Genomic DNA, 57,220 nt, shown 5'->3' with positions numbered 1-57,220 from the left:
ACCACAGGACGATGGTCGCCGTCTTCTCCGTCTGCACGAGATTGCGCACGAGCAGCATGGCGACCGCCGAGATCGCCGCGGCCACCAGCGCGGCCATGACGCCCAGGACCTCCTGGTCGTCGAGCCCTTCATCCGAGTTGAGCAGCGTCAGCTCCGGCCAGGAAATGATGAGCACGCCGACAAGACCAACGGCGACCGCGCTCCAGCGATAGACGCGGATCGACTCGCCAAGGAAGACCGAGGAGAACACCACGACCAGCAGCGGCTGCGCATAGTTCAGGGTGATCGCCTCCGGCAACGGCAGCCTGGTGAGCGCGAAGAAGCCCAGCCCCATGGCGCCAACGCCGACGACGCCGCGCGCGACGTGGTTGAAGGGGCGTTTGGTGACGAATGCCGTCGGCAGCTGTCCCTTCACCGCCAGGAAGGCGATGATCGGGAAGATGGCGAAGAAGGAGCGGAAGAAGACGATCTGCCCTGCCGGCACGTCGCCGGCCGCCTTGATGCAGGTTTGCATGCCGACAAAGACCGCGACGGACACGATCTTCAGCGCGATGCCCCTCAGCGTGCCGTGGCCTGCCGTCGTTCCTGGTTCCGCCCCTGATGTCACGTCGGCGATGCGCCCCTGATCGCGGCCCAGATCCGCGCCGGCGTCGCCGGCATCTCGATATGCCTGATGCCATAGGCGCGCCACAGCGCATCGGTGACGGCATTGAGCGCCGCCGGTGTCGAGCCGATCGTGCCGGCCTCGCCCGCGCCCTTGATGCCCAGCGCATTGGTGGTCGAAGGCACGTTGCGGGTCTCGAAATGAAAGAACGGAAAATTGTCGGCGCGCGGCATTGCGTAGTCCATGAAGCTCGCCGTCAAGAGCTGCCCATCCTCGCCATGGATGGTGTTCTCAGTCAGCGCCTGGCCGATGCCTTGAACGACGCCGCCATGGACCTGGCCGGCGAGCAGGATCGGATTAACGGTGACGCCGAAATCGTCGACGATGGTGTAGCGGACGATCTCGGTCGCGCCGGTGTCGGGATCGATCTCGACCTCGCAGATGTGGGTGCCGTTCGGATAGGTGCACTCGTCCTGCACGAACTCGCCGAACCCCTTAAGGTCATCCGGCGTCTTCGCGGCCTTGGCGATGCTCGAGAAATCGATGCTCCGGTCTGTGCCGACGATGCGCGCAACGCCATCGGACAATTCGATATCGCCGGCCGAGGCCTCAAGCTCGTCGGCGGCGATGCGCTTGATCTTGTTGGCCAGATCCTCGCCCGCGCGGGAAGCTGACACACCTCCCAGCGGAATGGACCGCGAGCCGCCGGTGCCGCCGCCCGCCTTCAATTCGTCGGTGTCGCCCTGGCGGACATGGATCTTGTCGATGTCGAGATTGAGTTTTTCCGACAGGAACTGCGCATAGGCGGTAGCATGCCCCTGGCCGTTGGTCTGGGTGCCGATCTTCAGCGTCACCGTGCCGTCGCCATTGAGCTCGACAAAGGCCGGTTCGGAGCCCGGAAAGGCGCAGGCCTCGATATAGGTCGCCATGCCGATGCCGCGGATCTTGCCACCGGCTTTGGACTGTTCCAGCCGCTGCGGAAACGCCTTCCACTGCGACCGTTCGATGGCGCGGTCCATATGCCCTTCGAATTCGCCATTGTCGTAGAGCCGGCCTGTCTGCGTGCGATAAGGAAACTGCTCGGGCCGGATGAAATTGCGGCGGCGGATCTCTTCGACGGGCAGGCCAAGATCATGCGCGCAGGCATCGACCAGCTTTTCCAACAGGAACGCAGCCTCGGGTCGCCCGGCGCCGCGATAGGCGTCGACCGGGCAGGTGTTGGTGTAGAGGCCGGTCACCGAGACCTCGAGCGCCCTGATATCATAGACGCCGGTCGACATGGTGACGCCGATATAGGGGATGAAAGGGCCATATTGCGAGACATAGGCGCCGATATTGGCAAGCAGGTCGACCCGCATGCCGAGGAATCGGCCATCCTTGTCGAGCGCCATCTCGGCCGTCACCGCATTGTCGCGGCCTTGGGCGTCGGTGAGGAAATGTTCCGTGCGGTCGCCGGCCCATTTCACCGGACGGCCGAGCCGCTTCGCCGCCTCGAGCACCAGCGGATATTCGCGGTAGACGAAGCTCTTCGGCCCGAAACCGCCGCCAACATCGGGCGTGATGACGCGCAGCTGGTCCTTTTTGATCTTGAACACGCTGGCCAGGATGTACTGCATGGAATGCACGCCCTGCGACCCTGTGGTCAGCACGAAGCGGTTTTCCCCGACATTCCATTCGCCGATCGCCGAGCGCGGCTCCATGTAGTTGCAGACCAGCCGATTGTTGACGAATTCGATGCGCGTGACGTGAGCGGCTCCAGAGAAAGCCGCGTCCGTCTTCTTCTTGTCGCCGATATGATAGGTGAAGGCACGGTTGGAGCCGAGTTCCGGCCAGACCAGCGGCGTGCCCTCGGCAAGCGCCGTCGCGGTGCCGGAGGCAGCGTCCTCGCCGTCATAATCGACCTCGATCAGTTCGGCGGCATCCTGCGCCAAGGCGCGGCTGTCGGCGACGACAAAGGCAACCGCATCGCCGACATAATTGACTCGATCCCGGCACAGGATCGGAATGTCGCGCGTCGGCGCTTTGGTGCCGTCCGGTTGTGCCTGCATGACGCCGGACTTTAGATCGCGCAGATGGGTGAGATCCTTGCCGGTCAGCACCAGATGGACGCCAGGTGCCGCCTTCGCCGCCGCGGTCGAACCAATGGTGAAGCTCGCCTTGGCGATCGGCGAGCGCAGGACATAGCCGTGTAGGACGCCGTCTGGCTGGATATCGTCGGTGTAGCGGCCCTGGCCCTGGATGAAGGCGGTATCCTCGCCCCGCAGCACGGAAGCGCCCATGCCGAATTTCGGTGTGACGACGGTCATGGCTGCCTCGCGGGATATGGAGAACGAATGCCTGAAATAGGCATCGGCCGAGTTTTGTCGAGGGACCATTTCGTGTAAAGAGCGCGGACTTCAAATTTCTTGGACCAGCGGGAACTCCGCGTCCAACGCAATCGACAGGAAAAACAACGGAATGCGCACGGACACCGGCCAGGTCTTCAAGCTCGAAGACTATCGCCCCAACGATTATCTCATTCCGCGGACCAACCTCACCTTCCGCCTTTCGCCCGAGGCCACGATCGTCACCGCGACACTGACTGTCGAGCGTCGCGACGGCGTAGCCGCGGCGGCGCCATTGGTGCTCGACGGCGACGGGCTGACGCTCAAGCGCGTCGAGATCGACGGCAAGAAGGCAAAATCGGCGGACCTGCTGGTGACACCTGACCAGCTCACCATTCTCAAGCCGCCCGCGCGCCGCTTCCAACTGCTGATCGAGACCGAACTGGCCCCGGCGGGCAACGAGGCCCTGATGGGTCTCTATCGCTCGAACAATGTCTATTGCACGCAATGCGAGGCCGAGGGCTTCCGCCGCATCACCTATTTCCTCGATCGCCCGGACATCCTGTCCGTCTACACCGTGCGGATCGAGGCGCTGCGCGACGAGGCGCCGCTGCTCCTGTCCAATGGCAATCCGGGGGACAAAGGCAATATCGGGGACGGCTGGCACTATGCCGTCTGGCATGACCCCTTCCCCAAGCCATCCTACCTGTTCGCGCTGGTGGCCGGCAATCTCGGTCGGGTCGCCGACAGTTTCGTCACAATGTCCGGCCGCAAGGTCGAACTCGGCATCTATGTCGAGCGCGGCAAGGAGAAGCTGGCTGGCTACGCCATGGACGCGCTGAAGCGGTCGATGCGATGGGACGAGGAGGCGTTTGGCCGCGAATACGACCTCGACGTCTTCAACATCGTCGCCGTGTCCGACTTCAACATGGGCGCGATGGAGAACAAGGGCCTCAACATCTTCAACGACAAATATGTGCTGGCCGACGAGGAGACGGCGACGGACGCCGATTTCGCCAATATCGAGGCGATCATCGCGCATGAGTATTTCCACAATTGGACAGGCAACAGAATCACTTGCCGCGACTGGTTCCAGCTTTGCCTGAAGGAAGGCCTGACCGTGTTCCGCGACCATGAATTCTCCGCCGACCAACGCTCGCGCGCGGTCAAGCGCATTGCCGAGGTGCGCACGCTGCGCGCCCACCAGTTTCCCGAGGACCAGGGTCCGCTGGCGCATCCGGTGCGGCCGCGCCGCTACCGCGAGATCAACAATTTCTACACGGCGACGGTCTACGAAAAGGGCTCCGAAGTGGTGCGCATGATCCGCACCATCCTGGGGGCAGATGCCTTCCGCGCCGGCATGGACCTCTATTTCGAACGGCATGACGGCGAAGCGGCGACCATCGAGGATTTCATCAAAGTGTTCGAGGATGCCTCGGGCCGCGACCTGTCGCAGTTCGCGCTCTGGTATCATCAGGCTGGCACGCCCAATCTGACGGTCAGTTCGACGCACAATCAGTCCGCGCAGGAATTCACGCTCGAAATCGAGCAGTCGGTGCCGCCGACACCCTCCGAAAGCCGCAAGCGGCTGATGCATATTCCGCTCGCCTTCGGGCTGATCGGCGCCGGCGGCAAGCCCGTCGCTTATAGCGGCGTCGAGGGCGCCAGCGTCGAGGACGGCGTCATCCATCTGCGCAAGCGCCGCCATATGGTGCGCTTTTCGGGTGTGATTGAGCGTCCGGCGGTGTCGCTCAACCGCGGCTTTTCGGCGCCGGTGACGCTGTCGGTTGAGCAGAAGGCCGACGACCAGTTCTTCCTTGCCCGCCATGACAGCGATGCCTTCTCGCGCTGGCAAGCCTTCAACACGCTGCTCACCGATGCGCTGATCGCTGCCTTCCGCGAGTTCCTTGGCGGCAGGCAGCCGGTCTTCGCCACACGGCTGACCGAACTCGCCGGCAGCATCGCCGGCGACGAGACGCTGGAGCCTGCCTACCGGGCGCTTGCGCTGGCACTGCCGGGCGATGCCGACATCGCCCGCGACATCGGCAAGAACATCGACCCCGATGCCATTCATGCAGCCCGGCAGGGCTTTGCGCTGGCGATCGCCACGACCAATGCCGAGGCGTTTTCCAGCCTCTACCACAGGCTCGCCGATAAGGCGGCCTTCAGTCCCGACGCGGCGAGCGCAGGACGACGCGCCCTGCGCAACATTTTGCTGGACTATCTCTCGCTGCTGCAAGGCGGAGCGGCGTTGGCGGCCAGGCATTTCCAGTCCGCGACCAACATGACCGACCGCGCGGCCGCCCTTGCCGTGCTCGCGCATCGCCACCATGCTTCGCCGGAGGCAAACAAGGCGCTGGCGGCTTTTGAAAAGACCTATGCGTCCGACCCGCTGGTCATGGACAAATGGTTCCAGATCCAGGCCAGCGTGCCAGGGCCGCAGGCTGTGGACACGGTACGCGCGCTAACCGCCCATCCTGCCTTCTCGATGGCCAATCCGAACCGGGTGCGTTCGCTGATCGGCACATTCTCCAGCGCCAACCAGACCGGCTTCCACCGCGCCGACGGCGAGGGTTATAGGTTCTTCGCGCAGACGGTGCTCGAGGTCGAGAAGCGCAATCCGCAAGTGGCGGCAAGGCTGGCGACGGCATTGCGGTCGTGGCGTTCGCTCGAACCGGGCCGGCAGGCCAAGGCCAGGGAAGCGCTGCTTTCGATCGCCAATGCCGAAAACCTGTCGGCGGACCTGCGCGATATTGTCGAGCGTACGCTGGCCTAAACGCGCCTTACCTTCTCCCGTGTGGGAGAAGGTACAGCCGCCGCACCTCCAGACGCGCATTATTTTAGTCGATTTTTAATCTTTTTTCGCCGGGCCACTGGACAAGGCGAATCACGTTTGATTCTTTACTGACGATTCGGAAGTGCGGCGTTTGCCGGATCACAAAGCAGCATAGGCAAATTCGGGGAGTGCCATTTATGGCAAAGGCGGACGCGTGGGGCGCGCCCGGTGGGATGGTTTTTGCGCGTCGCGAGGCGCGCAGCGACGGCCTTGCCGGGAATACGCGGCTCATTGCCGAACCGGCCTACAAGCGGCTTCTGGCCGCCGAACCGCTGCTGCGCCGGTCGATACCGGCCCTGATCATCATCTTCCTGCTCGTCATCGCGGCGCTGCGCGTGCTGTCGCTCATGAATGAGCGTGACGATGTCGAACGCGACGCCAAGGCGATCCTGACGCTGGCGGCGGGTCAACTGGCCAGTTCGTTGGCCACCACCTCGGACACCGTGCCCGGCGCCGTCCAGGACCTGCTGGAGACCACCAGCCGCCAGGGCGCGATGGGCCGCAGCCATGTGCTCGTCATCACCGACAGCGCTTTCAGGATCACCGCGGTGACGCCGCGCTCGATGCCCTGGCAAGGCCATTCGCTGGACGGCCTCGTCCAGGGCGGCCAGCCGCTGTTCATGTTCGGCGACCGCGCCGGCGTCATGGAGGTCAACATCGGCGGCCGGGACTGGTACGCCGCGGTCAGCGTGGCCAAGGATCGGAAGGGAGCGGCGGCGGCGCTGGTGCCGCAGGAGGCAGTGTTCGACACGTGGCGCAAGACTGTCTCGCTCAACGTCACCTTGTTCGTGCTGACGGCGGGCGTGCTGATCATCATCCTCTACGCCTATTTCGGACAGGCGGCGCGCGCCCAGGCCGCCGACCGCATCTACCTCGAGGCGCATCAGCGCATCGATATGGCGCTGGTGCGCGGCCGCTGCGGCCTGTGGGACTGGGATATGGTGCGCGGCAAGATGTACTGGTCGCGTTCCATGTACGACATGCTGGGCTACGAGCCCTGCGATACGATGCTGTCCTTCGGCGAGGTCGACGAGATCATCCATCCCGAAGACGGCGACCTGTTCGAGCTCGCCAACAGAATTGTCGCCCGCGAAATCGACCACATCGACCAGGTGTTCCGGATGCGGCATGCCGATGGCCAATGGGTGTGGATGCGTGCTCGCGCGCAGGTCATGGATCCGGAGGCGCCGGAAATCCAGCTGATCGGCATCGCCGTCGACGTCACCGAGCAGCGCCATCTGGCGCTGCGGTCCGAAGCTGCCGACCTTCGCCTCAGGACGGCGATCGAGAACATCAACGAGTCCTTCGTGCTGTGGGATTCGGCGCAGCGGCTGATCATGTGCAACTCCAAATACCAGCAGGACAACGGGCTGTCGGATCGCGACGTGATGCCGGGTATGACACGCGCTTCGCTGGAAGGGCGGATGCTGGCCTTTGCGTCCGAACGCCGGCTTGCCAACACCAATGGTCCGCAAGGCGGCGCCACTTTCGAGCGGCAGCTGTCCGACGGCCGCTGGCTGCAGGTCAATGAACTCAAGACAAGGGATGGTGGCATCGTCTCGGTCGGCTCCGACATCACCCAGATCAAGCTGCACCAGGAGAAGCTGGTCGACAGCGAGCGCCGGCTGATGGCGACGATCCATGATCTCAGCCTCGCGCGGCGGGCCGAAGAGGAGCGGTCGCGCGAACTGGTCGATCTCAATCGCAAATACATGAAGGAAACCGAGCGCGCCGAGGCGGCGAACCGGGCCAAATCCGAATTCCTGGCCAACATGTCGCATGAACTACGCACGCCATTGAACGCCATCATCGGCTTTTCCGAGCTGATGGAACAGGGGTTGTTCGGCCCGCTGGGCTCGTCGCGCTACGAGGAGTACGCCACGGATATCAACAGCAGCGGCAAATACCTGCTCGGCGTCATCAACGATATTCTCGACATGTCCAAGATCGAGGCCGGCCAATTCTCGCTGGACCAGGAGCAGATCGACCTCGGTCCGCTGATCAGCGAGACGGTGCGCGTCGTCTCGCTGCAGGCCGCGCAAAAGGCGATCACCGTGGAAACGCGCATCGCCGACGCGCTGAGTCTGTTCGCCGATCGCCGGGCGATCAAGCAGATCGTCATCAACCTCCTGTCCAATGCGGTGAAGTTCACCGGCCAGGGCGGCCATATATCGGTCAGGGCCCGCAACACGTCCGGCGCGCTGGTGCTGACCATTGAGGACAATGGCTGCGGCATCCCGAAAGAGGCGCTGGGCAAGCTCGGCCGACCCTTCGAACAGGTTCAGAACCAGTTCTCCAAGAACCATGCCGGATCAGGCCTCGGCCTTGCCATCTCACGCTCGCTGGCCGAGCTCCAGGGCGGCGCGCTGAAGATCCGTTCGACCGAAGGTGTCGGCACGATCGTGTCGGTGCGCATTCCGGTGAAGAAGGCGCCGCCGGCGGTCAAGGCGGCCGCTTGAGCGGCAGGCTCCGAGCGATATCGCCGGAGCCTGGATCAAACAATCTTATTGGACGCTGTCGTCATCATCCGGTTGGCGGTGATGGCCAAAGCGATGGCCCTTCGGCAGTTCGCTCTTCTCGATCTTGCCGTCATTGTTCTTGTCGAGCATGGCGAACACCTTCTTCTCGCGACCGGTGATGTCATCCGTGGTCAGCGTGCCGTCGCCCTTGGTGTCGTAGCGGGCGATGATGCGCCTGGCCATCCGCTCGAAGCGCGCCTTCTCCAGTGCGTCGGCGAGTTGGGCGACGGTCAGCTTGCCGCCATTGTCGGCAACGAGCTTCTTCAGCCGCGCGTTCATGGCGTCGGAAAACTGGTCGAAGGTGATGGCGCCGTCTGACGCGGTCATTGCCTTGTCGAGGCGGGCCATCATGCCGTCGCGCATTTTCGCGCTGGCATTGTTTTCGGCATAGGCGGTGGTGCCGACGGCGCCGGCAAGTGCTGCGAAGGCAAGGGCAAGCTTGGTTGACTTTCTCATGGTCTTCTCCTGTTGCATCGTCACCCCCGATGCGAGAGCGGCGGATCTTCGATCCTGTTGCCGCTCTATCTCTTTGTTCGAGGATCGGATTTTCCCAAAACCGGCTTCCACTTTTGGGTCCGATGCTTCGACAGCTGTTTCATGGTCGTCCGGCACGAAGCAAAAGATCAAAGTCCTTCCTGACCTTTTGCGACGTCTCCTTGAGATGTGCTTCCAGTACACCGAAATCCGGCAGGTCGGTGACCGCCAGAAGCAGATCCGAAAGCCCAGGCGGAACGTCGTCGCGCTCGAACGGGCCGGTGAGGCACAGCCGGGTCATCTGGGTCAGCGCCAGATAGAGTGCGAAGGCGGCACCAAGCTCCTGCCTGACGCCGGCACCAGCGAAGCCAGGCGCGAGGCGGGACAAAATCTCGGCCGTACCGGTGACACGCGGCCCGGCCTCGGCCTGCCCGGTGATGACAGCCACCTGGGCGATGAACTCAAGGTCGATCAGCCCGCCGGGGATCAGCTTGATGTCCCAGAGATCGCGCGGCGGCTTTTCCTTCTCGATCATGGCGCGCATGTCCGAAGCCTCGGTCTTGACCTTTGCCGCGTCGCGCGGCTGGCCAAGCACGGCTGCGACTTCCGCTTCGACCTCGGCGCACAGGCCGGCATCGCCGCCAATGGCGCGTGCCCGCGACAGCGCCATGTGTTCCCAGGTCCAGGCCTCCTGGCGCTGGTATTTCTTGAAGGCATCGATGTGGGTGGCCACCGGCCCCTTGTTGCCGGACGGCCTAAGCCGCAGGTCGAGTTCGTAGAGCACTCCCTCCGCCGTCGGCGCCGATACGGCCGAGATCAGCCGCTGCGTCATGCGGGTGTAGTAGTGGGAAGGCGCCAGCGGCTTGTCGCCGTCGGAGTCTTCGGCGTCCGCGTCATGGTCGTAAAGCAGGATGAGATCGACGTCCGACCCCGCGGTCAATTCGCGGCTGCCGAGCTTGCCCATGCCGAGCAGCGAAACCACGCCGCCGGCGATCATGCCGTGGCGCGCGGCGAATTCGGCGGTCACGGCTTGCAGCGCCGCCTCGATGGTGAGATCGGCGAGATCGGAAAAGGCGCGGCCGGCGCGGGCCGGATCGATCGAACCGGCAAGCAGCCGCACGCCGATCAGAAACTTTTGCTCAGAGGCAAAGATGCGCAGCCGGTCGAGCACCTCCTCATAGGCCCTGTCGCCTTCCAGGAAGGCGGAAAGCCGTGCCGAGAGATAGGCGCGGTCGGGGAGTTCAGTCAGCAAGGCCGGGTCGAGCAGGCCGTCGAAAACATGCGGCCGGCGCGTGATGATCGCCGCCAGCCGGGGCGCGGCGCCCATGATCGTCGCCATCAGCTTGAGCAGCGCCGGGTTGGACTGCAGCAGCGAGAACAGCTGGATGCCGGCAGGCAGGCCAGCAAGGAATTCGTCGAAACGGATCAAGGCTTCGTCCGCCCGGCGCGTCTGGCCGAAGGCCTTGAGCAGCGCCGGCGTCAACTCCGTCAGCCGCTCACGCGCCTCCGCCGACTGGGTGACGCGATAGCGGCCGAAATGCCAGCCGCGGATGACGCGGCAGATGTCGCTCGGCCGCTGGAAGCCGAGGCCGTGCAAGGTCTGCAGCGTGTTGGGGTCATCGACATCGCCGGTGAAGACCAGATTGCCGATGCCCGCCGAAAGCTCCGGGGCCGTTTCGAACAGTGCTGCATAATGGCGCTCGACCTGCTGCAGCGAGGCGCGGAATGCCAGGGAAAACGCCGCCGCATCGGCAAAGCCCAGCATGTGGGCGATGCGCTCCAGCCCTTCATCGTCTTCCGGCAGCGTGTGCGTCTGCTCGTCCGCCACCATCTGAACGGCATGCTCGACGCGGCGCAGGAACCAGTATTGGCGGGCGAGTGCGTCACGCGCATCGGCGGTGATCCAGCCGCGCGCGGCGAGCTGGCCGAGCATCGGCACGGTTTCGCGGCCGCGCAGTTCGGGGAAGCGGCCGCCGGCGATGAGTTGTTGGGTCTGGACGAAGAACTCGATTTCGCGGATGCCGCCACGGCCGAGCTTGACGTTGTGGCCCTTCACGGCGATCTCGCCATGGCCCTTGTGGGCGTGGATCTGGCGCTTGATCGAATGGACGTCGGCAATCGCCGCGTAGTCCATGTATTTTCGCCAGATATAGGGCTGCAATTCCTTGAGAAAGGCGGCGCCCGCGGCGAGATCGCCGGCCACCGGACGCGCCTTGATCATCGCCGCGCGTTCCCAGTTCTGGCCGCGCGCTTCGTAATAGCGCAGAGCCGCTTCAACCGGGATCGCCAGCGGCGTCGAACCGGGATCGGGACGCAGCCGGAGATCGGTGCGGAAGACATAGCCGTGCTCGGTGCGGTCCTGCAGGATGCGCACCAAACGGCGCGTCAGCCGCGAGAACAGCTCCGTGGCGTCGAGGGGGTCGACCACGGCGGGCGCATCCGGATCGAAGAAGACGACAAGATCGATGTCGGAGGAGAAATTCAGCTCATGCGCGCCAAGCTTGCCCATGCCGAGCAGGATCCAGCCCGATTGCAGCGACGGGTTGTCGAGATCCCGCAGTTTGAGCTTGCCCTGGCCATGCGCGTCGCGCAGCAGGAAGTCGACGGCCGCACGCGTGCAGGCATCGGCAAGATCGCTCAGCCGCCGCACGGTCAGCGACGTTTCCGCTTCACCGGCGAGATCGACCAGCGCGATCAGGAAATGTGCCTCGGCCTTGCACTGGCGCAGCTCCATCATCAGAGTGGACTCGGAGACCGTCTCGGCCAACGGCGCCTGTTCGATCGCGGCGGTGATCGCCTCCAGGCGCGCCTCGACCGGTTGTTCGAAAAGAGCATCCAGGATACGAGGCCTGCGACGCGCCGTGTCGCGCAAAAACGGCGAGAGGTCGAAGACGGCGGCCAGGAAATCCTGCCCCTCCCCCTTGCCGGCCAGGAATTTGGCCAGCCGCGTCAACTCTTCTTCGCGTGCCGCCGCGGCGATTTCGGCCAGTTCCCGCCGCGACCGGCCTTCGTCGAGAGGGGCGAGCCCAACCACCGGCTTCAATAACCAGTCCGTGACCGTCCGTTTCGCAACCGCAGCCATCAGTGATCCTCCCGTGCGGGGAAACTCATGACCACGGATAGTCCCGGATTGCCAGGCAGGAGATCAAGCCGCCCATAGTGGAAAGTCATGACTGCCTTGGCGAGGCTGAGGCCAAGGCCGGAGCCCGGCCGAGAACGGCTTTTCTCCAGTCGAACGAAACGTTCGGTCGCCCGGGCCCGGTCGGCATCGTCCGGAATGCCCTGGCCGTTGTCGGCGACACAAAGCCTGATCTCGCCATGGGTCCGCTCGAGCGTCACGCGAACGGCCGGCTTGGACGTGGAGTCCGTCGAATATTTGATCGCGTTGTCGACGATGTTGGACAGCGCCTGGCCGATCAGCTCGCGGTTGCCGTCGACGAGAAAAGCACCATTCACTTCGGCTTGGAGCGAAACGCCGGCCTCTTCCGCCACCGGCTCGTAGAGTTCGGCGACATCACGCACGGCCGCCGCCAGATCGACGCGGTTGGTGTGCTCTGACGAATATCCAGCCTCGAGCCTGGAGATCATCAGGATGGCGTTGAAGGTCTTTATGAGCTGGTCGGACTCGGCGATGGTGCCTTCCAGCGCCTGGCGGTAATCGACGGGCTTGTGCTTGCCCGAAAGTGTCGCTTCGGCGCGGTTGCGCAGCCGGGTCAGCGGCGTCTTCAGATCATGCGCGATGTTGTCGGAAACCTGCTTCAGGCCTTCGTTGAGCGTGGCGATCCTGGCCAGCATGGAGTTGAGATTTTCCGAAAGCCGGTCGAATTCGTCGCCGGCTCCGGTCACCGGCAGCCGGCCCGAGAGATCGCCGCCCATGATGCGGCGGCTGGCCTCCGACACGCTGTCGATGCGCTTCAGCGCGGCGCGGCCGACAAAGAACCAGATTAGCAGTCCGCCGAGCCCCATCATGCCGAGCGCCAGCGTCAGCGCACGGCGGATGACGGCACGAAAGCGCTCCGGTTCGCCAAGATCGCGGCCGACCAGCATGATCATCTGGTTGGGCAGCCGCAGCACCAGCGCAATGGCGTTGTGGCCCTGCTCGCCTTCGGATTGCCGTGCCGCGTTGTCGCCAGTTGCAGGAGCTGTCGTCTGGTCGGACGTTCCGCTGCGCAGGCGGTCAAGCTCGCCTTCTCCGAAGCGCTTGTAGGAGAACGGCTCTGTCGTCCAGCCCTCCGTGTCGATCACCCCCGGTTCGAGGCTCTGCACGTTGCCGGTCAGGATCTGGCCGTTGGCATCGGCGATAAGATAGAGGTTGGCACCGGGCTGGCGGGAGCGGTTTTCGACCACGCGCACCAGCACGGGCAGGCCGCCGCGCTGATAGGCGCGGGCGAGGCCCAGCACTTCGTCGTTGATGGTCTCCTGCGTCTGCGCCGTCAGCATGCGCGCCGACAGCGAGGTCATATAGAAGACAAGCAGCACGGCGCAGAGCGCGAAGAGCAGAAGGTAGAGCGCCGAAAGTCGCGCTGCCGTCGTCTTCATGATGGCCGGCACGGAAAGAGCCATGCTGTCGCCTAGATCAGCGTGACGATTGGTCGAATCGTCATGCTGATCTAGCTCTTTGTTGGAGCATGATCTTTTCCGAACACCGGTTCCCACTTTTCGGGATCATGCTCTAGCCGCCCTTCAACATGTAGCCCGCGCCGCGAACCGTATGCAGGATCGGCTTGTCGAAGCCCTTTTCGATCTTGCCGCGCAACCGCGAGACGTGGACGTCGATGACATTGGTCTGCGGGTCGAAATGATAATCCCAGACATTTTCAAGCAGCATGGTGCGCGTCACCACCTGGCCGGCATGGCGCATCAGATATTCGAGCAAGCGGAACTCGCGCGGCTGCAGGGTGATCTCGCGCGCCGCCCGGCGCACCGAATGCGACAGCCTGTCGAGTTCAAGGTCGCCAACCCGGTAGACGGTTTCGGCTTCCTTGGCACTAGCACGGCGGTTCAACACCTCGACGCGAGCCAGAAGTTCGGAAAACGCATAGGGCTTGGTCAGATAATCGTCGCCGCCGGCGCGCAGGCCGGTGACCCGGTCATCCACCTCGCCCAACGCCGACAGGATCAGCACGGGCGTGGTGTTGCCCCGTGAGCGAAGACCGGCAATCACAGACAAACCGTCGCGGCGCGGCATCATCCGGTCGATGACCATCACATCATAGTCGCCGGCATCCGCAAGCGCGAAACCGGTCTCGCCGTCACCAGCGACATGAGCGGTATGACCAGCCTCGGTGAAGGCTTTCTGCAGATAATCGGCAGCCTCGCGATCGTCTTCTATGACGAGAATCTTCATGGGGCCGTTATACGCGATTTCGCTGGAAGGTTGAGTAGCCGGCATCTGCATTTTAGCCTTTGCCAAAGCGCGCCGCGATCAAGATGATCGAGGTCTCGCGCGATAAAATCTTGTTCTCTGGTTGTCTTCATCCCGAACATGCCTGCTTCGGGGCATGATCGGGCAAATCATCACATTCTCACGGCCCATGCCCGAGGCAGCGTTTTCGGGCGGCTTTCAAAATGTGCGGCAGCGGGCGATGGGAGGCCCGCTGCCGCTGGAGGAGAGCACGATGACTGACTAACGTACCCGGCTCCATGCTTTCCCATGCGGCGGCTCGGGGGTGTTTGACACCGCCGCACCGGAAAAGTCGTTGTCAGCCCTTGGCGACGGGCAGCGCGACGAAACGGTTGTTGTTGTCGCGGGTGACCTGCATCAGCACCGCCTTGCGGCCGGACTTCACCGCGTCGGTCATCGCCTTGGTGACATCCTCGGTGCCATTCACTTCGTTCGAATTGACCGCGGTGATGATGTCTCCCGGCTGGATGGCGCGGTCGGCCGCGGCGCTGTCGGGATCGACATCGGTCACCACAAGGCCCTTGCCGTTTTCGGACTTGGTGACGGTGAGGCCCAGATCGGCCAGCGTATCAGGCTTTGCCGGAGCCGCGGGCTGCTGCTGCTGGTCGTTCGAGGCCTGCTTGTCGCTGGCCGGCAGCTTGCCGAGATCGACCTTGATCGCCTGGCTCTTGCCGTCGCGCCAGACGGTGACATCAACCGACTTGCCGGGCGAATAGGCGCCGATCAGGCGGGCGAGTTCCTTCGGCGAGGCAACATCCTTGCCGTCGACCTGGGTGATGACGTCGCCAGCCGTGATGCCGGCTCTCTTGCCGGGGCCATCGTCCTGGGCGCTCGACACCAACGCACCATTGTTGGACTTCAGCCCGAGCGATTCGGCGATGTCGGAGGTGACCGGCTGGATTTCGACGCCGAGCCAGCCGCGCTGCACCGCGCCGCTCTTCATCAGGTCCTCGACAACCTGCTTGGCCGTCGAGGCAGGGATGTCGAAGGCGATGCCGACACTGCCGCCCGAGGGCGAGAAGATCGCCGTGTTGATGCCGACGACCTGGCCATTGAGGTTGAAGGTCGGGCCACCCGAATTGCCGCGGTTGACCGAGGCGTCGATCTGCAGGAAATCGTCGTAGGGGCCGGCGCCGATATCACGGCCGCGCGCCGACACGATGCCGGCGGTGACGGTGCCGCCGAGGCCGAACGGATTGCCGACGGCAACGACCCAGTCGCCGACGCGGACCTTGGAATCATCGGCGAAGTCGACATAGGTGAACTTGCCACCGCCTTCGACCTTGAGGACGGCGAGATCGGTGCGCGGGTCGGTGCCGACCAGCTTGGCGTCGAGTTCCTTGCCGTCATTGGTCACCACGGTGAAGGCGGTGCCCTCTTCGACGACATGGTTGTTGGTGACGAGGTAGCCGTCCTCGGAGATGAAGAAGCCGGAGCCCTGCGCCACCGGGCGCGGCTGGTCATTGCCGCGGTCACGGTGACCGAAGCGGCGATGGCCTTCGTCATCCTGGCCGCCCTGGTCGCCAAAGCCGCGGAATTCCTTGAAGAAGCGGCGCAGTTGCGGATTGTTGGGCAGATTGTCGAAGCCGTCCTGGCCATCGGAGCCATCATCGGCGGTCGGCTGGATCTTGGCCTTCACCTTGACGCTGACCACGGCGGGCGAAACGCGCTCGACGACATCGGCGAAGCCCTGCACCTGCGGCGCCTCGACGCGTACGGCATCGGCCAGAACGGGGCTGGTTCCGCCGGTCAGCGCGCCAACGCCGATTACGCCGGCAACGGCGACGGAAGCGGCGGCAGCCAGGAGACGCTTGCGGGTGCGGGAATATGAATTGGGGGCAATATTCATGGGGTCTCGTATCCTCTTTCAAAGGGACGCGCCTTGATCGGCATCCTCAGGCAAGGAGAATTAGAGCGACGCACATTACCGCGCCATTTCCGACACATGAAACTTTGGTAATGTTGGCGGGCGACGGCAGCCGTCAGTCGCGGTGCAGGATAGCGTCCAATGCCGCCTGCTCGTCGGCCGACAGGGTCTTTGTCGCCAGGGTCCGGCGCGAGCGCGCGGTCAGCACGATGAACACGCCTCCGACCAGCAGCAACAGCACAGGCGTGCCCCAAAGCAGCGCGTTGCGCAGGTCGAAGCGCGGCCTCAGCAGCACGAATTCGCCGTACCGCGAAACCACATAGTCCATGACCTGCTGGTCGGTATCGCCGGCGACGAGGCGCTGGCGCACCAGGATGCGCAGGTCGCGGGCAAGGTCGGCGTCGGATTCGTCGATCGACTGGTTCTGGCAGACCATGCAGCGCAGGCCTTCCGACAGCGCCCGCGCCCTCGCCTCGAGCGCCGGATCGGCCAGCATCTCGTCAGGCTTCACCGCCAGTGCCGTGCCGGCAAAGCCGAGTGCCAGCATCAGGACGAGCAACGCGGCGGAGAACCTGGCCTTCATGGCAGGACCGCGGGCGCCTCTGCGCTCGCCTGCTTGCGCCGACGCGACGGCGCGCCGACACGCAGACGCCTGTCCATCAGCGACATGGCCGCACCCGCCATCATCACCAGACCGCCGCCCCAGATCAGTGTCACCAGCGGTTTCCACCACAAGCGCACCACGACCGAGCCGTCCTTGGCCTCGTCGCCAAGCGAGATGTAGAGTTGGGAAAGACCAACGGTCCTGATGCCGGACTCCGTCGTCGTCGTCTGCCGCACCGGATAGAAACGCTTGGCGGAACTGATTTCGCCGACAGGACTGCCGCTGACACCGATCAGCTCGAAGCGGCCACGGTCCTCGCTGTAGTTTGGCCCCTGGGCCGGATAGAGCCCGACGAAACGCAGCGTATGGCCAGACAATTCCACCGTCTCGCCGGCGCGCATGGTGAGGATCTTCTCGGTACCGAAAGAGAGCGTGGTGACGATGCCGAGCAAGGTCAGGCCAAGGCCGAGATGGGCCAGGGCCGTGCCGAAGACCGAGCGCGGCAGTCCGGCGAAGCGCCTGAGCATGACGGAAGGCGCGACCGATCCGACGCCGGACTTGACGGCAAGGTCGGTCAGCGCACCGGCGACCAGCCAGACAGCCAGGCCGATGCCGAGGGCCGCGAACACCGACGCGCCGTCGATAAACAGGCCGGTGACGAGCATTGCCGCCAGCGCCGTGGCGAAGGCCGCCATCAGGCGCTGCGACGCGGCGATGACGTCGCCGCGCTTCCAGGCCAGCAGCGGGCCGAACGGCACGAGGACCAGAAGCGGCAGCATCAATGGGCCGAAGGTCAGGTCGAAGAACGGCGCCCCGACCGAGATCTTGTCGCCGGTGAGCGCCTCCAGCGCCAGCGGATAGAGCGTGCCGACGAGCACCGTGGCGGCCGCCGTGGTCAGGAACAGATTGTTGAGAACGAGCGCACCTTCACGCGAGATCGGATGGAACAGGCCGCCGGCCGTCAATCGCGAGGCGCGCAGCGCAAACAGCGCCAGCGAGCCGCCGATGAACAGCGTCAGGATGCACAGGATGAAGACGCCCCGCGCCGGGTCGGTGGCGAAGGCATGCACCGAGGTGAGCACGCCCGAGCGGACCAGGAAGGTGCCGAGCAGCGACAGCGAAAAGGTGAGGATGGCGAGCAGCAGCGTCCAGATCTTCAGCGCCGAGCGCTTTTCCATGACGATCGCCGAATGCAGCAGCGCGGTGCCCGCCAGCCACGGCATGAAGGAGGCGTTCTCGACCGGATCCCAGAACCAGAAGCCACCCCAGCCGAGTTCGTAATAGGCCCAGTACGACCCCATGGCGATGCCGCCAGTCAGAAACATCCAGGCGACCAGCGTCCATGGCCGCACCCAGCGCGCCCAGGAGGCGTCGATGCGCCCCTCGATAAGGGCGGCGACCGAGAAGGAAAAGCAGATCGAGAAGCCGACATAGCCGAGATAGAGCAGCGGCGGATGAATGGCGAGGCCGAGATCCTGCAGGACCGGATTGAGGTCGCGGCCCTCGATCGGCGCCGGGTTGAGCCGGATGAAAGGATTGGACGTCGCCAGGATGAACAGAAAGAAGGCAGCGCCGATGGCGCCCTGCACGGCCAGCACATTGGCGCGCAGGGTCGCCGGCAGATTGGAGCCGAAAGCGGCGACAAGCGCGCCAAAGAAGGTCAGGATCAGCACCCAGAGCAGCATCGAGCCTTCGTGATTGCCCCAGGTTCCGGTGATCTTGTAGATCATCGGCTGCAGCGAATGCGAGTTTTCCCAGACGCTCGCCACGGAGAAATCGGAGTTCGCATAGGCGCTCGCCAATGCGACAAAGGATAGCGCCGTCAAGGCAAAACCGGTCACGGCGACAGGACCGCCGACAGCCATCAGGCGCTGGTTGTTGAGGCGCGCGCCGAACAGCGGCACGATCGTCTGCACCAGCGAAAGCGCGAACGCCAGGACCAGGGCGAAATGTCCAGTTTCAACCATGCCCCTCACTCACTTTTGCTCTCCTGCCAGACACCTTTGGCCTTCAGCCCGTCGGCCACTTCCTTGGGCATGTAGCGCTCATCATGCTTGGCAAGCACGCTGTCGGCAACAAAGACGCCGTCCGGACCGAAACTGCCTTCGGTGATGACGCCCTGCTCCTCGCGAAAGAGGTCGGGCAGGATGCCGGTATAGGTGACCTTGACCGATTTGTGCGTGTCGGTGACCGAAAAGGCGACCGTCGCGCCCTGCCCGCGCTGGATGGTGCCTTTCTCGACCAAACCGCCGAGCCTGATGCGCTGGCCGGGCTGGACACTCGCCGTGGTGAGGTCGGCCGGCATGTAGAAATAGGAAGCCTTCTGGCCAAGCGCGTAGAAGGTCAGCCCGGTGGCGGCACCCAGGAAGGCCAATCCGCCCACGATGACCGACAATCGCTTCTGCTTGCGTGTCATGACACGTTTACTCCGTCGCCGTCAGGCCGAGCGAGGCGGCAAGGGCGGTGAATTTCTTGGCTTCGTCGCTGCCCGGGCCAAAGGCGGCAATGGCGCGACCGAGCGCCTCGCGCGCCTGATCGGCCTTGCCCAGCACGACATAGGAACGAACGAGCCGCATCCATCCTTCCGCGTCGCGCGGATTTTGCCGCAGTTTTTCGTCGAGAGCCGCGACCATGGTGTTGATCATGGCTTCGCGATCCTGCGGCGACATGGAGGATGCGGCGTCGATATCCGCGGCATCGGGGCCCTTCGCGGCCGCACCGGAAGCGACTTCGGGATTGGCGGATTTGGCCAGTGCCTGCTCGACGGCGCTGCGCCATGGCGAATCCGGCGGCAAAGTGCCCAGCATCGCCTGCCAGGCCGTGGTCGCGTCTTTGTTGCGTCCCTCCTGCGCCAAGGCCATGGCCAGGTAGAAGCTGGCTTTTGCGTTGGCGGGATCGAGCTTCAGCGCCGCCTCGAAGGCATCCTGCGCATCGGCGGAGACAATGCCGCCCGCCGCACCGGCAATCGCCTCGCCGAGGCCGGCCTGGCGAACAGCGCTGTCGCCGTCGAGGCGGATGGCATTGCGGTACGCGGCGACCGCGTCGGAGAAGCGCTGCATGCGCAGATAGACCGGGGCCAGCACGTCCCATCCCCTGCCGTCGGACGGGTTGGCGGCAAGATGAGCCTCGGCCCGCGCAACCAATTCGTCGACCGAACTGTCGGCCGGGTTCTTGGCCAGCCGTTGGCTGAGCGGCTGCGCCGGCAAGTCAGGCGAGCCAATCTGGCTGTAAACACCCCAGCTGACCAGCGGCACCGCCAGCACGGCCACGGTCGCGACAAGCCGCGCTGTGACCGACGCCTGCCGCGCCGATGCCTTGCCGGCCGTATCGGCATTGTCGAGGCGCAGGATGCGGCGCGCGATTTCAGCGCGCGCCTCGGCTGCTTCGGCCGGCTGGATCAAGCCGCGCCCGGCGTCGCGGTCAAGCTCGGACAACTGGTCGCGATAGACTTCCAGATCGTGATCGCCACTCGATGACGCGCCCTTGGCTCCCGCGGCCAGCGGCAGCAGCACCGCCAGGCTCGCGCCGAGCGTCAGTATCGCGGCTATGACCCAGAACAGCATGGTTCTTCCAATAACGACAGAGCCCTGCCCTGCCAACACAGGCATCCTGCGACGCTTTGACGGTCAGCGCGCCTGACGTCCTTGATCGACATCAACCGGCCGGATTCCAATCGAAGCCGGTTCGGTCTTTGTTTGTGCATGTCGTTGTCCCAAAACCGCTGCGCAGTTTGGGCGACATGCGAGCTGTCAGGTCAGCGGCGTCCAGCTGCCATCGGCATTGCGGCAAGCGGTTCCGCGCGCCGTCACCCCGGCGCCGCCGGTGAACACCGTCTGCGTGTACTGGCGGCAGTCCTGCGAACCGACGCGATAAGGCTGGGCCGGAACCACCTCGCCATAGTGCGAAGCCTGATCGCCCTTCCACGCCACCTTCTGACCGCTCGTCGTATATTCGAGCGCCTTGTATTCAGCCTCGAGCGCGCTGTGCTTCTCGGCGTCGCTGAGGCCATTGCCGATCGAGCCGCCGATGAGGCCGCCGTCCATTGCCGAAATGATCGACTTGGTGACCTTACCGCTTGTCGGAGGCGTCGAGGCCGGTGTCGGCGTCACGGTGGGACCTTTGCCGCTCAAGGTGGTGCAGCCGGAGACGGCCAGCAATGCGGAAACGAGCGCGACGCGAATCTTCATGCCAACAACCGGTTTTCTTGAGTTGGAGCCTGCCATGGATGCGCCGGGGGCCGCGTCATCGGAGAAGTAGGCGTGGCCATAGTATTGATATTTGTCGGAAATTTGGCCGCTGCCGGCAAGTTCGAGAGCAATCGGGGGTTGCTCCGGGATCAATCGATATGCCGCCATAACAAACGCCTTCCATCGCTGTCGGTTGGTCCGGGGAAGCGTCACTGAAGGCTCCGCAAGCGCACCACTGCCTTCAATCCACCCAGGCCGGACCGTTCGAGCGCGAGAACGCCTCCATACTCGTTGACGAGGTCGGCGACAATGGCAAGTCCCAGACCTGTTCCCGGTTTTGTCTCGTCCAGGCGCCTTCCACGCTTCAGCGCGTCGCGCGCCTTGTCCTCGGGAATGCCGGGACCGTCGTCGTCGATGCTGATCTCGAAAAGATTGTCGTCCTTGCCGGCCAGGGGGGCCACCGTGACCGAGACCGCGCTTTTTGCCCATTTCATCGCATTTTCGAGAAGATTGCCGAGCAGTTCCTCGAGGTCCTCGCGCTCTCCGGCAAAGACGATCTCGGTGGCCGGCAGGGACAGCGACAGGCTGGTCTGCGGATTGAGCTTCTGCAGGACCCGCACCATGCGCTGCACCAGCGGCGCCACCGGCGTACGGTAGACGACGCTGTCGCGCTGCGCCGCGACGCGGGCGCGCTGCAAATAATGGTCGACCTGCTTCTGCATCGAGGCGGCCTGCTCGGCGATCAATTGTCCCTTGGCGCCGCCAAGCGCCCTGCCTTCGTTGAGCAGCACCGCAAGCGGCGTCTTCAGCGAATGGGCGAGATTGCCGACCTGGGTCCGCGAGCGCTCGACGATGCGTTTGTTGTTTTCGATCAAGGCGTTGGTTTCGTTGGCTAACGGCTCGATCTCGGCAGGGAAGCGGCCGTCGAGCCGCTGCGCGGTGCCTTCGCGCACCATGGCAAGGGCGTTGCGCACCCGGCGCAGCGGCTGCAGTCCGAGCAGGATGGCAATGGCGTTGATGGCGATCATGCCGACGCCGAACAGGCTGAGATAAGTCAGCAGGCGGCGCTGGAAGGTGGCGATTTCCTGTTCGAGTTCGCTCTGGTTGCCCATCACCCGAAAACGCGCGGCGCGGTTCTTGGCATCGAGCACGAATTCGCTCTCGAACACTTCGAGCTGCTCGCCGTCTATGCCTTCGGCCGAATAGCTGCGCTGGAAGCTGGCATTGAAGGGCACCTCGGCGACGCTTGGCGACGGAATTTTGCTCGTCATCGACGACGAATGAAGGTCACCATGCACGCCCTCCGAGGCAGGCTCGACCGACCAGTACCAACCGGAATTCGGCTCGGAGAAGCGGAGGTCGCCAAGGTCCGGGGCGCCGGTAAGCGCACCCGTGTCGGAAATGCCAACGGACCCGATCAGGTTGAACAGATGCGCTGAAAGCAGGCTATCGAAGCCGCGCTCGCTGGCCTGGCGGTAGAGCGTGGTGATCAGGGTGAAAATGACGACAAGGGTCAGGATCGCCCACACAGTGGAAAAGGCGATCACGCGGAACGTCAGCGAACGCGGCCACAAACGCAGCGAAAGCGGCGCCCTTGCGGTTGGTTTGAGCGGTTCCGAGTTACGCCTCCGGCTCGCGCATGCGGTAGCCCATGCCACGCACGGTTTCGATCATGTCGATGCCCATCTTCTTGCGCAGCCGCCCGACAAAGACCTCGATGGTGTTGGAATCGCGGTCGAAATCCTGGTCGTAGAGATGCTCGACCAGTTCGGTGCGCGAGACCACCTCGCCCATATGGTGCATCAGATAGGCAAGCAGGCGGAATTCGTGTGACGTCAGCTTCAGCGGCACGCCGTCGACATCGGCCTTCGAGGCCTTGGTGTCGAGGCGCAGCGGCCCGCAGGTGAGTTCCGACGAGGCATGGCCGGCGGCGCGGCGGATCAGCGCCCTGAGCCGCGCCAGCACTTCCTCGATGTGGAACGGCTTGGTGACATAGTCGTCGGCGCCGGCATCGATGCCGGAGACCTTGTCGCTCCAGCGGTCGCGCGCCGTCAGGATCAGCACCGGCATCTTGCGGCCACCGCGGCGCCAGCGCTCGACCACGCTGATGCCGTCCATCTGCGGCAGGCCGATATCGAGCACGACGGCGTCGTAGGGTTCGGTGTCGCCGAGGAAATGGCCTTCCTCGCCGTCGAAGGCACGGTCGACGACATAACCGGCGTCGACCAGCGCGTCCGCTATCTGCCGGTTGAGATCCTTGTCATCCTCGACGACGAGTACGCGCATGCGGAGATCGATACCTTTTGAAGGACTGGTTCAGATATAGGCCGATTCCGGCAGCCTGGGAAACGGTGGGTCAGTTCTGCGGAACGACGATTTCGGAACGGCGCGGACGCTGCCCGTCCTTGCCAGGCACCAGCACGACGATGACGCAGACCGGCTGGCCACCGCGTGTCGACTGCGAGGCCTTGGCCAACGTCCCGCCATTCTGCTCGGCCACCTGCTGGCCGATCGCGTAGCAGTCGGATGCGGCCAGGACGATCGGGCTGGACTGTTCGGGCGCGATCACCGACATCGCCGTCGCCTGCGACGCGAAGAGCCCGGCGGCACAGAGCGCCAGGGTCGCGGTTCGAAAGTGGGAGCGAAGCGTTTTCATGGTCCGCGTTGTAACGCATCGGTGCTGAACGTGAAATGAACGGTGATCGATGCGAAAACCATGCCCGCTACACCCCATGAACGCGAAACGACCGACCGTGATTTCGACGCCCCGACGCGACGAAATCCCGCAGACGCCAGTCTAGACTCCGTTTCGGCCGGATTGGAAGCGTGTCAGGCATTTTCCTGCGTCAGCGCGCGAAACCGCAGCAGCCCGTGATGCACGAGGAGTTCCTCGTCGTACCGGGCCTCGGTGAATTCAAGCGACAGCCGCGTCTTGCCGCGCCGGCCGACCACCAGTGCGGCGTTGGCAAGGCGGGCCTTGATGGCGGCCATGATGGCAAGGGTTTGGTCGTCACCATGGGCTTTCGACCAGACATGCAGCGTAATCAACTGATCGTCGTCGTTCTCGGCGCCGGTGTCCCAGTCGAAGGCGGTGGTCTGACCAAAGGTCACGTAGGGAAAAGCGGCATTTTCCGTCGCCCGTTCGAGCAGCCCGGCGCCACCAAGCAGGGCAGACAGCGCCTTATCGCTTTTGAGCCTTAGAAAAAGTGCCTGCAGCAAATCGCCGGGCGCGGTCATTTATCGTCCCCCTCGCCTGTCATGCCTTGTGCAAGCGTTTCGTCATACTGGCAAATTCACGCGAGGCGTACCCGCTCGTCAAGCCTGCGCCATATCGCATGATTCGCCCCGGCGCGATGATGAACGCCGATGATCTCGAAAATAAGACTTTGATTTCCGCAATCTCTGTCAGTATCGAGCTCGGCCGCCCGACATATCGAAAACAGCGCCGGTGTTGAACACACAGGCATCCGAGCAAAGCCACACCACGAGCGCCGCTACCTCGTTCGGATCGCCGAGCCGCTTCAGCGGACTTGCCGATATCATCGCGTCGACGGTCTCATTTCCGAGGTCCCGGATAAGGCGCGTATCGATCGGACCCGGGGCGATGCAGTTCACGCGAATATCGGTATCGCTGACCTCACGCGACAGTGCTTTGGTAAAAGCGATGACACCGGCACTGGCCGCGGAATAGGCCGCAAGGCTCGGCAGTCCCTCTTTCCCGGCAAGGGATCCCATGTTGACGATACGACCCTTGCCCGCTTGTCGCATAAGCGGGAGCACGCAATGCGTTACCTCGAACGTACCAAGAAGGTTGACCTGCAGGATTCTCTGCCATTCCGCCGGTTCGAATTCCTCGAACGGCTTATAGCCACCCAGCCACCCCGCATTGTTGACGAGAATGTCGACCCCGACTTCACCCATGATGGTCAGCGCTTGGATGATGCTCTCGCGTTTCGTCACGTCCACTGAAAGAGAGCGTGTGCCTTCAAGCTCGACGGGCTCAATATCCCAGATCCAGACGTCCGCTCCACTCAAAGTGAGCTTGTGGGCTATCGCTCGGCCGATACCACGGGCGCCGCCTGTGACGATTGCTGTTCGGCCCGCAAAATCATACGTCACCGACATCATCACCTCCCACGAAAACGCCAGTGCTTTGTATATTTAGCGCCGCATCGTGAATGAAGTCGAGGAGACGAGCCAGGCTCGGCCGCGCCTCAGTGCGGTTTGTCTAGTGCCCTGCGCTCTGCCTGGTCATCACACTGCGCACCGCCAGCACCAGCACCGTGATGATGATCAGGATCACCGAGAGGGCGGCGATCGCCGGGTCGATGTTGTCGCGCAGGCCCATCCACATCAGGCGGGGCAGCGTGATGGCGTTGACCGAGGTGATGAACAGGGTGACGCCGATTTCTTCCCATGACAGCACGAAGGACAAAAGCGCTGCTGTGATGATGCCGAACTTGATGTTGGGCATGATGATGCGGGTGGCGCGCTCCCAGACAGTTGCGCCAAGGCCGCGCGCGGCAAGGTCGATGCGGCGGTCGAGCTGGCTGAGCGAGACCAGGATCAGCACCGTGGCGAAAGGCACCGTCATCACCGAATGGGCCATGGCAACGCCGAGCCAGGTGTCGTAGCCGAAGAACGAGCTGAAGCCGGAGATCGAGGTCAGCAGGAAGTAAAGCGTGATCGCCGAGACCACCGGCGGCACAACCATCGGCAACAGCACGAAACCGACCAGTGCTGCGGTAAAGCGCGGTTGGAACATCCAGACACCGAGGCTGAAGCAAAGCGCCAGCACCGTGGAAATCGCGCTGCTGACGATACCGATGCGGATCGACAACAGGATCGACTGGAGCCAGCGAGGATCCTCGATCAGCGAGCGATAGTGGCGCAGCGACAGTTCGCCTGTCGGCATCGCCAGCATGCGGCTCGGCGTCAGCGACACCGGGATGACCGCAAGCAGCGGCATCAGCAGGAAAAGCGCCACAAGGGCGGCGAGGATCAGCGAGACGGGTCCGGGGCGATAGGTCGGCATCAGATCAACTGCTTCGGTCTGACATAGCGGAACAGCAGCCCCATCAGCGCGCCGACGAACACCACCAGCACGACGCTGATCGCAGCTCCCAGCCCCCAGTCCGGGCTCTGGAAGATCCTGAGATAGATCAGTTCGGCGATCATCACGCTGCGGCCGCCGCCAAGGATCGCCGGCGTGACGAAGAAGCCGAGCGAGAAGACGAACACGATCAGCGCCGAACCGATGATGCCGGAGCGTGTCATCGGCACGAACACCGTCCAGAATGTGCGCGTGCGGCTGGAGCCAAGCCCACGCGCCGCAAGCAGCACGCGGTCGTCGAGACTGCGCATGGCGGACGCCAGCGGAAAGACCGCGAAAGGAATGAGGAAATGCGTCATGCCGACGACGACGCCGAACTCATTGCGCACCAGGGTCAGCGGTTCGGAAATGAAACCGATCGACTGCAGCCAGGTGTTGATCAGGCCGCGATTGGACAAAAGCGCCACCCAGCCGAAGGCGCGCGTCAGCACAGAGATCCAAAACGGGACCAGGATGCAGAATTCGGCGATGAGACGCTGCGCCGGGCTGCCGCGCACCCAGACGACTGTGATGGCGTAGGCGGCGGCGACCGACACAACCGTGACGATCGCCGCGATGCGCAGCGTGCGGATGAACACCGACTGCACCAGATCGTCGGTAAGCAAGGCATCATACTGGCCAAGCCCCGGCGTCGGCAGGGTAAAGCTCCACTTCACCACGCCGAGAAATGGCCAGGCATAGGCCAGGACGAGGAACAGGAGCAGCGGCGCCATCAACAGCGCCGCGCCCATCCTGTCGGAGAGAACGCCTCTCATCTCAGATCATCGCTGCCGATCAGGCGGAGATGATCTTGGTGTATTCGTCGAGCGCCGCGCCGTAGTTCTTGGCGTACCAGTCCATGTCGAGCGCGATCTGCTTCTTCATGTTTTCGGGATCGACGGGGTTGATGCGCTTCTTGTCGGCGGGGATCAGCGCGTCGGCCGCCGGGTTGGCCGGACCCTGGCCGAGCTTGTCGAACATGACGAGCTGCTTTTGCGGATCCTGCGCGCTGGCGATGAACTTCATCGCCGCGTCCTTGCCGCCGGGATTGTTCTTGAGCACGGCCAGCGCACCGGGCGAGATCAGGCCCTGGTCCCAGATGAACTTGATCTTGCCGCCGGAATCCTGCTCGATCAGCGAAGCGCGGGTTGACCAGACGATGGCCATCGAAGCTTCGCCGTTGAGCAGCACGCTCTGGCTCTCGGCGCCGCCACCCCAGTAGGCGACGACGTTTTCCTTGAAGGCGGCGATCTTGTCATGCGCCCGCTTGAGGTCGAGCGGGTAGAGCGAAGCCGGCGCGATGCCGTCGGCCAAAAGCGCCGCTTCCCAGCTCGACACGCCCCATTTGTAGAGCGAGCGCTTGCCGGGGAACTTCTTCACGTCGAAGAAATCGGCCATGCCGGTCGGGGCGTCCTTGCCGTATTTCTCGGAATCATAGGCGATGACGTAGGAGAAGAAATAGGTCGAGGCGGCATATTCCCAGCCGAAGCCGGGGCGCATCTTCTTCTTGTCGACAATGTTGTAGTCGATCGGCTCGAGCGCACCCTGGGCGCCGAGGGTGATTGCCGAGAACGGATCGACGTCGACCAGGTCCCAGGTCGGCGCGCCGCTCTTGAACTGCGCCGAAATGGCGCCTTCGGTCGGGCCCGAGCCGTCCATCTTGACGGTGATGCCGGTGTCCTTGGTGAAAGCCTGGCCATAGGCCGCATCATAGGCGGTGATGGCGTCGCCACCCCAATTGACCAGCACCAGTTCCTTGGCCGCGGCAAAGGCTCCGGTCGAGCGCAGCAGCATCGGCGTGCCGGCAAGCACGAGGGCTGCCAGCTGCGTGAACTGGCGGCGCGAGATCTCGCCGCGTCTGGTCCTTTCGGACAGCGTCTCGATGGCGTGTTTCTTGGTGTCGTTCATGTCAGTTCCCCTTTGTTTTTCGTTGATTTCAGTCCGGAAGCCGGTGCGGCGGATCAGGCCGCGCCGGTGCTCATTGTCCTCCGTCCGGAAGGAGGAAACCCTTTTCCGCCGGCCAGGTCAGCCAGACGGAATTGCCTTTGCTCAGTGCCGCAGCGGCAACCTCGTTCGGCACCGAGACGGTCACCTTCGCGCCTTGGCGCGTGGTCAGATCGAGCTTTGTGGCGGCGCCCAGATAAGTCGAGGCAATGGCGGTCGCCGCGATGCCGTTTTCGCCGGCGGCCGCTTCGCGCGCGATCGACATATGCTCGGGCCGGATCGCCAGGATGGCGTCGCCACGGACCTTCTCGGCCTTGCAGTGCATATTGACCGCGCGGTCTTCGCAAAGGCCCGTCGAGCCATTGTCGGCAGGCTTGACCCCCTTCAGCGGCAGCATGTTGATCTCGCCAAGGAATTCGGCGACGAAGCGGTTGTCCGGCCGGTCGTAGACTTCATCCGGCGCCCCGACCTGCAGCAATTTGCCGTGGTTGAAGATGGCGACGCGGGAAGACAGCGCCAGCGCCTCGCTCTGGTCGTGGGTGACGAAGACGAAAGTGGTGCCGGTTTCCTGGTGCAGGCGCTTCATCTCGGCCTGCATCTGGCCGCGCAGGCTCTTGTCCAGCGCCGAGAACGGCTCGTCGAGCAGAAGCACCCCCGGCTCGAACACCAGTGCGCGCGCGAGCGCCACGCGTTGCTGCTGGCCACCGGAGAGCTGCGAGGGCAGTTTCTTCTCATGGCCGATCAGGCCGACGCGCTCGATCATCTCGCCGACGCGCTTCTTGATGTCTGCGGCCGATTTCTTGCGCACTTTGAGCGGGAAGGCGATGTTGGCCTCGACGCTCATATGCGGGAACAGCGCATAGCCCTGGAACACCATGCCGGCGGCGCGCTGCTCGGCCGGGCGGTCGGTGATGTCGGTGCCGTCGCTGAAAAGCTTGCCGTCTGTCGGCTGCACGAAGCCGGCCAGGATCATCAGGAAGGTGGTCTTGCCCGAACCGGAAGGGCCGAGCAGCGTCAGGAATTCGCCGCGGCCGATATTGAGCGACAGATTGTCCAACGCACGGAACGAGCCGAAGCTCTTGCCGATTCCAATTGCCTTGATCTCTGCGGCCCGGCCGGGTTGCTGCATCCTGCCTCTTCCTCAGTCCCAGGTGAAATCGTAGGCAGGCTGGCGGCTCACCGCAACCGAATAGTTTTCGCCTGATCGGCAAATTTGATTCACGTCTGGCAGTCGGGACGCGCCAAATCTCCGCATCGAGGGTCCCTTAAGAGGGACAGATCAGAGTCTGTTCTCCGACAGCTTCGCCCTGAGCCAGTCGCTGAAGGCGTTGAGCACGGGATGACCGGCCTTGGCGTGCTCGAAAACAAGGAAATAGGAGCGTGGCGAGGGCACTGACGCTTCAAACGGCTTGACCAGCCGGCCTTCGCTCAGCGCCCGGCGGCCGGTCAGCTCGTCGCCCATGGCAATTCCCTGGCCGGCGACCGCCGCCGAGAAGACGAGGTTCATGTCGGAAAAGAAGATACCGCCTTCGGTATCCGGGTTTTCCACCTTGGACAGCGCCAGCCAGCGCGCCCAGTCCTCGGTGTCGGAGAGATGCAGCAGGTTGGCGCGCAGGACGTCCGCCGGTTTGGAAAAGCCGCCGACCTTGTTGAGCAATGTCGGGCTGCAGAGCGGCGTGAAGTGGACTTCGCAGAGCAGCTCCACCACCCGGTTCGGCCAGTTGCCGACGCCGAAGGCGATGAAGGCGTCGGCGTCCGGGTTCGAGACGTCATCGAGCCGGCGCGGCGTCAGCACCGAGAGCGCCACGTCAGGGTACATCTGCTGGAACTCGCCGATATGGGTGCACAGGAACATGGAGGCGAAGCCGGGCGGACAGGAGATGGCAAAGGAGCCGCCGACGCCGGCGCCGTTCGTCTGCGCTCCCGCGTCGCCGAGCACGGTCAGCGCCTTTCTGACATCGGCTGCGTAGCGCTGGCCACGCGGCGTCAGCGCCACCCCCTTGCCGATGCGCTGCAGCAGATCGAAGCCGAGATCGCGTTCCAAAAGCCGCAGCTGGTGGCTTACCGCGCTGCGGGTAAGGTGCAGTTCGTCGGCGGCACGCCAGACGCTGCCGTGGCGGGCGAAACTGTCGAGGGCGCGCAGCGCCTGTGTGGATGGAATTCTCAAGAGGTGAACCGAATTTGCATGAACCGGGAAAACATATCACTTTTTGGCGAGCCGCTTCACTGCTTTCTTTGATGCATGGACAAACCGGTGACGACATCGGCGCAAGAGACCGCCCTTGCCTGCCTCGACGGCATCCAGCCGCTGCTGTCGGCGTGGACGCGCACCATCTTCGATTTCGGCGAGACCGCCTGGCGCGAGTATCAGTCAGCCGCGTGGTACGTGGAGCGACTGAAGCGGGAGGGCTTTGCCGTCGAGGAAGGTTCCGGCGGCATGCCGACCGCCTTCTGCGCCCACTGGACGAATGGCGCCGGGCCGACGGTCGGCCTGTATGCCGAATATGACGCGGTTCCCGGCAACTGCCAGGACGCGGTCACGGTCAAGCAGCCGCGGCCCGGCCTTGGCGTCGAGGCCGGCGGCCACACCGACCCGCATTCGGGGCTCGGCATGGCAAGCCTCGGCGGCCTGCTGGCCACCAAGGCGGCGATGCAGCACCATGGCATTCCAGGCACGTTGCGCTTTACCGGCGAGCCGGCCGAAAAGGTGCGCGGCTCGAAACCTATCCATGCGGCCAAGGGTTATTATGACGGCCTTGCCGGCATGATCTCCTTCCATCCCTTCTACATGCTGCCGCTCTGCAACACCGCGCGCTGGGACACGCATTGTGGAGCAGCCTACGCCATGATCTACCGCTTTGTTTGCGACGAACCCGAAAACTGGGTTCGCGCAGGCGATGGCGCACCGATCCCGCAGGCGCATTCGGCGGTCCGCGCGCCGGGCGCCAACGACGCGCTGATGACGATGTACATGGCGTCCAAGGCGCTGCGCGATTCCATGCTGCCGCATCAGGGCGGCTGGTCGATCAGCGAGGCGATCCTGACGGCGGGCCAGGCCACGGCCGACAATCTGCCGGCAGGGCTGGCCGAGATCCAGTACATGATCCGCGTGCCGACGCTTCGGATGGCCGAGCAGGTCACCGCCGTGCTGGACCGAAATGCGGCGGCGGCGGCCGCGATCGGCAGCTGCCGTTATGAGCGCCACTGGGTATCGAAGTCGCGGCCCGGGCTGGCCAATCACGCCATGGCCGAGATCGCCTATGAAGCGCTGTCGACGGTCGGGCCGCCACGCTGGGACGAGGCCGCCAGGGCGATCGGGCGCGAAATCCAGGTCAATGCCGGTGGTACCGCGACCGAGAACCCGTTCATCGACGAGCTGGAGCGGCTGGTCGCACCACAGGAGGCGGAAGCGATCCTGCGCCGCGACCTGCCGCCTTCGCAGCTGAATTCGACCTCCGACGACTACACCGACATGAGCTGGCATGCGCCGACCGCACGCTTTTACGTCGCCCGTCCGGCGCTGCGTTCGGCCAAAGGCCATGCCTATCCCTCCTGGGTGATGAATGCGCTGGGCGGCATTTCAGCGACGATCGATCCGATGGTTGCCTGTGCGGCCAAGACGGTCGCGCTGGCGGCGCTGCGCCTGCTCGAGGACGGAAAGGCCCGCGATGCGGCGATGGACGAGTTCGTCACTCGCACCGGCGGCGGAATTGGCGGCACAAACTGGATCGCGCCGCTCTGCGACTACGAACCGCCGATCAACTTCCGCTGGCCGGAATATGTCACCACGGCGCGCGGCCGCGACTGGTGGATCCCAAGCAAGACAGGTCCCGACCAACTCTTGAGAACAAGCCCACGAGGAGAACCGCATGACCGTTCATGATCGCATCGTCGCCGAGCCGTTTTCGCTGCAGCGCCGCAATCCGGCCGGCGGCACCAAGCCGCTGACATCGTGGGGCTTCGCCAACGAAACCGACATGTTGACCGACGTGCTGCTGGGATCGCCGAATTTCCTGCGGCATCTGTCGACCAGCTCGCTGTCGCGCAAGCACCTGCGCGAGGCGCCCTGCAACATCCAGATCGCGCAGGCGCAGCATAAGGACCTGGTCGCCGCCTACGAGCATTTCGGCGTCAACATCCACTGGCACGAGCCGACGCCGGAACTGCCGATGCAGGTCTATTCCCGCGATTCCAGCGTCATGACGCCCTACGGTGCGATCATTACCGCCATGGCCAATTGGTGGCGGCGCGGCGAAAATTATGCCGCCATCCGCACCTACGAGAAGCTCGGCATCCCGATCTACGACATGGTCACGGCAGGCACATTCGAGGGCGGCGACTTCAACGTCATCGAGGACGGCGTGGTGTTGATCGGCTGCGGCGGCGCCCGCACCCAGGAAGAAGGCGCCCGCCAGGTGAAGGCCTGGTTCGAGAAGGAGGGCTGGGAAACCCGCATCGCCTTCATCGACGAATATTATGTCCATATCGACCTGATGGTGGTGCCGATCGCCGAAAAGCTCACTGCAGTGTGCCTCGCCTGCACAGAGCCCGGCATCGTCGACTGGCTGAAGGGCAAGGGCCACGAGATCATCGATGTTCCCTTCCAGGACACGATGGCGCTCGGCTGCAACTTCATGTCGCTCGGCAAGGACCGGGTGATCGCGCCGACCTCCAGCCAGACGCTGATCGGCCAGCTCAAGGCGCGCGGCTTCGAGGTCGCGGCCGTCGACATGAGCGAGATCTCCAAGACCGGCGGCGGCATCCACTGCATGGCGCAGGCCTTGAAGCGCGAAGCAGCGTAAGAGATCACTGCCCCGCCGGTGTTATACGGCGGGGCGCGGAGACTGCCCTGGACGGGTTCTAGGCTCGATCCGATGCATCGTCCGTTTTCACAGGATGGACAACGCCCGGGATCGGTTTTACGAGTCAGCCCAACCAGCGGAGATGTTCGCGCCCCCCAATGAACAAGATCGATAGCCACAACAGCAAGGGCGCCGACGAGCGCTCTACCGCAACCAGCCTGCTGCGGCTCGGCACAAGGTTGAAGCTCTCCCGGCAGACGCGTGGCCTGACCCTGAAGGCGCTCGCGGCTGCCGCCAACTGCTCTGAAAGCCTGCTTTCCAAGGTCGAGAACGGCAAGGTCTCACCCTCGCTGCCCATGCTTCACCGTCTGGTCGAGGTGCTCGGCACCAACATCGGCTGGATGTTCGAGGAAGCCGATGGCGAGGAAGGCATCGTCTTTCGCGCCGGAGCACGGCCGCTGATCGCGCTCGATCCGCTCAGGCGCGGCGAAGGCATATCGCTGGAGCGCGTCATTCCCTATTCGCCGGGCCACCTTCTGCAGTGCAATATCCATCATATCGAGGTGGGCGGTGAAAGCGCCGGCCCGATCCAGCACGCCGGCGAGGAAGTCGGCTATCTCCTGGAAGGCGCCATCGAACTGATGGTCGGTGAAAAGACGTTTCGCCTGTCCGCCGGCGATTCCTTCGTTTTCAACTCCGAACTGCCGCACTGGTACCGCAATGTCGGCGACGAACGCGCCAGCATTTTCTGGGTAAATACGCCGGCGACATTCTGATCTCGCCGGCCCCCATCTCCTTTCGGCAGCGCCAATTCAAGTCACTTGACAAGAAATCAAGTATCTTGAATTATGCGTCTGCGCCCAGCGCCAGATGAGCCCGATCAAGGGCCTTTTCCGCAAAACCAAGGGGAACCGGAATGCGTCTTACCAAGATCCTTTCAGGCTGCGCCGCAGCCATCGCCATGACCCTCGCGCTTGGCTCCGCCTCGGCCATGGCCGAAACCTATGCGCTGGTCACCATCAACCAGCAGGCCCTGTTCTTCAACCAGATCAATGACGGTGCCAAGGCCGCGGCAAAGGCCGCCGGCGTCGACCTCGTCATCTTCAACGCCAACAATGTGCCGAGCGCGCAAAACGACGCGATCGAGAACTACATTACCCAGAAGGTCGACGGCATCATTCTCGTCGCCATCGATGTCAACGGCGTGAAGCCCGCGATCACCGCGGCCAAGGCCGCCGGTATTCCAGTGATTGCCATCGACGCGCAGATCCCGAATGGCGACAATGTCGCCTTCGTCGGCGTCGACAACACCAAGGCCGGCGAGGATATCGGCAAGTTCTACGCCGAATACGTCAAGACCAAGCTGAACGGAACCGCCAAGATCGGCGTTGTCGGCGCGCTCAATTCGTTCATCCAGAACCAGCGCCTGGACGGCTTCAAGAAGGCTGTCACCGAGAGCGGCCAGAAGGTGACTTTCCTCGACACGGTCGATGGCCAGAACGTGCAGGACGTGGCGCTGTCGGCCTCCGAAAACCTGATGACGGCCAATGCCGACATGACGACGCTTTATGCGACCGGCGAGCCGGCCTTGCTCGGCGCCGTTTCGGCCGTCACCAGCCAGGGCCGTACCGGCGACGTCAAGGTGTTCGGCTGGGACCTGACCAAATCCGCGGTGCAAGGCCTCGAAGAGGGCTGGGTAATCGCCGTCGTCCAGCAGGATCCGGCCGGTGAAGGCAAGGCTGCCATCGAAGCCTTCGGCAAACTCAAGAAGGGCGAGAAGATCGATCCGATCATTAACGTTCCGATCACCATCGTAACCAAGGAAAATGTCGGCCAGTTCAAGGACATGTTCAAGTAAGATCCTCCCCAGACCGCCCGGCCGCGCATCGACTTTGTGGTCGTCGCGCAGCCCGGCGACCGATTGAACATGCCGCATGAGAACTGGAACCATGATGAGCGATGGCGAAACCTGCCGCGTCAGGATGACCGGTATTTCCAAACGATACGGCCCGATCCAGACGCTGGATGATGTTTCGCTGAACCTAAAACCTGGCGAGGTGCTCGGCCTGGTCGGCGACAATGGCGCCGGCAAATCCACCTTGAGCAAGGTTCTGTCCGGCGCGGTCATTCCGGATTCCGGCACGATCGAGATCGATGGCAAGGCCGTGTCCTTTTCCTCGCCGGCCGATGCCCGCGCGGCACGGGTGGAGATGGTCTACCAGGACCTTTCGCTCTGCGACACGGTGGATGTGGCCGGCAATCTCTTCCTCGGCCGCGAGCCTCGCCGCCACGTGCTCGGCGTCCCCTTTCTCGACAACAGGCGCATGCATGAACAGACGCGCGAGATGCTCGACCGGCTCGGCATCGTCATCGCCGATACCAGGCTCAAGGTCGAGAACCTGTCCGGCGGCCAGCGCCAGTCGATCGCCATCGGCCGCGCCGCCTCCTTCGATCCATCGGTGCTGATCATGGACGAACCGACAGCCGCCCTCGCGGTGGCGGAAGTCGAGGCGGTGCTGGACCTCATCCGCGCCGTCAGCGCCCGCGGCGTCAGCGTCATCCTCATCACGCACCGGTTGCAAGACCTGTTCCTGGTCTGCGACCGCATCCAGGTCATGTATGAGGGCCGCAACGTCGCCGAACGCAGGATCGGCGACACCAGCATCGAGGAGGTCGTCAACCTGATCGTCGGCCGGAAATTCACCGCACGATCGGCGCGCGCCAGCCGCGACGAGGGGGTACAGCCATGAACGTCACCTCCGCCGGTGTTGGCGCCTCGCCGCCCAAACGCGCCCACATCAGCACCTGGAAGGATGTGGCGGCAGCCAATGGCAGCGTCGTTTCCATCGCGCTGTTCTTCATCGTCGTCTGCGTGGTCTTCTCGCTGGTCACCGGATCCTTCCTGACCACGCCCAATCTGCTCAACATCGTGCGCCAATCGGCGCCGCTGCTGATCGTTGCGGCGGCGATGACCTTCGTCATCACCACCGGAGGCATCGATCTTTCGGTTGGGTCCGTGCTGGCGCTGACGGCGACACTTTCGGCCGTTGCGCTGCAGGCCGGCCTGCCATGGCCGCTGGTCATTGTCGGCATGCTGGCGCTTGGCGCGGCGATCGGCGCCTTGCATGGTTTCTTCATCGCCTATGAGCGCATCCCGGCCTTCATCGTCACGCTTGCCGGGCTCTCGGTCATCCGTGGCGTGGCGCTGCTGATCACCGGCGGCTATTCGATCCCGGTCGAGCCGACGAGCTTCTTCGTCAACATCGGCAGGGCCTGGTTCCTCGGTGTGCCGGTACCCGCCTTGCTCGCCCTTGTCGTCCTGGCCATCGCCTATCTCGCCTTCAACCAGACGCCGTTCGGCCGCTATGTGACCGGCATCGGGGCCAACGCCGAGGCTGTGCGCCGCGCCGGCGTCGATACGCGCTTCATGACGCTCTTCGTCTATGTCCTATCGGGCATGGCGGCAGCGTCGGCCGGCGTCATTCTGGCCGCGCGGCTGGGCTCCGGCTCGTCCAATTCCGGCCAGGGTTTCGAGCTCGATGTCATCGCCGCCGTGGTGCTTGGCGGCACCAGTCTGTTCGGCGGGCGCGGTACGATCATCGGCACCGTGCTCGGTGCATTGACCGTCGCGGTCATCGGCAACGGCCTGATCCTGGCGCACATGTCGCCCTTCCTGACGCCGATTGTCACCGGCACTATCATCCTCGTTGCCATCTGGCTGAATTTCCGCCTGTTCAAGGGCGCGACGCGGAGCCGCTGACATGGATCATTTGTTCGACAACACGCCAAGGCAAAGGGTGCCGATCGGTGTTCGCTCCGGGACCGTGATGACCGTTACCGGCCCGGTCGCGATCGCCGACATGGGCGTGACGCTGATGCACGAGCATATCCTGCTCGATGGCTCGACATCCTGGAAATGCCCCTGCCATCCCGACGACAGGAAGATCGCCGAGCAGCCGGTCAGCATGGAGATCATCGGCGAGTTGCGGATGAACCCCTACATGAACCGCGACAATGTCTCGCTCGACGACAGCGACCTGGCGCTTTCCGAGCTCGCCAGGTACCGGGCGCTGGGCGGCCACACGGTTGTCGACGCGACCAATATCGGCATCGGCCGCGATCCGGTGAAACTGGCGCGTATTGCCCGCGCGTCCGGATTGCGCATCGTCATGGGCACAGGCTTCTACCTGCAGCACACCCATCCCGACTGGCTGAAGGCGATGGACGTCGATGCCGTCACGGAATTTCTCGTCAACGATGTCGGCGGCGGCTCGACGCAGCCCGAAATCATGGCCGGCATCATCGGCGAAGTCGGCGTCAGCAAGGATTTCACCGAAGAGGAACGCAAGTCGCTGCGGGCTTCAGCGCGCGCGGCCAGGATCACCGGCGTACCGCTGACCATCCATCTGCCCGGCTGGGAACGGCTGGCGCATGACGTGCTCGACGTGGTCGAGGCCGAAGGCGCGGATCTGAGACACACGGTCCTTTGCCATATGAATCCGAGCCACAATGATCTTGGCTATCAGACAAGCCTCGCCGCGCGTGGCGCCTTCCTGGAATACGACATGATCGGCATGGATTTCTATTATGCCGACCAGGATGCGCAATCGCCTTCCGACGAGCAGAATGCGCAGGCGATCCGTTCGTTGATCGACATGGGGCTGGTCGACAGGATCCTGCTGTCGCAGGACGTCTTCCTGAAGATCATGCTGACGCGCTTCGGCGGCTTCGGCTACGGCTTCATCCTCAAGCATTTCGTGCCAAGGCTGAAACGCCACGGTGTCGAGCAATCGGCAATCGACCGCATGCTCATCGACAACCCAAAGACCGTGTTCGCCGCGAGCCTCTGAGCTGCCGGCCACAGCAAAAAACAGGGAGTATACATGTCCAGGAAGAAAGTTCTTCTCGCCGGCGAGTCCTGGGTCTCGACCGCGACCCACATCAAGGGCTTCGACCAGTTCCCGACCGTGACCTATCACACCGGCGCCGATGAATTGCTGGCGGCGCTGAAGGATGGTCCGTTCGACGTCACCTTCATGCCGGCGCACGAAGCGCAGCGGAATTTTCCCCAGACCATGGAGACGCTTTCGGCCTATGACGCCGTGGTGCTTTCCGACCTTGGCGCCAATACGCTGTTGCTTCACCCCGACACCTGGGTCCACTCCAAGCCGACGCCGAACCGGCTGCGGTTGCTGCGCGACTATGTCGGCAATGGCGGCGGCCTCCTGATGTTCGGCGGCTATTACAGCTTCCAGGGCATCAACGGCGGCGCACGCTACCACAAGACGCCGGTCGAGGACGTCCTGCCGGTGACTTGCCTGCCGGTGGACGATCGCGTCGAGGTGCCCGAGGGCTATGCGCCGGTCGTTGTCGGCCCTCAAAGCCATCCGATCCTGAAGGGCCTGGGCAAGGATTGGCCGATCCTGCTCGGCTTCAACGAGGTCACTGTCAAGGAGGGCGCCGAAATCCTTGCCACCGTGTCTTCCGACTACCGTTCCATGCCCCTGCTGGTGACCGGCAAATATGGCAAGGGCCGCACCGTCGCCTGGACATCGGATGTCGGGCCGCACTGGCTGCCGCCGGGCTTCATCGCCTGGAATGGCTACAAGACGCTGTTCGAACAGATGCTGGGCTGGGCGACAGCCAGGGATTAGCCCATGCGCGTCCACGTCGTCGGCAATGTCTGCGTCGATACGACGTTTCAGCTGGGCCGCTTTCCGCGGCCTGGCGAGACGCTGAACGCGTCCAGTCATGTTGACGGACTTGGCGGCAAAGGGGCGAACCAGGCAGTGGCCGCCGCCCGCACCGGAGCCGATGTCCGTTTCCATGCGGCGATCGGCGACGATGCCGCCGGCCTTTGGATACGGGAACAGCTGAGCCGCGACCTCGACGCCAGCCATCTGACAATGCTGGCGCTGCCCAGCGACCGGTCGACGATCATCGTCGATGAGCGGGGCGAAAACCTCATCGTCACCGGCGCCAGCTGCGCCGCCGCCTTCGATCCGCTGGCCGACAGCGGTTTCGCGACGTCGATCGAACGCGGCGACATCGCGGTGATGCAAGGCAATCTTCTTCCCGATATAACGACAGCCTGCCTGCAAGCGGCGCGCAGCGCGGGCGCCATGACAATCCTCAATCCGAGTCCGCTTGCGGTCGGTTCGACACCGTGCCTGGGTGCCGTCAGCCTCGCTGTCGTCAACGCAGGCGAAGCAGAGCAACTGACCGGAACCGGCGATGCAGCCGCGGCGGCCCGCGAATTGATCCGTCAAGGCGCCGACAGCGCGATCGTGACACTTGGCGCGGCCGGCTGCCTGGTTGCCGACCGTGAAGGACGGATCGACCGGTTCGCGGCGCCCAAGGTGGACGTGGTGGACACCAGCGGCGCGGGCGATGTCTTTTGCGGCTGCCTCTCAGGCTGCCTTGCGGCCGGGATCGGCCTCGCCGCGGCAGCGCGGATCGCGGTACGAGCCGCGGCCATTTCGGTCGGTCGCCCCGGCACGCTCGGCTCCTGCCCCGACAGGCAAGAGATGAAGATACTCATGGAAACGACGGAAGCGGAAACCGCATGACAAAATCCCCCAACTCCATCGGCTCCAAGCAGGTCGCCGATGACGCGCTGCAATCGATCTTCGGTCGAAAGAAAGTGGTGATCGGCGTCGTGCATCTGGCGCCCCTGCCGGGCGCGCCGCGCTACGATGGCGAGGCGGTCGAGGCCATCTACCAGCGCGGCCTCGACGATGCCAAAGCCTATCTCGATGGCGGTTGCGATGGCGTGATCGTCGAGAACCATGGCGACGTGCCCTTCGCCAAGCCGGACGATATCGGCCCCGAGACCTCCGCTTACATGTCCGTCGTGTCCGACCGCATCCGCAGGGAACTCGGCCGGCCGATCGGCATCAATGTGCTCGCCAATGCCTCCATCCCCGCGCTGTCGATCGCCAGCGCCTCGGGTGCCTCCTTCGTGCGCGTCAATCAGTGGGCGAATGCCTATGTCGCCAATGAGGGCTTTATCGAAGGCGAGGCGGCGCGCGCCATGCGCTTCCGTGCCAGGCTTCGCGCCAACGGCATCCGCATCTTCGCCGATGCGCATGTCAAGCATGGCGCCCATGCGATCGTCGGCGACCGGCCGGTCGAGGAACAGGTCAAGGACCTGGTGTTCTTCGATGCCGATGCGGTGATCGCCACCGGCCAGCGCACGGGCCACGCCGCCGACCTCGGCTACATCAGGATGATCAAGGACGCGGCCGGGCTGCCGACGCTTGTCGGCAGCGGCGTGACGCCCGAAAATGCCAACGACATTCTCGACATTGTCGACGGCGTCATCGTCGCCAGCTCGCTGAAACATGATGGCGTCTGGTGGAACCAAGTCGATCCGCTGCGGGTGAAGGCCTTCATCAGCGGCCTCAAGCGATGAGTTTGACGCCTCGGATTGACGGCGACAGACTGCTCGGGCGGCTTGACGCTTTCGCCAGGATCGGGGCGACACCAGCCGGCGGTGTCAACCGGCAGGCGTTCAGCGTCGAGGATCGCAGGGCCCGGCGCCTCCTGGCGGAGCTGGCCCTGGAGCGCGGCTTCACGGTCTTTCAGGACGGTATCGCGAACCTCTTCATTCGCCGCGAGGGCACGGATGCCACGCTGCCACCGTTCCTGATCGGCAGCCATCTCGACAGCCAGCCGACAGGCGGGCGCTTCGACGGTGCGCTCGGCACGCTTTCCGCCTTCGAGGTGCTCGAGGCGCTGGAGGACGCACGGGCTGAAACCCGAATGCCGGTCGAGGTCGTCGCCTGGGCCAATGAAGAAGGCAGCCGCTTCGCGCCGGGCGTCATGGGCTCCATGGCCTTCACCGGTGCGGATACCGCCGCGTGGAAATCCATTGTCGGCGCCGACGGTGCACTCCTCGCAGCTGAGTTGGAGGCGACGATCACCGCCTTGCCGGAGGCTGCCCTTCGTCCAACCGGCATGCCGATATCAGGCTATGTCGAGCTGCATATCGAACAGGGCCCATCACTGGAAAAGGAGCAGTTGCCGATCGGTGTCGTGACCGCCGTCCAGGGTACGCGCTGGCTGGAAGTCTCCATCCAGGGCACTTCCGGTCATGCGGGCACGACAGACCTTGCCTACCGCAGGGATCCGATGGTCGCCGCGATTGCCGCGATACACAGGCTGCAAACGACAATCATGCCGCTCGACAGCAGCGCGCGGCTGACGGTGGGCCGGATCGCCGCCAGGCCGGGATCGATCAACGCCATACCGCAATCGGTGGCCTTCACCGTCGATATCAGGCATCCGCGGGCAGAGCAGCTCAATGTCATAGAAGCCGAGGTCCGCCAGGTCTGCGCGGCGGAAGCAGAGGCCCAGCATTGCACGGCAGTGATCAAGCGATCGTTCGATATGCCCGGGGCGGCCTTCTCGCCGGATATGGTCAACACCGTCGAGGAGGCCGCCAGTTCCCTGCAGCTTCAGTACAAGCAGATGATATCGGGCGCTTTCCATGATGCGCTGTTCCTCGCCCGCGTCGCGCCTGCCGCAATGATATTCGTGCCGTGCCGTGACGGGCTTAGCCACAACGAGGCGGAGTATGTGGAACCTGGCGACGCAGTGATCGGCGCGCACGTCCTGCTGCGGACGGCCATCATGGCCGCCTCGCCGCGATGACCATTCATAGCACCCGTCTATGACAGGCTGATCGCAGTCAGTCGACGAAGCGCGGTTTCGAGGTGGCGACCGTCGCCAATCATGGCTGCCCTGCCCTCTCGTCGACAAACCTCGCAGCTGTGTCCTCGCAGCCCTTGTGGGCACCATAAAATGGATGAATAGTCAGGACAGGGCGCTGCCCTGAAATTGCCGGCTTGCGGTTTTCAGGTCACGCCACAGCCGAGCCGGGTTTTTGAATGGTCAGCCCTGAACCGCGCAAGAGAAGAGGTCCGATCGCGTCGCGCCTTCTGGCGCTGGACGCCTGGATCGATTCCTCGCTCTACGAGATCGGGTTCAAGGCCCGGCAGTTCTGGGAAGCGGCGACGATCTTCTCGCGGCGCTTCCGTCTCAAGGGCTGGCGGCGCGGCATCATCGAGATTTTGAGCGAGGGTTTCACGCTCGGCGCCGGCGGCATCGTGGTGATGCTGGCGCTGGCCATTCCGGCGTTCCAGGATACGGCCGGCGACTGGCGCGCCCAGGGCGATTTCGCCGTCACCTTCCTCGACCGCTATGGCAACGAGATCGGCCAGCGCGGCATCATCCAGCGCGATTCCGTGCCGGTCGACGAGATGCCGGACCATGTCATCAAGGCGGTGCTGGCCACCGAGGACCGGCGCTTCTTCGACCACTACGGCATCGACGTACTCGGCCTGTCACGCGCGATCTTCGAGAATGTGCGGGCGAATTCGGTCGTCCAGGGTGGCTCAAGTATCACCCAGCAGCTGGCCAAGAACCTGTTCCTGACCAATGAGCGCACCTTCGAGCGCAAGATCAAGGAAGCCTTCCTGTCGCTGTGGCTCGAAGCCAATCTGTCGAAAAAGGAAATCCTGCAGCTCTATCTCGACCGCGCCTATATGGGCGGCGGCACGTTCGGCATCGAGGCGGCGGCGGACTTCTATTTCGGCAAGAGCGTCAAGGATCTTAATCTCGCCGAGGCGGCGATGCTGGCCGGCCTGTTCAAGGCGCCGACCAAATACGCGCCACACATCAACCTGCCGGCGGCGCGCGCACGCGCCAATGTGGTGCTGTCGAACCTCGTCGATTCCGGCTTCATGACCGAAGGCCAGGTGCTGCAGGCAAGGCTGCATCCGGCCGACGTCGTCGACCGCGGCGAACAGAAAAGCCCCGACTATTTCCTCGACTGGGCCTTCGACGAGGTCAAGAAGATCGCCAAGCCCGGCCAGCATTCGCTGGTTGCCCACACCACCTTCGACGCCAACATCCAGAAGGCCGCGGAAGAGTCCGTCGAGTTCCACCTGCGCCAGTTCGGCAAGGAGTACAACGTCACCGAAGGTGCCGTGGTGGTCATCGAGACCAATGGCGCGGTCCGCGCCATCGTCGGCGGCCGCGACTACGGCGCCAGCCAGTTCAACCGCGCCACCAAGGCGCTGCGTCAGACCGGCTCGTCCTTCAAACCCTATGTCTACGCCACGGCGATGGAACACGGCTTTACGCCCAATTCGATCATTTCAGGCGGGCCAATCAGCTGGGGCAACTGGTCACCGCACAATTACAGCGGCGAATCGGCCGGCAACATCACGCTGATCATGGCGATGGCCAAGTCGATCAACACCGTACCGGTGCGGCTGGCCAAGGACCATCTCGGCATCGCGCCGATCAAGGCGATGGCCGAGGCGATGGGCGTGGAATCGCCGCTCGAGGCGCACAAGACGATGGTGCTCGGCACTTCGGGCATGACCGTGATGGACCAGGCGACGGGCTACAGCGTGTTCGCCCAGAACGGCTTCGTCGGTTCCAGGCATGGCATCACCCAGCTTGTCACCCGCACCGGCGACGTGGTGTATGATTGGACCAAGGATGCGCCGCCCCCGCACCGGGTGCTGTCCGAGCAGGCGCTGAAATCCATGAACACCATGCTGGCGGCCGTGCCGGTGATGGGCACGGCGCGGCGCGCGCAAATTCCCAACATCGTCGTCGCCGGCAAGACCGGCACGACGCAATCCTATCGTGATGCCTGGTTCGTCGGCTTCACCGGCAACTACACGGCGGCCGTGTGGCTGGGCAACGACGATTTCACCCCGACCAAGAACATGACGGGCGGCTCGCTGCCGGCGATGGTGTGGCAGCGCCTGATGGTCTACGCGCACCAGAACATCGACCTGAAGCCGATCCCCGGCATCGACAAGCCGTTCATCGACGAGGAGATCGCGGCCAAGGCGGCCGAAGCGCAGAAGAAGGGCGAGGAACAGGCTGCGGCCGACGCGGCCGCCGAACGCCCGGCGGTGCTGTCCAGCCGGACCACGCAGACGCTGAGGGACATGACGCAGTTGTTCCAATCCGCGCCCAAACTCGACGCCGCCTCGCCCGAAACGCTCTCGGCGCTGTGACTTCGGCCTCGGCGCGGAGCAAGCCAACAGGCAAATCCATCGCGCCCGCTTGCCACGAGGCCCCGCGCCGCGATATCCCCGAACGGCAATCCTTCGCGCACGCGGCCCTTCATGCTCAAGAACGCCTTCCTGATGCTGCTTTCGCTTGCCATAGCCATTGGCGGCGGCGGCGCCAGCGTCTGGTATGCGCTGAAGATCCAGGACGGTGTCGGCGCCATCCGCATCGGCCAATGGACGGCCTTCCCCGACATCGGCACGCCAGCAGCCGATCCCTATTCGAAGGCTCGCGTGGCGCGCGAGGGCGTGCTTGCGCTCGGCCGCGCTGAAGGCCTGTCCTTCGTCGCGGAAAATGACGCTGCCGGCGACCAGCTCAAGCGGGAATGCAGCTACAGGATAGAGGGTGGATTCCCGACCGCCCGCTTCTGGACGCTCTATGCCGCCGATCAATCGCTCGGCGTCGTCGAAACCGGCAAGCCGCGGCTTGCCGCGCTTCAATCCTACGAGGTACTGCGCCAGGCCGACAATTCGGTGACCATCTCGGTCGGCCATCACCCCATGCCCGGCAACTGGCTTCTGACCAATGGTTCCGGACGGATGTATTTCGTCCTGACCTTCTACGACACGCCGATCGCCAGCAGCACCGGCCTGTCGGACGTCTCGCTGCCCAGGATCGTGAAGGCCGGCTGCGATGCGTAATGTCCTGGCCGCGCTGCGCCGTCTTTTTCACGCCGTCCTGCTCGGTCTGGTCGGTGCCGGCATCGTCCACATCGTGGTGCTGCTTCTGGTGCCGGAATTTTCGGAACGCGATGCCTGGTCGCGACTGTCCATGGCATCCGACCTCTACCGGATGAACCGGCTCGATGCCGAGGCGGGCGGCGCGCCGGTGGTGAAATCGGTCGACCCGCTGTTCTACGCCGCGGCCTGCCGGTTCGATCTCGAGGAAGGCATGGTCCGGATCAAGGCGCCGGGGAACGTCCCCTTCTGGTCAGTGTCGGTCTATGACCGCAACGGCCACAACATCTATTCCTTCAACGATCATACGGCGAGCGACGGCAAGCTTGATGCCGTGGTGCTGACGCCGGCGCAGATGATCGATGTGCGCAAGGATTTGCCCGAGGACCTACAGGGAGCGATCTTCGTCGAAGCGCCGATCGACGAGGGCATCTTCGTCATCCGAAGCTTCGTTCCGGACGACAGCTGGAAGCCGATCGTGTCACGCTTTCTCGACCAGAGTTCCTGCGAGCTGCAGGATTTCTAGACCCTTTGTCTTTGGCGCAATTCCCCAGGGAAGCACTGCGCGCTTTTCCCGGGAAAGCCGCTTCACACTTTTCCTGGAATTGCTCTGGCCAGAGGCGCAGAACTGACGGCCTGACGGGCCAGGCCGCGGCTTCAGTGGTGCGGCACCGGCGTCCGTGGCGATCCCGGCTTGTCGGGGCCGGCGGGCCGAACTTCGCCGGTGCTGGACCGCTCATAACGGATGCCGGGAAAGATGATCACCGCCGCCGGTATTTCGGTGGTTTGCTTGGCTCGATTGGTCGGTGCCGCACGCGGCACGAAAGACAGTACCATGCCCATGATTCGCGCATTCCTCTCGGTTTCCCCGGAGCACAACGCAACGCCTCCAAATATCATTAAGGCCGGCAGAGGGTTAACGGAGCGCTAACGGATCACCGCTAACTTGAACTTTGTCTTGAGGTCAGGCGGTTCTGACCGGAGCAATCGCGAAACCGACACGGTCCCGGTTGAGCGTGGCCAAGGCTGTGTATCGAGTATCGGGTATCCTTCGTGTCATCTTCGGACTTCAGGCAAATCGCGATACGGACGGAATCGGGCAAGGCCGAGAGGCTGTTCCGCGCCGCGGTGTCGGCGTTCTGCTCGCTGACCCGCCCGTCACGGCGCGAGATCGGCCAGCTCGAAGACCTGACGCTGCCGCTGTTCGACGATGTGTCCGTCGAATCGCGACGGTACGTCGCCGCCGCCCTTTCCGAATGCGAATATGCGCCCGCAGCACTCGTGCGGCGCCTCTGCGAGGAACCGGTCGACATTGCCGCGCCGCTGCTGATCCGCTCACGCGCCGTCAGCGATATCGACCTCATCGCGCTGATCGGCAGGCACGGCCTGCCGCATGCGCGCGCCATAGCGCGCCGCAAGGGCCTGAACCCGACCATTGCTGACCTGATCAGGGCGCTCGAACGGCCGACACTGGTGCGGGTGCGGGAACCGGACGTGCAAGCCTCGACGCCGCCAACCGTCGCAGCCGCGGATGCGGAAACTGCCGAGGACAATGCTTCAAGCCAACAGTCTCCCGGCATTGCCGCCGAGAATGCGCGGCGCAGGCTGCGCTCGATGATGCGCACCGGCGACGAAGCATCGGCGGCGAGGGTCGATGCGTTTCCCGGCTCGGATACCTATGTCAAACTGCGCGAGACGGCGCTGACGGGAAACGCCGCGTTTTTCCAGACCGCGCTTGCGGACGCACTCGACATTGATTTCTCGACCGCACGCTCGCTGACTGCCGGCCAGAACTATGCATCATTGCTCGCGGCGCTGCGCTCGCTCGACTTCAGCGAAGACAGGGCCTTCCTGATCACGGTTGCCATCTATCCCAGCCTGTTCCCGCATCCCCAGGCCATCCGTACCTATCTCGACCGCTATCGCCTGCTACATCGCGATGTAGCTCTGGACCGGGTACGGGGATGGAAGGCCGAGGCCCTCTCCAGAATGGTTCGTGATGCGTCGCCCGCAAACAGCGACAGCCGCCAGGCGTCGTACAGCGACGATGCCACCGCTCCGGCCCTCAGGGCGTCTTCACGGAAATAAGCTCCTCGACGGGAACGGTGCCGGCCTCGATCTCCACCACCCAGATATCGGGATCGAATTTCTTTTCCCTTTCAAGCCGGGCATCGAGCACGGCCGGATCATCGCCGGCGGTGAGAAGGCTGAAGAAACGGTCGTCGGGCTTGGCCGAATCGTAGCTTGTCTGCGGCGCCGGCCCGTAGAGGGCGACGTCACCCAGCCTACCACGCGTCAGCACGAAAACAGCACCGGCCTCGGTCGCGCCGCGGTTGACCACGGCGGCAAATCCGCCGGCGCCGAAAACGCGGCGCAGCAAGGCAGAAACCCACAGATCCGATGTGACGCGCATGAGAAAGCTCCGAAAGCGTGCGGGCTATCTAGCGATAATTCCGCCGCTCGGCGAGCCGTCGTTTCGGCCTCGTTGGTCGGACCTCAATTGGTCAGACCGATCTCGCGCATCTTGACGTAGACGATCTCGTCGGGCTCGCCGGTCTGCGGCAGGCCGAACAGCGACTGGAATTCCTTGATCGCCGCCTTGGTGCGCGCGCCGACGACACCATCCAGCCGCATGTCGTCATTGCCGAACGCCTTGAGCCCGGCCTGGATCTTGACGATGCGCGGGTCCGGTCCCTGGGCCTGGGCGGCATCCGTCTGCCCGGAATTCGCCTGCCCGGAATTCGTTTGTCCAGAATTTGTCTGCAGGGACACCGGTACGGCGGCCTGCGTATCGGGGCGCGGCTGCGGTTTGGGCACGGAGGCGGTCTTCGGCGTTGCACCAAGCTGATCGAGCAACAGGGCATCGATCTCGCCCGAAGCGTTGAGACCGACCTTCTGCTGGTAGGCCTGTATGGCCTTGCGCGTGTTGGGGCCGGAAATGCCGTCGACCGTGCCGGAATAGAAGTCGAGGTCCTTCAATATGCCTTGCACCTGCTCGACCACCGGATCGCCCTTCATCGGTGCAGGCGCCGCATTGGGCCGCACGATGTTGATCGTCGTCTCCGGCTCGTCGGAGGCAGTGTGCGGAAACCCCTGGAAATTGCGGGTGGCGAAGAACGCCCCGGCATGCGGGAAAGGCTGATACCACAGCGCATTCGCCGAGACATAGAACAGCGTCACCAGGAATGCCGTCGATCCGCCCACCAGGACGGGGTTGCGCGAAATCATCCCGCCGACGGCTATGGCGCCGTCCTGGAAGGCGTTGCTGCGGCGTTTGACCGCTTTAGGCTGTTTTGCGGAGCGAGCCATTTCTGTCCCCTTTCGCCCTCGTCACCGGCATCGTCAGCACCCCTGCCTCGTTCGCCGGGCGACCCTTCGGCCCGTTGACCGGCAGGCTGATGGTCACCGTGGTGCCCTCGCCCGGCATGCTTTCGATCGACATGGTGCCTTCGTGCAGCGCCACCAGCCCCTTCACCAGTGAAAGGCCAAGCCCGGTCCCCTCGAAACGGCGCGTATAGTCGTTCTGGATCTGCGTGAAGGGCTTGCCGAGATTGGCGAAATCCTCCTCGGCAATGCCGATGCCGGTGTCCCTGACCCAGAAATGCAGGCGCGAACCGATCCGCTTGGCGCCAACGACGACATTGCCGCCGTCGGGCGTGAACTTGATCGCATTGGAGACGAGATTGATCAGCATCTGCTGCACGGCGCGGCGATCGGCATTGATGTCGCCGGCGTCGGGAGCGATCTGCGTCTGCAGGTCGATGTTCTTGGCCTGCGCCTGCAGCCGCATCATCGACTGGCACATGTCGACGGCTTCCATGAACCGGAACGGCTCCGGGTCCGCCGTGTAGGCGCCCGATTCGATCCTCGAGACATCGAGTATGGATGTCACGACGGCCAGAAGATGCTGCCCTGAATCCCGCACCAGGGTGACATATTCCTTCTGGCGCGGATCCTTGAAGGCGCCGAACATCTCATGCAGCAGCATGTCCGAGAAGCCTATGATGGCGTTCAGCGGCGTGCGCAACTCATGGCTGACCACCGCCAGGAACCGGCCCTTGGCCACTTCCGCGGCGGCCGCCGCCTCATTGGCCTGCGCCAGTTCCTCACGAAGCCGGGCAGTCTCGCCATTCTCGCGCAGCACCAGCGTGAAGACGTCGCTCTGCTCCTCGCCACGCAGCAGTTCGAGCAGGAATGGCCGGTAATTGTCGGCCATCGAGCGCGTGTCATTCTGGCCATTGCCGTTCTGGGGCAGCCTGACGCGCAATTCGAGGCGGCGCGCAGCAGCACCATCGCGCATGTCGGCCAGGGCGCTGAGATAGGAGACACGGTCCGACAGATGGACACGGTCGAAGAAGCCGGTTCCGGAAAGCAGTTCCGGCGGCAGTTTCAAAAGCGTGCGTGCCTTGGCGGACGCATCGAGCACCTCGCCATGGCGGGCGACCCGCAGGATCACCGCGTCGATGATGTCTTCCAGCCGATCGCCGGTATCGAGTGTATCGGCCGCACCGGCGCCATCGCGAAACGGCGACAGGCGCGGGATCAGCGTCAGCGCCCAGGCCAGCGGCACCAGCCAGTGCCAGGCCGCGATCTGCGCGCCCGCGAAGGGCAAGAAGGCCGCAGCCAGAGGCTGAAGGGCAATGGCGGCAATGGCCGAGACCGCTCCCCACAGGGCCGCACGCCGCGAAGCGCCGATCCACCAAGCTTCGAAGGGCAGCGCCACGGCAAGCACGGCGACGGGAGAACTCAACCCGCCGGCGGCCGCGATCAGACCGCCAAGGGCAACAGCCGCCATCGCCAGGACAATCGGTGCCGCCACGGGCATCTTGCCGGTAGCCGCCACCAGCAAGGCGACGAACCAGCACAGACCGAAGGCGGCGAAGATGGCGGCCATGGTCACAGCGGCGCCCATGCCTGATGTGACCAGCGTGACAGCGGCACCGGCGGCGAAGAATGGCGCTGCCAGCATGACACCGATGAAACGGCGTTGGCGCTCGCGGCCGCTCTGCCCGAGAATGGAGGGATGGACCATACGTTCGCAACCGGCGGCAATCGCGCCAGGCAATTCAGCGTATCTGGCCTTGATCGGCATCAACTCAACGCACTCGCACTCGTCGTGAACAGCTCTGCTTATGCAGATTGTTTTGATTGGCTCCGAAACTCTCATCCAGCGTTTAAGGAATGGATAAGGCAGGGCCGACCAAAGCCCGGCCCGTCGCAAATATCGGGATCGCGGCGGCCGAAAACCCGGGCAAATGCCGCCATAGTAAATGGAGGGTTATCTGCGAACGCCTGCCGTCACCGGATCATGGACTAGAAGAGAGCCGGCCGAATTCCAAAAGAATCCAATGGAAACAGCAGGATACATAGTTATCAAGAGGTAACCAAAATCGTCCCGATATGAAACAAATCCATGGCAAAACGCTTCGTTTCGAATTTGCCTAAAATTTGAGGAAAATTGTCGCTGTGCGCGCAAGCCGTCCTTTGCGCCTGTGTGCCAACATCCTGCCCATAAAAGAGGTCATGCCATATGATGCATGATCCGGTCACGACGAGAGGCAAGGCATGTTCTTCCTGATAAGAATGGCTTTCTGGTTTTCACTGGTGCTGCTGGCGCTGCCGCTGAGTGTCGGTTCCGACGAGCCGGGGCAGGAAAGCGTCGGGCCGATCCAGGCCCTGTTCGCGGCACGCGACGCGGTGGGCGACATTGCCGGCATCTGCGAGCGCAAGCCCGATGTCTGTGAGACGGGCAAGTCGGCGATGCACACCATCACCGCGCGTGCCAAGGAAACCGCCAAGATCGCGGCAGCCATGCTGGACGACAAGTCCAGCGGCCCCGATACCTCGACAATGACGGGCAGCGTGGCGGAAGAGATCGTCCTGCCCGAGACCGTCAACCTGCCGGTCAAGAATTAAGCCGTCTCGGCGGCGCACCGCGGGGCCGTCTGCCCTCTCGACGCCCGCGGTGTCCTTGTTTTTTCCGTGACGCGGGGCCGCCGCGTGACTATATCCGGGTTATGACGACCACGATCCAGACGATCCGCGACGACTTCTCCTTCCTTGACGAGTGGGAGGACCGCTATCGCTACGTCATCGAGCTCGGCGAGGCGCTGCCTCCCTTTCCCGATGAGGAGCGCAATGCCGCCAACAAGGTCCCGGGTTGCGTCAGCCAGGTCTGGTTGACCACCGAACAGGGACCGGGCAGCGATCCGGTCATCACCTTCACGGGGGATTCGGACGCCCATATCGTGCGCGGTCTGGTCGCCATCATGCTGGCGCTGTTTTCCGGACGGACCGCCAGCGAAATCCAGAAAACCGATGCGGAAGCGACGCTGAAGGCACTTGGCCTGGACGAGCACCTGTCGCCGCAGCGCGCCAATGGCCTTCGCTCGATGGTCAAGCGCATCAAGCGCGATGCCGAGATGGCACTCAAGCAGACCGCCTGACGCCCTCCGGCCAGCCTGTTCCGCAAAATCAAACGGCGCCCGAAGGCGCCGTCGATGTCGGTTCGACCTGAGGGAACAGCGACTACCGCGCCTTGCGCTTGCGGCCAAGGCCCATCTTCTTGGCGAGCTGCGAGCGGGCTGCCGCATAGTTCGGAGCAACCATCGGATAGCTCGGGTCGAGATTCCACTTTTCGCGATACTGCTCCGGCGTCAGATCATAGTGGGTCATCAGGTGACGCTTGAGCGACTTGAATTTCTTGCCGTCTTCAAGGCAGACAATGTAATCGTCATGAACCGAGCGCTTCGGGTTGACAGCCGGCTTCTGCTTGTCGGCAGGGGGCTGTTCGGCGGTTCCGCCCACACGCCCGAGAGCGGCATGGACATCAGATATGAGGTTCGGCAATTCGCCGACCGGCACGGGGTTGTTGCTGACATAAGCGGCCACCACATCGGCGGTCAGCTCGATCAGCGCATCGTTGTTTCTGGAAGGTGTTTCGACAATATCCATGGTCTTCAGGCCCCAACAAGAGTTACGTCGGTATGCGCCCTTTTTTACAGGCAGGGCATCGCACGAATTTTGAGCAGGTAGTGTTTCTACGATTCGTGTCGTGGGCACATCAATGCGACCATGGAGCAAGTAAGTCAATTCTCCCTTTGCATTATATTTAGGAAAGTTGATCAACTATTCGCCAGTCAGCTTCAATCTTTCGTGCATCATGTAATTTTTCGATATTTCGTTCGCCAAACCGGTTCCGCCTGACGTTACGTCAGCTGAGCGTTACATTCGCGATAACTCACAAAGCAATTTTCAATGCTCTGGTTTGCTTTGCCAGGGCGCCGTCAATCTTGGTTGTTCACATCTGTCCACAAAACCATAGGTTGCCTCTCATCTTTTTCGCGGACAACCAGGCGACATGTCCCGCCGGCCGCATCACGATCAATCGACGACCGTCGATCAATACGGGGCGATGTACTTGCCATAGGCCCAGCCGATGACGAAAGCGCCGTTCTTGGCCGGGTCGTGCCAGACCTCGCACCAGCGATAGCGAACCGTCTGGTGGCTTCCATGCCGGTTGATTGGCGATGTCGAGCAGGTTTACGCCGCCGGTGCATCGCCCGGTCATCTGCAGGATGACCCCGTTCGGGTATGCGGCCTGCTTCTGGGAGATGCCGGAGGGATATTTGCGCACGTTGAGCGTGTCGCCGAACGGCACATTGGCCACTTGCCAAGCCGCGAATACGGTCGCATGAGACTGGCCGGCAAAGACCAGAGTCAGCGAAGCAACGGCGAAAGTCGCAGCGATCCGAGATCGAATAGTCATCATCCTTCCTCCCGGCCCACCTCATGGAGCCGACACACCTCCAGGTTACGGACCCTTGAACCCACGCTGATCGGCGTGTTCATTCATCATTCAAGATAGCTCCCAAGCGAGACGCAATGACCGAGACTTCCCGATTTCCGATCGTCAGCCCGCCGACACCGCAGAAGCGGCCGGTTTACGACACGCATCACGGTATCACGCGAACCGATGAATATGCCTGGCTGCGGGCCGACAACTGGCAGGAGATGTTTCGGGACCCTTCCCTGCTCGATGCCGGCATCCGCGCCGAACTCGAAGCCGAGAATGCCTACCAGTCAAAGTTGATGGCCGATACTTCAGACCTGCAGAAGCAGCTTTTCAAGGAGATGAAGGGCCGCATCAAGGAAGACGATTCTTCCGTTCCGATGAAGGACGGGGCCTATGCTTATGGGTCTTCCTTCAAGCTCGGCGGCGAGCAGCCGCGCTATTTCCGCATGCCGCGCGCGGGCGGAACCGAGCAGATCCTGCTCGACGGCGACCTCGAGGCGCAAGGCAAGCCCTATTTCCGGCTCGGCGGTGTCGACCATTCGGCCGATCACCGCAGGCTGTTGTGGGCCTTCGACGACAAGGGTTCCGAGTTCTACACGCTGCGCGTGCGCGACCTTGCCGATGGCAAGGACCTGGCGGACCGGATTCCCGCGACAGGCGGCTCGGGCGTGTGGGACGCTGGCAATGACGGGTTCTTCTATACGCGCCTCGACCCCAACCACCGACCCTCGAAGGTGCTGTTCCACGCGCTTGGACAAGACCCTGAAGCCGACCGCCTGATCTATGAGGAAACCGATCCGGGCTTCTTCATGAATGTTGACGGCACCCGCGACAACCAATGGATCATGATCGGCATCAACGATCACGAGACCTCGGAATATCGCCTGTTGAGCGCCAGCGATCCGTTTGCCGAACCCAGACTGGTTGCGGCGCGTGAGACCGGCCTTCAATATGAGATGGAGGAAGGCGGCGACATCTTCTTCATCCTGACCAATGCGGACGGCGCCAAGGACTTCAAGATCATGACGGCGCCGGCAAGCGATCCGGTCCGCGCCAACTGGCGGGAGCTGGTGCCGCATGAACCGGGCCGGCTGATCCTGTCGGTGATCGGCTTCAAGGACCATATGGTCCGGCTCGAGCGCAAGGAGGGACTGCCGCGCATTGTCGTGCGCGACCGCACCAGTGGCGAAGAGCATCTTCTGTCTCTCGATGAGGAGGCTTTCTCGCTCGGCCTGTCGGGCTCCTATGAATACGACACCGAGATCATGCGCTTTTCCTATTCGTCGATGACGACGCCGGCGCAGGTGTTCGACTACAATATGCGCACCCGCGAACGGGCCTTGCTCAAGACCCAGGAAGTCCCATCCGGCCATGATGCGGACCATTATGTCACCAGGCGGCTGATGGCACCCGCCGCCGATGGCGAGTTGGTGCCGATCTCGCTTCTGCATCATCGCGACACGCCGCTCGATGGATCGGCACCTTGCCTGCTTTACGGCTACGGCTCCTACGGCATCACCGTGCCGGCCGCCTTCAACACCAACTGCCTGTCGCTGGTCGACCGCGGCTTCGTCTACGCCATCGCTCATGTCCGCGGCGGCAAGGACAAGGGTTACGGCTGGTATGATGACGGCAAGCGGGCGCACAAGATGAACACGTTTACGGATTTCATCGCCTGTGCGCGCCATCTCGTTGCCGAGCGCTATACCGCGCATGACCGCATGGTCGCGCAAGGCGGCTCGGCCGGCGGCATGCTGATGGGTGCCATCGCCAATATGGCGCCGGACTGTTTTGGCGGCATCGTCGCCGAAGTTCCCTTCGTCGACGTGCTCACCACCATGCTCGACGCGACCTTGCCGTTGACGCCGCCGGAATGGCCGGAATGGGGCAATCCGATCGCGTCGGCCGATGACTACCGCACCATCGCCGCCTACTCGCCCTACGACAATGTCGCGGCCCTCGACTATCCGCCGATCCTGGCGCTCGCCGGCCTCACCGATCCGCGCGTCACCTATTGGGAACCGGCCAAATGGGTGGCGCGGCTGCGCGACCGCAAGAGCGGCAACAATCCGGTGCTGTTCAAGATCAACATGGATTCCGGCCATGCCGGCGCGTCCGGCAGGTTCTCAAGGCTTGATGAAATCGCCTATACCTATTCCTTCGCGCTGAAGGTGACGGGAAAGGCGCGGCTTGCCGAGGAGACGCTCAAATGATCGATCTGTCCACGTTGATTGCCTATATCGCCGTCGTGCTCGGCTTTGTCTTTATCCCGGGTCCGGCCACGCTGTTGACGATCGCCCGGGCGACGAGTTCGGGAACGAAGGTCGGGATCGCGACCGGCGCCGGGATCGCCGCTGGCGACATATTTCACACTGTCATGGCGATGGTCGGCATTTCGGCGATCATCGCCACGTCGGCGACGCTTTTCAGCATCGTAAAATACATCGGCGCGGCCTACCTCGTTTACCTCGGCATTCGCGCCATCATCGAGAAAACGCCGACCGACCCCTCCGCCGGCGCGCTCGCGATCTCGGCCGGCAAGGCGTTTCGGCAGGCTGTCCTGACCGAAGTGCTCAACCCCAAGACCGCGCTGTTTTTCCTGGCATTCCTGCCTCAGTTCGTGCGGCCCGAAAACGGAACGGTGATGCTTCAATTGGCCGTATTGGGAATTGTCTTTGTCGTGCTCGGTCTTTTCAGCACGGTCGTCTTTGCCGTGAGCGCCGGGCGCCTCGGCTCCTTCCTGCGAAGAAATCCGACCGTGCTGAAATGGCAGGGCAAGGTTGTCGGCGGCATCTACTGTGCCTTGGGCGTCCGCCTGGCCTTGCAGCAACGCTGAGGCTCCGGATAGCACGTTCACTTTTGGATTTGGCAATCATGACTTTTTGAATTCCGCATTGCTCATTTCCACTCGCAATTGCGATGGTCGCGCGTTAACCCAAGGTACGACTTTCCCGGGCGACGAAGCCCGCACTCGCACAAGGGTCCATTATGCTGCTCGTCGACGTCTATCTCGACAAATCGCCGATCCAGGGCATCGGCGTCTTTGCCAAGCACCCCATCCCCAAGGGCACGCTGATCTGGAAGCTCGACCCCCGCTTCGACCGGATCATCGACGTCGAAACCTATGAGGGCGAGAGCGGGCCGGTGAAGAACTATCTCGACCGCTATTCCTACCCGGACCGGCGCGATCCGGCCTATATCGTCTTCGAAGCCGACGACGCCCGCTACATGAACCATGACGACGAGCCGAATTGCGATGTCTCCTCACCCGAGGAGACCTATGCCTTGCGCGACATCGCACCCGGTGAGGAACTGACCTGCAACTACAACCACTTCTTCGAGACAGGATTCGATTTCCTCGGCGATCGGCACCTCTAATCGACAATCAACTCGCCGGCTTGCGCGCGGGATAACCGTTTGGATGCGGCGGCACAGCCTTAAGGTAGGCGGCGATCGCGGCCCGGTCCCCTGCTGTCAGCTCGGCCATGTTGCGCTGGACGTCGACCATCGCGCCGCCGACGGAATCGAAATTGGGCGTGAAGCCGGTTTCGAGGTAGTTGGCGATGTCGGCTTCCGACCAATTGGCGAGGCCGCCCTTGCCCGATGTGATGTTGGGCACGATGCCTGAGCCCTCGGCCGCCACGGCACCCGCCAGCCAGTCGCCTTTCTTCGTCCCGCCTGCGAAGTCACGCGGCGTGTGGCATTCGCCGCAATGACCCGGCCCCTCGACCAGATAGCGGCCGGCTACCACCGGATCAGGTGCGCTACCGGCCAACGCAACAACAGGCTGGTTGTTGAGATAGAGCCGTTTCCACAGGCCGATGCCTCGACGGATGTTGAAGGGGAAACCGAGCGAATTGTCCGGCGCCTTGCCGGCGACGGCGGGCAGCGTCTTCAGGAAGGCATAGAGATCGGCAATGTCCGACGGTTTCATGCGGGCATAGGACGCGTAGGGAAAGGCCGGATAGAAATGCTCGCCGGACGGCGAAACGCCCTTGAGCATGGCGTTGGCGAGATCGTCGACCGACCACGCACCGATGCCATCTTTGGGGTCTTGCGAAATGTTGGGCGGGACAAAGGTGCCGAACGGCGTCTTGAGTTGGAGGCCGCCGACCAGCTGAAGCCGGGCATCGCCCTGCGAGCCCGGCTTCGCATGGCAGGAGGTGCAGCCGCCGGCATAGAAAATGCGCTTGCCCTTGATCGCGTCGCCCGGCCCGAGTTGCGCCAGGGCCGCGGCATCGAGCTTGACCGACGCCGACAGCAGCCAACCGCCGACCGCGCCGACGCCGCCCAGAATGATGGCCGTGCCGACGAGCTTCTTCAGCCATGCCATATCAGGCAATCAGCCCTTCTTGACCCTGTAGCCCTGATGGCAGGTGCCGCAATCCGAACCGATGGCGCCGACTTGCGCCTTCAGCGCGTCGACATCGGCGGGAGCCGCCGCGACCGCGGCCTTGACGTTGGACAGATACTTGTCCTCGGCGGCCTTGAAGCCGGCCGTGTCTTCCCAGATTTTCGGCCCCGCCGTGGTGTCGCCGGCATCGCTGCCTTTCGGGAACAACGCATCGACGTCGAACTTCTCGGCATTCGCCTGCAACGCCTGCAGCTGCGTCAGCACGGCGCCGGCATCAAAGGAGTCCTCGCCCTTGGCGACCTTCGCCAAGCCGCCGACGATCTTTCCGCGTTCCTTCATCAGAGCCTGCCGGTCGATGATCGGATCGGCAAAGGCCGCCGAACCGGCGAAGGCGAGCATTGAGATGGCGATGACAAGCTTTCTCATTCATTTGGCTCCGTGATGAAGGTATTTGGGACACGACGTTAACGGCTGCGACGGAGGGAATATTCCCTCTGCTTGGATGGTTTTTCCGGGCCTGCGCAGCCACTGATATCGGCACAGAAAAAGAAAAGCCCCGGGATTTGAACTGACCCCCGAAAGTTGGACACAACCTTCGGGGGTTTTGCATGTCCAAACACAGTGCGCGCTTCAAGCGGTC

General features: G+C 63.5%; 51 protein-coding genes and 1 pseudogene (1 of these 52 cut by a window edge). 22 read left to right on the top strand and 30 right to left on the bottom strand.

What is annotated here, in order from left to right; translation table 11 throughout:
- Positions 1-607, bottom strand: the 5' portion of a protein-coding gene (locus FJV83_RS03780; RefSeq protein WP_142886348.1) for a DMT family transporter. Its footprint begins 353 nt before the window's first position; 607 of the gene's 960 nt are visible here — the first part of the coding sequence; its start codon is at positions 605-607; the stop codon falls past the left edge of the window.
- The gene (locus FJV83_RS03775) at positions 604-2,910 is read right to left on the bottom strand and encodes a xanthine dehydrogenase family protein molybdopterin-binding subunit (RefSeq protein ID WP_142886347.1); all 2,307 of its coding nucleotides are present in this window, start codon (positions 2,908-2,910) and stop codon (positions 604-606) included. Before FJV83_RS03775 ends, FJV83_RS03780 begins: the two co-directional genes overlap by 4 nt.
- A 151-nt stretch (positions 2,911-3,061) precedes the next feature.
- Here FJV83_RS03775 and pepN point away from each other — a divergent pair, with 151 nt between their 5' ends.
- Together pepN and FJV83_RS03765 are read left to right on the top strand one after the other, a co-directional pair.
- Positions 3,062-5,704 carry an aminopeptidase N gene (gene pepN, locus FJV83_RS03770; protein ID WP_142886346.1) on the top strand — a complete coding sequence of 881 codons (2,643 nt, stop codon included), beginning with the start codon at positions 3,062-3,064 and terminating at the stop codon, positions 5,702-5,704.
- Positions 5,705-5,901: 197 nt separating this feature from the next.
- The gene (locus FJV83_RS03765; protein WP_095791392.1) at positions 5,902-8,223 is read left to right on the top strand and encodes a PAS domain-containing sensor histidine kinase; all 2,322 of its coding nucleotides are present in this window, start codon (positions 5,902-5,904) and stop codon (positions 8,221-8,223) included.
- Positions 8,224-8,268: 45 nt separating this feature from the next.
- Here the strand turns inward: FJV83_RS03765 and FJV83_RS03760 are convergent, their stop codons facing one another.
- The 20 genes from FJV83_RS03760 to FJV83_RS03665 form a co-directional block, all read right to left on the bottom strand.
- Positions 8,269-8,739: a hypothetical protein gene (locus FJV83_RS03760; RefSeq protein ID WP_095770944.1), complete on the bottom strand. Its 471-nt coding sequence runs from the start codon at positions 8,737-8,739 to the stop codon at positions 8,269-8,271.
- 139 nt (positions 8,740-8,878) lie between these two features.
- Positions 8,879-11,839 (bottom strand): bifunctional [glutamine synthetase] adenylyltransferase/[glutamine synthetase]-adenylyl-L-tyrosine phosphorylase, encoded by a 2,961-nt coding sequence (locus FJV83_RS03755; RefSeq protein ID WP_142886345.1) that lies wholly within the window; start codon positions 11,837-11,839, stop codon positions 8,879-8,881.
- Positions 11,839-13,320, bottom strand: coding sequence for a HAMP domain-containing sensor histidine kinase (locus FJV83_RS03750; protein WP_095786512.1), 1,482 nt, complete (start codon positions 13,318-13,320; stop codon positions 11,839-11,841). The genes FJV83_RS03755 and FJV83_RS03750 overlap by 1 nt, the downstream gene beginning before the upstream one ends.
- Before the next feature lie 109 nt (positions 13,321-13,429).
- Positions 13,430-14,104, bottom strand: a complete 675-nt coding sequence (locus tag FJV83_RS03745; protein ID WP_027046649.1) for a response regulator transcription factor — start codon at positions 14,102-14,104, stop codon at positions 13,430-13,432.
- Between the two features lie 355 nt (positions 14,105-14,459).
- Complete coding sequence (locus FJV83_RS03740; RefSeq protein WP_142886344.1) at positions 14,460-16,010, bottom strand: Do family serine endopeptidase; 1,551 nt, start codon at positions 16,008-16,010, stop codon at positions 14,460-14,462.
- Positions 16,011-16,143: 133 nt separating this feature from the next.
- A complete protein-coding gene (locus tag FJV83_RS03735) occupies positions 16,144-16,611 on the bottom strand; it encodes a cytochrome c-type biogenesis protein (protein WP_095770758.1) in 468 nt (155 codons plus the stop codon).
- Positions 16,608-18,599, bottom strand: a complete 1,992-nt coding sequence (locus tag FJV83_RS03730) for a heme lyase CcmF/NrfE family subunit (RefSeq protein ID WP_142886343.1) — start codon at positions 18,597-18,599, stop codon at positions 16,608-16,610. The genes FJV83_RS03735 and FJV83_RS03730 overlap by 4 nt, the downstream gene beginning before the upstream one ends.
- Before the next feature lie 5 nt (positions 18,600-18,604).
- Positions 18,605-19,048, bottom strand: coding sequence for a cytochrome c maturation protein CcmE (gene ccmE / locus FJV83_RS03725; RefSeq protein WP_010915048.1), 444 nt, complete (start codon positions 19,046-19,048; stop codon positions 18,605-18,607).
- Between the two features lie 7 nt (positions 19,049-19,055).
- Positions 19,056-20,195, bottom strand: a complete 1,140-nt coding sequence (ccmI, locus tag FJV83_RS03720; RefSeq protein WP_142886342.1) for a c-type cytochrome biogenesis protein CcmI — start codon at positions 20,193-20,195, stop codon at positions 19,056-19,058.
- 186 nt (positions 20,196-20,381) lie between these two features.
- Positions 20,382-20,819, bottom strand: a complete 438-nt coding sequence (locus tag FJV83_RS03715) for a hypothetical protein (protein ID WP_095786875.1) — start codon at positions 20,817-20,819, stop codon at positions 20,382-20,384.
- 209 nt (positions 20,820-21,028) lie between these two features.
- Positions 21,029-22,399 carry an ATP-binding protein gene (locus tag FJV83_RS03710; RefSeq protein WP_179300990.1) on the bottom strand — a complete coding sequence of 457 codons (1,371 nt, stop codon included), beginning with the start codon at positions 22,397-22,399 and terminating at the stop codon, positions 21,029-21,031.
- A 40-nt stretch (positions 22,400-22,439) separates the two neighbouring features.
- A complete protein-coding gene (locus FJV83_RS03705; protein WP_019857144.1) occupies positions 22,440-23,105 on the bottom strand; it encodes a response regulator transcription factor in 666 nt (221 codons plus the stop codon).
- Between the two features lie 70 nt (positions 23,106-23,175).
- On the bottom strand, positions 23,176-23,475 hold the full coding sequence (locus FJV83_RS03700) for a hypothetical protein (RefSeq protein WP_095770762.1): 300 nt from the start codon (positions 23,473-23,475) through the stop codon (positions 23,176-23,178).
- A 173-nt stretch (positions 23,476-23,648) separates the two neighbouring features.
- The gene (locus FJV83_RS03695) at positions 23,649-24,056 is read right to left on the bottom strand and encodes a DUF3168 domain-containing protein (protein WP_142875465.1); all 408 of its coding nucleotides are present in this window, start codon (positions 24,054-24,056) and stop codon (positions 23,649-23,651) included.
- A gap of 168 nt (positions 24,057-24,224) precedes the next feature.
- Positions 24,225-24,947 carry an SDR family NAD(P)-dependent oxidoreductase gene (locus FJV83_RS03690; protein WP_142886341.1) on the bottom strand — a complete coding sequence of 241 codons (723 nt, stop codon included), beginning with the start codon at positions 24,945-24,947 and terminating at the stop codon, positions 24,225-24,227.
- Between the two features lie 100 nt (positions 24,948-25,047).
- Positions 25,048-25,854: an ABC transporter permease gene (locus FJV83_RS03685; RefSeq protein WP_095770765.1), complete on the bottom strand. Its 807-nt coding sequence runs from the start codon at positions 25,852-25,854 to the stop codon at positions 25,048-25,050.
- A complete protein-coding gene (locus FJV83_RS03680) occupies positions 25,854-26,687 on the bottom strand; it encodes an ABC transporter permease (protein ID WP_095786520.1) in 834 nt (277 codons plus the stop codon). Before FJV83_RS03680 ends, FJV83_RS03685 begins: the two co-directional genes overlap by 1 nt.
- A 19-nt stretch (positions 26,688-26,706) precedes the next feature.
- Positions 26,707-27,819 carry an ABC transporter substrate-binding protein gene (locus tag FJV83_RS03675; protein ID WP_095770767.1) on the bottom strand — a complete coding sequence of 371 codons (1,113 nt, stop codon included), beginning with the start codon at positions 27,817-27,819 and terminating at the stop codon, positions 26,707-26,709.
- Positions 27,820-27,889: 70 nt separating this feature from the next.
- The gene (locus tag FJV83_RS03670) at positions 27,890-28,984 is read right to left on the bottom strand and encodes an ABC transporter ATP-binding protein (protein WP_095786521.1); all 1,095 of its coding nucleotides are present in this window, start codon (positions 28,982-28,984) and stop codon (positions 27,890-27,892) included.
- A gap of 150 nt (positions 28,985-29,134) precedes the next feature.
- The gene (locus FJV83_RS03665; RefSeq protein WP_095770769.1) at positions 29,135-30,022 is read right to left on the bottom strand and encodes a LysR substrate-binding domain-containing protein; all 888 of its coding nucleotides are present in this window, start codon (positions 30,020-30,022) and stop codon (positions 29,135-29,137) included.
- A gap of 75 nt (positions 30,023-30,097) precedes the next feature.
- On the opposite strand from FJV83_RS03665, the gene FJV83_RS03660 reads away from it, so the two are divergent.
- The 14 genes from FJV83_RS03660 to FJV83_RS03595 all read left to right on the top strand — a co-directional run bounded on the left by FJV83_RS03660 (position 30,098) and on the right by FJV83_RS03595 (position 44,957).
- On the top strand, positions 30,098-31,738 hold the full coding sequence (locus FJV83_RS03660) for an amidohydrolase (RefSeq protein ID WP_246691792.1): 1,641 nt from the start codon (positions 30,098-30,100) through the stop codon (positions 31,736-31,738).
- Positions 31,725-32,657, top strand: a complete 933-nt coding sequence (locus tag FJV83_RS03655; protein WP_142886340.1) for a dimethylarginine dimethylaminohydrolase family protein — start codon at positions 31,725-31,727, stop codon at positions 32,655-32,657. Before FJV83_RS03660 ends, FJV83_RS03655 begins: the two co-directional genes overlap by 14 nt.
- A gap of 158 nt (positions 32,658-32,815) precedes the next feature.
- On the top strand, positions 32,816-33,433 hold the full coding sequence (locus tag FJV83_RS03650; protein ID WP_095786523.1) for a cupin domain-containing protein: 618 nt from the start codon (positions 32,816-32,818) through the stop codon (positions 33,431-33,433).
- Between the two features lie 140 nt (positions 33,434-33,573).
- Entirely contained in the window at positions 33,574-34,515 is a 942-nt protein-coding gene (locus FJV83_RS03645) for a substrate-binding domain-containing protein (protein WP_095770772.1), read from the top strand.
- Positions 34,516-34,609: 94 nt separating this feature from the next.
- The gene (locus FJV83_RS03640) at positions 34,610-35,407 is read left to right on the top strand and encodes an ATP-binding cassette domain-containing protein (RefSeq protein ID WP_095786876.1); all 798 of its coding nucleotides are present in this window, start codon (positions 34,610-34,612) and stop codon (positions 35,405-35,407) included.
- Positions 35,404-36,417, top strand: a complete 1,014-nt coding sequence (locus tag FJV83_RS03635) for an ABC transporter permease (protein WP_095770773.1) — start codon at positions 35,404-35,406, stop codon at positions 36,415-36,417. Before FJV83_RS03640 ends, FJV83_RS03635 begins: the two co-directional genes overlap by 4 nt.
- Before the next feature lies 1 nt (position 36,418).
- Positions 36,419-37,507 carry a phosphotriesterase gene (locus FJV83_RS03630; protein ID WP_095770774.1) on the top strand — a complete coding sequence of 363 codons (1,089 nt, stop codon included), beginning with the start codon at positions 36,419-36,421 and terminating at the stop codon, positions 37,505-37,507.
- A 33-nt stretch (positions 37,508-37,540) separates the two neighbouring features.
- Entirely contained in the window at positions 37,541-38,311 is a 771-nt protein-coding gene (locus tag FJV83_RS03625; protein WP_095770775.1) for a glutamine amidotransferase, read from the top strand.
- Positions 38,312-38,314: 3 nt separating this feature from the next.
- Complete coding sequence (locus tag FJV83_RS03620) at positions 38,315-39,226, top strand: ribokinase (protein WP_095770776.1); 912 nt, start codon at positions 38,315-38,317, stop codon at positions 39,224-39,226.
- The gene (locus FJV83_RS03615; RefSeq protein WP_095770777.1) at positions 39,223-40,071 is read left to right on the top strand and encodes a BtpA/SgcQ family protein; all 849 of its coding nucleotides are present in this window, start codon (positions 39,223-39,225) and stop codon (positions 40,069-40,071) included. Before FJV83_RS03620 ends, FJV83_RS03615 begins: the two co-directional genes overlap by 4 nt.
- Positions 40,068-41,312, top strand: a complete 1,245-nt coding sequence (locus FJV83_RS03610) for a Zn-dependent hydrolase (protein WP_142886339.1) — start codon at positions 40,068-40,070, stop codon at positions 41,310-41,312. The genes FJV83_RS03615 and FJV83_RS03610 overlap by 4 nt, the downstream gene beginning before the upstream one ends.
- A 236-nt stretch (positions 41,313-41,548) precedes the next feature.
- Positions 41,549-43,699, top strand: a complete 2,151-nt coding sequence (locus tag FJV83_RS03605; protein WP_142886338.1) for a penicillin-binding protein 1A — start codon at positions 41,549-41,551, stop codon at positions 43,697-43,699.
- Positions 43,700-43,810: 111 nt separating this feature from the next.
- Positions 43,811-44,395: a DUF1214 domain-containing protein gene (locus FJV83_RS03600; protein ID WP_095770780.1), complete on the top strand. Its 585-nt coding sequence runs from the start codon at positions 43,811-43,813 to the stop codon at positions 44,393-44,395.
- Positions 44,388-44,957: a DUF1254 domain-containing protein gene (locus tag FJV83_RS03595; protein WP_095786531.1), complete on the top strand. Its 570-nt coding sequence runs from the start codon at positions 44,388-44,390 to the stop codon at positions 44,955-44,957. The genes FJV83_RS03600 and FJV83_RS03595 overlap by 8 nt, the downstream gene beginning before the upstream one ends.
- 131 nt (positions 44,958-45,088) lie before the next feature.
- Here FJV83_RS03595 and FJV83_RS03590 read toward each other — a convergent pair whose 3' ends face one another.
- Positions 45,089-45,274: a hypothetical protein gene (locus FJV83_RS03590; protein ID WP_095770782.1), complete on the bottom strand. Its 186-nt coding sequence runs from the start codon at positions 45,272-45,274 to the stop codon at positions 45,089-45,091.
- Positions 45,275-45,484: 210 nt separating this feature from the next.
- On the opposite strand from FJV83_RS03590, the gene FJV83_RS03585 reads away from it, so the two are divergent.
- Entirely contained in the window at positions 45,485-46,519 is a 1,035-nt protein-coding gene (locus FJV83_RS03585) for a hypothetical protein (RefSeq protein ID WP_142886337.1), read from the top strand.
- On the opposite strand, the gene FJV83_RS03580 is transcribed toward FJV83_RS03585, so the two are convergent.
- The 3 genes from FJV83_RS03580 to FJV83_RS03570 form a co-directional block, all read right to left on the bottom strand.
- A complete protein-coding gene (locus FJV83_RS03580; protein WP_095770784.1) occupies positions 46,497-46,844 on the bottom strand; it encodes a DUF1491 family protein in 348 nt (115 codons plus the stop codon). The genes FJV83_RS03585 and FJV83_RS03580 overlap by 23 nt on opposite strands.
- Before the next feature lie 83 nt (positions 46,845-46,927).
- A complete protein-coding gene (locus FJV83_RS03575; RefSeq protein WP_142886336.1) occupies positions 46,928-47,740 on the bottom strand; it encodes a peptidoglycan-binding protein in 813 nt (270 codons plus the stop codon).
- A complete protein-coding gene (locus FJV83_RS03570; RefSeq protein WP_142886335.1) occupies positions 47,715-49,463 on the bottom strand; it encodes a HAMP domain-containing sensor histidine kinase in 1,749 nt (582 codons plus the stop codon). The genes FJV83_RS03575 and FJV83_RS03570 overlap by 26 nt, the downstream gene beginning before the upstream one ends.
- A 533-nt stretch (positions 49,464-49,996) precedes the next feature.
- Here FJV83_RS03570 and FJV83_RS03565 point away from each other — a divergent pair.
- Complete coding sequence (locus FJV83_RS03565) at positions 49,997-50,347, top strand: DUF5330 domain-containing protein (RefSeq protein WP_095770787.1); 351 nt, start codon at positions 49,997-49,999, stop codon at positions 50,345-50,347.
- A gap of 101 nt (positions 50,348-50,448) precedes the next feature.
- A complete protein-coding gene (locus FJV83_RS03560) occupies positions 50,449-50,877 on the top strand; it encodes a SufE family protein (protein ID WP_095770788.1) in 429 nt (142 codons plus the stop codon).
- 82 nt (positions 50,878-50,959) lie between these two features.
- Here the strand turns inward: FJV83_RS03560 and FJV83_RS03555 are convergent, their stop codons facing one another.
- Together FJV83_RS03555 and FJV83_RS03550 are read right to left on the bottom strand one after the other, a co-directional pair.
- On the bottom strand, positions 50,960-51,385 hold the full coding sequence (locus FJV83_RS03555) for a MucR family transcriptional regulator (protein WP_019857114.1): 426 nt from the start codon (positions 51,383-51,385) through the stop codon (positions 50,960-50,962).
- A 447-nt stretch (positions 51,386-51,832) separates the two neighbouring features.
- Positions 51,833-52,199, bottom strand: a pseudogene (locus FJV83_RS03550) (SH3 domain-containing protein).
- Positions 52,200-52,315: 116 nt separating this feature from the next.
- On the opposite strand from FJV83_RS03550, the gene FJV83_RS03545 reads away from it, so the two are divergent.
- The 3 genes from FJV83_RS03545 (at position 52,316) to FJV83_RS03535 (ending at position 55,604) form a co-directional block, all read left to right on the top strand.
- A complete protein-coding gene (locus FJV83_RS03545) occupies positions 52,316-54,439 on the top strand; it encodes a S9 family peptidase (protein ID WP_142886334.1) in 2,124 nt (707 codons plus the stop codon).
- Positions 54,436-55,062, top strand: coding sequence for a LysE family translocator (locus FJV83_RS03540; RefSeq protein WP_095770790.1), 627 nt, complete (start codon positions 54,436-54,438; stop codon positions 55,060-55,062). The genes FJV83_RS03545 and FJV83_RS03540 overlap by 4 nt, the downstream gene beginning before the upstream one ends.
- 152 nt (positions 55,063-55,214) lie before the next feature.
- The gene (locus tag FJV83_RS03535; protein ID WP_095791373.1) at positions 55,215-55,604 is read left to right on the top strand and encodes an SET domain-containing protein-lysine N-methyltransferase; all 390 of its coding nucleotides are present in this window, start codon (positions 55,215-55,217) and stop codon (positions 55,602-55,604) included.
- Between the two features lie 7 nt (positions 55,605-55,611).
- Here the strand turns inward: FJV83_RS03535 and FJV83_RS03530 are convergent, their stop codons facing one another.
- Entirely contained in the window at positions 55,612-56,559 is a 948-nt protein-coding gene (locus FJV83_RS03530) for a cytochrome c (protein WP_142886421.1), read from the bottom strand.
- A 9-nt stretch (positions 56,560-56,568) separates the two neighbouring features.
- Complete coding sequence (locus tag FJV83_RS03525) at positions 56,569-57,006, bottom strand: cytochrome c (RefSeq protein WP_095770792.1); 438 nt, start codon at positions 57,004-57,006, stop codon at positions 56,569-56,571.
- Between the last annotated feature and the right edge of the window lie 214 nt (positions 57,007-57,220).

This window comes from Mesorhizobium sp. WSM4307 (genome assembly GCF_007003945.1).
Taxonomy (GTDB): domain Bacteria; phylum Pseudomonadota; class Alphaproteobacteria; order Rhizobiales; family Rhizobiaceae; genus Mesorhizobium.
Note: the sequence above shows the minus strand (reverse complement) of the source record. Positions and strands in the feature narration are given on the sequence as shown.

Coding starts and splice junctions, on each gene's coding strand:
- FJV83_RS03775 (WP_142886347.1), bottom strand. CDS start 2,910: ATGACCGTCGTCACACCGAAATTCGGCATGGGCGCTTCCGTGCTGCGG.
- pepN (WP_142886346.1), top strand. CDS start 3,062: ATGCGCACGGACACCGGCCAGGTCTTCAAGCTCGAAGACTATCGCCCC.
- FJV83_RS03765 (WP_095791392.1), top strand. CDS start 5,902: ATGGCAAAGGCGGACGCGTGGGGCGCGCCCGGTGGGATGGTTTTTGCG.
- FJV83_RS03760 (WP_095770944.1), bottom strand. CDS start 8,739: ATGAGAAAGTCAACCAAGCTTGCCCTTGCCTTCGCAGCACTTGCCGGC.
- FJV83_RS03755 (WP_142886345.1), bottom strand. CDS start 11,839: ATGGCTGCGGTTGCGAAACGGACGGTCACGGACTGGTTATTGAAGCCG.
- FJV83_RS03750 (WP_095786512.1), bottom strand. CDS start 13,320: ATGGCTCTTTCCGTGCCGGCCATCATGAAGACGACGGCAGCGCGACTT.
- FJV83_RS03745 (WP_027046649.1), bottom strand. CDS start 14,104: ATGAAGATTCTCGTCATAGAAGACGATCGCGAGGCTGCCGATTATCTG.
- FJV83_RS03740 (WP_142886344.1), bottom strand. CDS start 16,010: ATGAATATTGCCCCCAATTCATATTCCCGCACCCGCAAGCGTCTCCTG.
- FJV83_RS03735 (WP_095770758.1), bottom strand. CDS start 16,611: ATGAAGGCCAGGTTCTCCGCCGCGTTGCTCGTCCTGATGCTGGCACTC.
- FJV83_RS03730 (WP_142886343.1), bottom strand. CDS start 18,599: ATGGTTGAAACTGGACATTTCGCCCTGGTCCTGGCGTTCGCGCTTTCG.
- ccmE (WP_010915048.1), bottom strand. CDS start 19,048: ATGACACGCAAGCAGAAGCGATTGTCGGTCATCGTGGGCGGATTGGCC.
- ccmI (WP_142886342.1), bottom strand. CDS start 20,195: ATGCTGTTCTGGGTCATAGCCGCGATACTGACGCTCGGCGCGAGCCTG.
- FJV83_RS03715 (WP_095786875.1), bottom strand. CDS start 20,819: ATGAAGATTCGCGTCGCGCTCGTTTCCGCATTGCTGGCCGTCTCCGGC.
- FJV83_RS03705 (WP_019857144.1), bottom strand. CDS start 23,105: ATGCGCGTACTCGTCGTCGAGGATGACAAGGATCTCAACCGGCAGATA.
- FJV83_RS03700 (WP_095770762.1), bottom strand. CDS start 23,475: ATGAAAACGCTTCGCTCCCACTTTCGAACCGCGACCCTGGCGCTCTGT.
- FJV83_RS03695 (WP_142875465.1), bottom strand. CDS start 24,056: ATGACCGCGCCCGGCGATTTGCTGCAGGCACTTTTTCTAAGGCTCAAA.
- FJV83_RS03690 (WP_142886341.1), bottom strand. CDS start 24,947: ATGATGTCGGTGACGTATGATTTTGCGGGCCGAACAGCAATCGTCACA.
- FJV83_RS03685 (WP_095770765.1), bottom strand. CDS start 25,854: ATGCCGACCTATCGCCCCGGACCCGTCTCGCTGATCCTCGCCGCCCTT.
- FJV83_RS03680 (WP_095786520.1), bottom strand. CDS start 26,687: ATGAGAGGCGTTCTCTCCGACAGGATGGGCGCGGCGCTGTTGATGGCG.
- FJV83_RS03675 (WP_095770767.1), bottom strand. CDS start 27,819: ATGAACGACACCAAGAAACACGCCATCGAGACGCTGTCCGAAAGGACC.
- FJV83_RS03670 (WP_095786521.1), bottom strand. CDS start 28,984: ATGCAGCAACCCGGCCGGGCCGCAGAGATCAAGGCAATTGGAATCGGC.
- FJV83_RS03660 (WP_246691792.1), top strand. CDS start 30,098: ATGGACAAACCGGTGACGACATCGGCGCAAGAGACCGCCCTTGCCTGC.
- FJV83_RS03655 (WP_142886340.1), top strand. CDS start 31,725: ATGACCGTTCATGATCGCATCGTCGCCGAGCCGTTTTCGCTGCAGCGC.
- FJV83_RS03650 (WP_095786523.1), top strand. CDS start 32,816: ATGAACAAGATCGATAGCCACAACAGCAAGGGCGCCGACGAGCGCTCT.
- FJV83_RS03645 (WP_095770772.1), top strand. CDS start 33,574: ATGCGTCTTACCAAGATCCTTTCAGGCTGCGCCGCAGCCATCGCCATG.
- FJV83_RS03640 (WP_095786876.1), top strand. CDS start 34,610: ATGAGCGATGGCGAAACCTGCCGCGTCAGGATGACCGGTATTTCCAAA.
- FJV83_RS03635 (WP_095770773.1), top strand. CDS start 35,404: ATGAACGTCACCTCCGCCGGTGTTGGCGCCTCGCCGCCCAAACGCGCC.
- FJV83_RS03630 (WP_095770774.1), top strand. CDS start 36,419: ATGGATCATTTGTTCGACAACACGCCAAGGCAAAGGGTGCCGATCGGT.
- FJV83_RS03625 (WP_095770775.1), top strand. CDS start 37,541: ATGTCCAGGAAGAAAGTTCTTCTCGCCGGCGAGTCCTGGGTCTCGACC.
- FJV83_RS03620 (WP_095770776.1), top strand. CDS start 38,315: ATGCGCGTCCACGTCGTCGGCAATGTCTGCGTCGATACGACGTTTCAG.
- FJV83_RS03615 (WP_095770777.1), top strand. CDS start 39,223: ATGACAAAATCCCCCAACTCCATCGGCTCCAAGCAGGTCGCCGATGAC.
- FJV83_RS03610 (WP_142886339.1), top strand. CDS start 40,068: ATGAGTTTGACGCCTCGGATTGACGGCGACAGACTGCTCGGGCGGCTT.
- FJV83_RS03605 (WP_142886338.1), top strand. CDS start 41,549: ATGGTCAGCCCTGAACCGCGCAAGAGAAGAGGTCCGATCGCGTCGCGC.
- FJV83_RS03600 (WP_095770780.1), top strand. CDS start 43,811: ATGCTCAAGAACGCCTTCCTGATGCTGCTTTCGCTTGCCATAGCCATT.
- FJV83_RS03595 (WP_095786531.1), top strand. CDS start 44,388: ATGCGTAATGTCCTGGCCGCGCTGCGCCGTCTTTTTCACGCCGTCCTG.
- FJV83_RS03590 (WP_095770782.1), bottom strand. CDS start 45,274: ATGGGCATGGTACTGTCTTTCGTGCCGCGTGCGGCACCGACCAATCGA.
- FJV83_RS03580 (WP_095770784.1), bottom strand. CDS start 46,844: ATGCGCGTCACATCGGATCTGTGGGTTTCTGCCTTGCTGCGCCGCGTT.
- FJV83_RS03575 (WP_142886336.1), bottom strand. CDS start 47,740: ATGGCTCGCTCCGCAAAACAGCCTAAAGCGGTCAAACGCCGCAGCAAC.
- FJV83_RS03570 (WP_142886335.1), bottom strand. CDS start 49,463: ATGGTCCATCCCTCCATTCTCGGGCAGAGCGGCCGCGAGCGCCAACGC.
- FJV83_RS03565 (WP_095770787.1), top strand. CDS start 49,997: ATGTTCTTCCTGATAAGAATGGCTTTCTGGTTTTCACTGGTGCTGCTG.
- FJV83_RS03560 (WP_095770788.1), top strand. CDS start 50,449: ATGACGACCACGATCCAGACGATCCGCGACGACTTCTCCTTCCTTGAC.
- FJV83_RS03555 (WP_019857114.1), bottom strand. CDS start 51,385: ATGGATATTGTCGAAACACCTTCCAGAAACAACGATGCGCTGATCGAG.
- FJV83_RS03545 (WP_142886334.1), top strand. CDS start 52,316: ATGACCGAGACTTCCCGATTTCCGATCGTCAGCCCGCCGACACCGCAG.
- FJV83_RS03540 (WP_095770790.1), top strand. CDS start 54,436: ATGATCGATCTGTCCACGTTGATTGCCTATATCGCCGTCGTGCTCGGC.
- FJV83_RS03535 (WP_095791373.1), top strand. CDS start 55,215: ATGCTGCTCGTCGACGTCTATCTCGACAAATCGCCGATCCAGGGCATC.
- FJV83_RS03530 (WP_142886421.1), bottom strand. CDS start 56,559: ATGGCATGGCTGAAGAAGCTCGTCGGCACGGCCATCATTCTGGGCGGC.
- FJV83_RS03525 (WP_095770792.1), bottom strand. CDS start 57,006: ATGAGAAAGCTTGTCATCGCCATCTCAATGCTCGCCTTCGCCGGTTCG.